The 57,671-nt window shown below is 61.4% G+C and carries 48 protein-coding genes, 1 tRNA gene and 1 pseudogene (2 of these 50 running past the window's edge); 35 read left to right on the top strand and 15 right to left on the bottom strand.

The window, feature by feature from the left end:
* From CD932_RS06075 to CD932_RS06060, 4 genes are all read left to right on the top strand, one after another.
* Positions 1 to 637 carry the 3' portion of a DUF4166 domain-containing protein gene (locus CD932_RS06075; RefSeq protein ID WP_094441847.1) on the top strand. It extends 8 nt beyond the left edge of the window, so only the last 637 of its 645 coding nucleotides appear in the window; its start codon lies off the left edge, out of view; its stop codon occupies positions 635 to 637.
* Positions 634 to 2,109, top strand: a complete 1,476-nt coding sequence (locus CD932_RS06070) for a TIGR01777 family oxidoreductase (RefSeq protein ID WP_094441846.1) — start codon at positions 634 to 636, stop codon at positions 2,107 to 2,109. The genes CD932_RS06075 and CD932_RS06070 overlap by 4 nt, the downstream gene beginning before the upstream one ends.
* 99 nt (positions 2,110 to 2,208) lie before the next feature.
* Positions 2,209 to 3,651 carry a pyridoxal-dependent decarboxylase gene (locus tag CD932_RS06065; RefSeq protein WP_094441845.1) on the top strand — a complete coding sequence of 481 codons (1,443 nt, stop codon included), beginning with the start codon at positions 2,209 to 2,211 and terminating at the stop codon, positions 3,649 to 3,651.
* A gap of 13 nt (positions 3,652 to 3,664) precedes the next feature.
* The gene (locus tag CD932_RS06060; RefSeq protein WP_254926481.1) at positions 3,665 to 4,903 is read left to right on the top strand and encodes a RimK family alpha-L-glutamate ligase; all 1,239 of its coding nucleotides are present in this window, start codon (positions 3,665 to 3,667) and stop codon (positions 4,901 to 4,903) included.
* Positions 4,904 to 5,059: 156 nt separating this feature from the next.
* On the opposite strand, the gene CD932_RS06055 is transcribed toward CD932_RS06060, so the two are convergent.
* Entirely contained in the window at positions 5,060 to 5,992 is a 933-nt protein-coding gene (locus CD932_RS06055; protein ID WP_094441844.1) for a hypothetical protein, read from the bottom strand.
* A 21-nt stretch (positions 5,993 to 6,013) separates the two neighbouring features.
* Complete coding sequence (tsaD, locus tag CD932_RS06050) at positions 6,014 to 7,054, bottom strand: tRNA (adenosine(37)-N6)-threonylcarbamoyltransferase complex transferase subunit TsaD (RefSeq protein WP_094441843.1); 1,041 nt, start codon at positions 7,052 to 7,054, stop codon at positions 6,014 to 6,016.
* 210 nt (positions 7,055 to 7,264) lie between these two features.
* Here tsaD and CD932_RS06045 point away from each other — a divergent pair, with 210 nt between their 5' ends.
* A complete protein-coding gene (locus CD932_RS06045) occupies positions 7,265 to 7,672 on the top strand; it encodes a nitrite reductase (NAD(P)H) small subunit (protein WP_141213192.1) in 408 nt (135 codons plus the stop codon).
* A 59-nt stretch (positions 7,673 to 7,731) separates the two neighbouring features.
* Here the strand turns inward: CD932_RS06045 and CD932_RS06040 are convergent, their stop codons facing one another.
* On the bottom strand, positions 7,732 to 8,793 hold the full coding sequence (locus CD932_RS06040) for a 3-deoxy-7-phosphoheptulonate synthase (protein WP_094441841.1): 1,062 nt from the start codon (positions 8,791 to 8,793) through the stop codon (positions 7,732 to 7,734).
* 235 nt (positions 8,794 to 9,028) lie between these two features.
* Between CD932_RS06040 and ybiB the strand changes: the two genes are divergently transcribed.
* The 8 genes from ybiB to CD932_RS06000 all read left to right on the top strand — a co-directional run bounded on the left by ybiB (position 9,029) and on the right by CD932_RS06000 (position 18,223).
* Positions 9,029 to 10,021: a DNA-binding protein YbiB gene (ybiB, locus tag CD932_RS06035; RefSeq protein ID WP_094441840.1), complete on the top strand. Its 993-nt coding sequence runs from the start codon at positions 9,029 to 9,031 to the stop codon at positions 10,019 to 10,021.
* A gap of 54 nt (positions 10,022 to 10,075) precedes the next feature.
* On the top strand, positions 10,076 to 11,290 hold the full coding sequence (locus tag CD932_RS06030; RefSeq protein ID WP_094441839.1) for an NAD(P)/FAD-dependent oxidoreductase: 1,215 nt from the start codon (positions 10,076 to 10,078) through the stop codon (positions 11,288 to 11,290).
* A 181-nt stretch (positions 11,291 to 11,471) separates the two neighbouring features.
* On the top strand, positions 11,472 to 11,684 hold the full coding sequence (rpsU, locus tag CD932_RS06025; RefSeq protein ID WP_008451879.1) for a 30S ribosomal protein S21: 213 nt from the start codon (positions 11,472 to 11,474) through the stop codon (positions 11,682 to 11,684).
* A gap of 180 nt (positions 11,685 to 11,864) precedes the next feature.
* Positions 11,865 to 12,317 (top strand): GatB/YqeY domain-containing protein, encoded by a 453-nt coding sequence (locus tag CD932_RS06020; protein ID WP_094441838.1) that lies wholly within the window; start codon positions 11,865 to 11,867, stop codon positions 12,315 to 12,317.
* A 127-nt stretch (positions 12,318 to 12,444) separates the two neighbouring features.
* The gene (dnaG, locus tag CD932_RS06015; RefSeq protein WP_094441837.1) at positions 12,445 to 14,241 is read left to right on the top strand and encodes a DNA primase; all 1,797 of its coding nucleotides are present in this window, start codon (positions 12,445 to 12,447) and stop codon (positions 14,239 to 14,241) included.
* Positions 14,242 to 14,671: 430 nt separating this feature from the next.
* On the top strand, positions 14,672 to 16,909 hold the full coding sequence (gene rpoD, locus CD932_RS06010) for an RNA polymerase sigma factor RpoD (protein ID WP_094441836.1): 2,238 nt from the start codon (positions 14,672 to 14,674) through the stop codon (positions 16,907 to 16,909).
* A gap of 108 nt (positions 16,910 to 17,017) precedes the next feature.
* Positions 17,018 to 17,096: transfer RNA gene (locus tag CD932_RS06005), tRNA-Ile, on the top strand.
* Positions 17,097 to 17,203: 107 nt separating this feature from the next.
* Positions 17,204 to 18,223 carry a DUF2806 domain-containing protein gene (locus tag CD932_RS06000; RefSeq protein WP_094441835.1) on the top strand — a complete coding sequence of 340 codons (1,020 nt, stop codon included), beginning with the start codon at positions 17,204 to 17,206 and terminating at the stop codon, positions 18,221 to 18,223.
* Here the strand turns inward: CD932_RS06000 and CD932_RS29730 are convergent.
* On the bottom strand, positions 18,220 to 18,468 hold the full coding sequence (locus CD932_RS29730; protein WP_369679812.1) for a helix-turn-helix domain-containing protein: 249 nt from the start codon (positions 18,466 to 18,468) through the stop codon (positions 18,220 to 18,222). The two genes, CD932_RS06000 and CD932_RS29730, sit on opposite strands and share 4 nt — an antisense overlap.
* Positions 18,371 to 18,700 (bottom strand): hypothetical protein, encoded by a 330-nt coding sequence (locus tag CD932_RS05990; RefSeq protein ID WP_176460892.1) that lies wholly within the window; start codon positions 18,698 to 18,700, stop codon positions 18,371 to 18,373. The genes CD932_RS29730 and CD932_RS05990 overlap by 98 nt, the downstream gene beginning before the upstream one ends.
* Before the next feature lie 216 nt (positions 18,701 to 18,916).
* Here CD932_RS05990 and CD932_RS05985 point away from each other — a divergent pair.
* Positions 18,917 to 19,540: pseudogene (locus CD932_RS05985) on the top strand (IS21 family transposase); the annotation flags it as partial.
* A gap of 255 nt (positions 19,541 to 19,795) precedes the next feature.
* Complete coding sequence (locus CD932_RS28075; RefSeq protein ID WP_141213191.1) at positions 19,796 to 20,515, top strand: GNAT family N-acetyltransferase; 720 nt, start codon at positions 19,796 to 19,798, stop codon at positions 20,513 to 20,515.
* 341 nt (positions 20,516 to 20,856) lie between these two features.
* Here CD932_RS28075 and CD932_RS05980 read toward each other — a convergent pair whose 3' ends face one another.
* The gene (locus CD932_RS05980) at positions 20,857 to 23,706 is read right to left on the bottom strand and encodes a UvrD-helicase domain-containing protein (protein ID WP_094441834.1); all 2,850 of its coding nucleotides are present in this window, start codon (positions 23,704 to 23,706) and stop codon (positions 20,857 to 20,859) included.
* Positions 23,707 to 24,130: 424 nt separating this feature from the next.
* Between CD932_RS05980 and CD932_RS05975 the strand changes: the two genes are divergently transcribed.
* The 6 genes from CD932_RS05975 to CD932_RS05950 all read left to right on the top strand — a co-directional run bounded on the left by CD932_RS05975 (position 24,131) and on the right by CD932_RS05950 (position 30,092).
* Positions 24,131 to 25,408, top strand: a complete 1,278-nt coding sequence (locus CD932_RS05975; protein ID WP_176460891.1) for a TldD/PmbA family protein — start codon at positions 24,131 to 24,133, stop codon at positions 25,406 to 25,408.
* Positions 25,409 to 25,443: 35 nt separating this feature from the next.
* Complete coding sequence (tldD, locus tag CD932_RS05970; RefSeq protein ID WP_094441832.1) at positions 25,444 to 26,910, top strand: metalloprotease TldD; 1,467 nt, start codon at positions 25,444 to 25,446, stop codon at positions 26,908 to 26,910.
* Between the two features lie 3 nt (positions 26,911 to 26,913).
* Positions 26,914 to 27,888 carry a thioredoxin-disulfide reductase gene (gene trxB, locus CD932_RS05965; protein WP_094441831.1) on the top strand — a complete coding sequence of 325 codons (975 nt, stop codon included), beginning with the start codon at positions 26,914 to 26,916 and terminating at the stop codon, positions 27,886 to 27,888.
* 54 nt (positions 27,889 to 27,942) lie between these two features.
* Positions 27,943 to 28,278, top strand: coding sequence for a thioredoxin (trxA, locus tag CD932_RS05960; protein ID WP_217907235.1), 336 nt, complete (start codon positions 27,943 to 27,945; stop codon positions 28,276 to 28,278).
* On the top strand, positions 28,275 to 29,141 hold the full coding sequence (locus CD932_RS05955) for a hypothetical protein (protein WP_094441830.1): 867 nt from the start codon (positions 28,275 to 28,277) through the stop codon (positions 29,139 to 29,141). The genes trxA and CD932_RS05955 overlap by 4 nt, the downstream gene beginning before the upstream one ends.
* A 72-nt stretch (positions 29,142 to 29,213) precedes the next feature.
* Positions 29,214 to 30,092 carry an AraC family transcriptional regulator gene (locus CD932_RS05950; RefSeq protein WP_094441829.1) on the top strand — a complete coding sequence of 293 codons (879 nt, stop codon included), beginning with the start codon at positions 29,214 to 29,216 and terminating at the stop codon, positions 30,090 to 30,092.
* A gap of 89 nt (positions 30,093 to 30,181) precedes the next feature.
* Here the strand turns inward: CD932_RS05950 and CD932_RS05945 are convergent, their stop codons facing one another.
* From CD932_RS05945 to CD932_RS05930, 4 genes are read right to left on the bottom strand one after another with little or no spacing between them, the layout of a single operon-like run.
* On the bottom strand, positions 30,182 to 33,025 hold the full coding sequence (locus CD932_RS05945) for a TonB-dependent receptor (RefSeq protein WP_176460890.1): 2,844 nt from the start codon (positions 33,023 to 33,025) through the stop codon (positions 30,182 to 30,184).
* Positions 33,015 to 34,823, bottom strand: coding sequence for an ABC transporter ATP-binding protein/permease (locus CD932_RS05940; protein ID WP_094441827.1), 1,809 nt, complete (start codon positions 34,821 to 34,823; stop codon positions 33,015 to 33,017). Before CD932_RS05940 ends, CD932_RS05945 begins: the two co-directional genes overlap by 11 nt.
* The gene (locus tag CD932_RS05935; protein WP_094441826.1) at positions 34,820 to 35,848 is read right to left on the bottom strand and encodes a hypothetical protein; all 1,029 of its coding nucleotides are present in this window, start codon (positions 35,846 to 35,848) and stop codon (positions 34,820 to 34,822) included. Before CD932_RS05935 ends, CD932_RS05940 begins: the two co-directional genes overlap by 4 nt.
* A complete protein-coding gene (locus CD932_RS05930) occupies positions 35,845 to 36,186 on the bottom strand; it encodes a co-chaperone YbbN (protein WP_094441825.1) in 342 nt (113 codons plus the stop codon). The genes CD932_RS05935 and CD932_RS05930 overlap by 4 nt, the downstream gene beginning before the upstream one ends.
* Before the next feature lie 693 nt (positions 36,187 to 36,879).
* On the opposite strand from CD932_RS05930, the gene CD932_RS05925 reads away from it, so the two are divergent.
* The 9 genes from CD932_RS05925 to CD932_RS05880 all read left to right on the top strand — a co-directional run bounded on the left by CD932_RS05925 (position 36,880) and on the right by CD932_RS05880 (position 47,870).
* A complete protein-coding gene (locus tag CD932_RS05925) occupies positions 36,880 to 37,872 on the top strand; it encodes a sugar ABC transporter substrate-binding protein (RefSeq protein WP_094441824.1) in 993 nt (330 codons plus the stop codon).
* A 93-nt stretch (positions 37,873 to 37,965) separates the two neighbouring features.
* On the top strand, positions 37,966 to 38,925 hold the full coding sequence (locus tag CD932_RS05920) for an ABC transporter permease (protein ID WP_094441823.1): 960 nt from the start codon (positions 37,966 to 37,968) through the stop codon (positions 38,923 to 38,925).
* Entirely contained in the window at positions 38,925 to 39,722 is a 798-nt protein-coding gene (locus tag CD932_RS05915) for an ATP-binding cassette domain-containing protein (RefSeq protein ID WP_094441822.1), read from the top strand. Before CD932_RS05920 ends, CD932_RS05915 begins: the two co-directional genes overlap by 1 nt.
* Complete coding sequence (locus CD932_RS05910; protein ID WP_094441821.1) at positions 39,715 to 40,170, top strand: RbsD/FucU family protein; 456 nt, start codon at positions 39,715 to 39,717, stop codon at positions 40,168 to 40,170. The genes CD932_RS05915 and CD932_RS05910 overlap by 8 nt, the downstream gene beginning before the upstream one ends.
* Positions 40,171 to 40,543: 373 nt before the next feature.
* Positions 40,544 to 43,171, top strand: coding sequence for a glycoside hydrolase family 32 protein (locus CD932_RS05905; RefSeq protein WP_094441820.1), 2,628 nt, complete (start codon positions 40,544 to 40,546; stop codon positions 43,169 to 43,171).
* 156 nt (positions 43,172 to 43,327) lie between these two features.
* Positions 43,328 to 44,572, top strand: coding sequence for an ROK family transcriptional regulator (locus CD932_RS05900; protein ID WP_094441819.1), 1,245 nt, complete (start codon positions 43,328 to 43,330; stop codon positions 44,570 to 44,572).
* 386 nt (positions 44,573 to 44,958) lie between these two features.
* The gene (locus CD932_RS05890) at positions 44,959 to 46,167 is read left to right on the top strand and encodes an ATP-binding protein (protein ID WP_094441818.1); all 1,209 of its coding nucleotides are present in this window, start codon (positions 44,959 to 44,961) and stop codon (positions 46,165 to 46,167) included.
* Complete coding sequence (locus CD932_RS05885; RefSeq protein ID WP_094441817.1) at positions 46,164 to 47,180, top strand: ParA family protein; 1,017 nt, start codon at positions 46,164 to 46,166, stop codon at positions 47,178 to 47,180. The genes CD932_RS05890 and CD932_RS05885 overlap by 4 nt, the downstream gene beginning before the upstream one ends.
* 354 nt (positions 47,181 to 47,534) lie before the next feature.
* A complete protein-coding gene (locus CD932_RS05880; RefSeq protein ID WP_094443483.1) occupies positions 47,535 to 47,870 on the top strand; it encodes an FKBP-type peptidyl-prolyl cis-trans isomerase in 336 nt (111 codons plus the stop codon).
* Between the two features lie 19 nt (positions 47,871 to 47,889).
* Here the strand turns inward: CD932_RS05880 and CD932_RS05875 are convergent, their stop codons facing one another.
* The 5 genes from CD932_RS05875 to CD932_RS05855 form a co-directional block, all read right to left on the bottom strand.
* Complete coding sequence (locus CD932_RS05875; RefSeq protein WP_254926480.1) at positions 47,890 to 48,297, bottom strand: response regulator; 408 nt, start codon at positions 48,295 to 48,297, stop codon at positions 47,890 to 47,892.
* Between the two features lie 9 nt (positions 48,298 to 48,306).
* Positions 48,307 to 49,749, bottom strand: a complete 1,443-nt coding sequence (locus CD932_RS05870; RefSeq protein WP_094441816.1) for an ATPase domain-containing protein — start codon at positions 49,747 to 49,749, stop codon at positions 48,307 to 48,309.
* Between the two features lie 155 nt (positions 49,750 to 49,904).
* Complete coding sequence (locus CD932_RS05865) at positions 49,905 to 50,612, bottom strand: YjjG family noncanonical pyrimidine nucleotidase (RefSeq protein WP_094441815.1); 708 nt, start codon at positions 50,610 to 50,612, stop codon at positions 49,905 to 49,907.
* A 52-nt stretch (positions 50,613 to 50,664) separates the two neighbouring features.
* Positions 50,665 to 51,156: a DUF4265 domain-containing protein gene (locus CD932_RS05860; protein ID WP_094441814.1), complete on the bottom strand. Its 492-nt coding sequence runs from the start codon at positions 51,154 to 51,156 to the stop codon at positions 50,665 to 50,667.
* A 93-nt stretch (positions 51,157 to 51,249) separates the two neighbouring features.
* Positions 51,250 to 51,969, bottom strand: a complete 720-nt coding sequence (locus CD932_RS05855; protein WP_094443481.1) for a Crp/Fnr family transcriptional regulator — start codon at positions 51,967 to 51,969, stop codon at positions 51,250 to 51,252.
* A 699-nt stretch (positions 51,970 to 52,668) separates the two neighbouring features.
* Here CD932_RS05855 and CD932_RS05850 point away from each other — a divergent pair.
* The 5 genes from CD932_RS05850 to rfbD form a co-directional block, all read left to right on the top strand.
* Positions 52,669 to 54,279 carry a DEAD/DEAH box helicase gene (locus tag CD932_RS05850; protein WP_094441813.1) on the top strand — a complete coding sequence of 537 codons (1,611 nt, stop codon included), beginning with the start codon at positions 52,669 to 52,671 and terminating at the stop codon, positions 54,277 to 54,279.
* A gap of 115 nt (positions 54,280 to 54,394) precedes the next feature.
* Entirely contained in the window at positions 54,395 to 55,303 is a 909-nt protein-coding gene (locus tag CD932_RS05845) for a glycosyltransferase family 2 protein (protein ID WP_094441812.1), read from the top strand.
* 55 nt (positions 55,304 to 55,358) lie between these two features.
* Entirely contained in the window at positions 55,359 to 56,141 is a 783-nt protein-coding gene (locus tag CD932_RS05840) for a glycosyltransferase (RefSeq protein WP_176460889.1), read from the top strand.
* Positions 56,142 to 56,354: 213 nt separating this feature from the next.
* Positions 56,355 to 57,422, top strand: a complete 1,068-nt coding sequence (gene rfbB, locus CD932_RS05835) for a dTDP-glucose 4,6-dehydratase (RefSeq protein WP_094441810.1) — start codon at positions 56,355 to 56,357, stop codon at positions 57,420 to 57,422.
* Positions 57,419 to 57,671 carry the 5' end (the start) of a dTDP-4-dehydrorhamnose reductase gene (gene rfbD, locus CD932_RS05830; RefSeq protein WP_094441809.1) on the top strand. Its footprint extends 659 nt past the window's final position, so only the first 253 of its 912 coding nucleotides appear in the window; it begins with the start codon at positions 57,419 to 57,421; its stop codon lies off the right edge, out of view. The genes rfbB and rfbD overlap by 4 nt, the downstream gene beginning before the upstream one ends.

The raw sequence follows: 57,671 nt of genomic DNA, 5'->3' as shown, positions 1-57,671 counted from the left end.
ACCGTCCGAAGGCGAACTGTTCAGGAAGGTCATGGGCGATGCGTGGCTGAACCTGCACCCCGATATCCGCCGCCGCTTCGAAAAAAATCCGGCGCCGGGCCAGCCCTTGTACTACCGGGGCGAACTCAGTGAACTCAGCAGCTCGCGCCTGGGCAAACTGCTGGGCTGGATCACGCGGCCGTTTATCAACGGCGCGCTGATTCCGCATGACGATCACGATGTTCCGGTCGATATCGAAGTCTATTCGCGCCCCGGTTGCCCGCACATTTTCAAGCAGCGCACCTATCGCCTGCACCAGCGCAAACCGATACGCTTCACGTCCTATATGGCCGAGAGCGAAAAAGGCGAGGTGCTCGAATACGTGGGCATGGGACTGGGCATGAAGCTGGTGCTCGATATCCGCGAAGGCAATCTGTACTTTACCAGCGACGGCTATTTTCTCGACCTGTTCGGCTGGCGCATGCCGCTGCCCGGCCTGCTCACGCCCGGCAAGACCTATTTGTGCCACCGCAACGACAACCGGCAGCAATTCAATATCCGCATCGAGATCCGCCACGCCCTGTTCGGCACTACCTTTACCCAGGTCGGCGTGTTTCGCGAAGCGGCCGGCCCCGACACCGACAAGGATACACCATGAATACGCATCTGCTGGCCCTGCAACTGATGGCGGCTCAAGGCTGCCTGGGCGCCTTTGACACCATCTACCACCATGAGATCACCGAGGCGCTGCCGCAAAAGAAGTCGGCGCGGCTGGAACTGGCCATCCATTCGGTGCGCGCGCTGATCTACAGCCTGCTGTTTGCCGGCCTGTCGTCCTGGCAGTGGCATGGCGCCTGGGCCTGGGTGCTGGTGATCGTGTTCAGCGTGGAGATCGTGTTGACCTTGTGGGACTTCGTCGTCGAAGACCGCACGCGCTTGCTGCCGGCCACCGAGCGGGTCACGCACACGGTGCTGGCGATCAATGCCGGCGCCTTTATCGCCTTGCTGGCCATCAATAGCGCCGATTGGGGCAGCCTGCCGACGGCGCTGGTGTGGCAGCCTTACGGCTGGCTCAGCGTGTTCCTGGCCCTGTGCGGCGTGGGCGTGGGTTTGTCGGGCCTGCGCGACGGCTACGCGGCCTGGCAGCTGGGAAAACGCGTGAAACAAGGGGGCCGCACAGTGGAGGCGATCCGTTTCGCCAGCGCGCCGCAACAGGTGCTGGTGACGGGCGCCACCGGCTTTATCGGCCAGCAGCTGGTCGCCGCCTTGCTGGCCGATGGCCACGCCGTGACGGTACTGACGCGCCAGGCCAGGCAGGCGGCGTGGACGTTCGATGGCAAGGTGCGCTGCATTACGGCCATGGCCGATCTGCGTGATGCTGAACGCATCGACATGGTGGTCAACCTGGCCGGCGCGCGCATCGTCGGCGCGCGCTGGACCGAGGCCCGCAAGGCCGCCTTGCGCCGCAGCCGCATCGGCCTGACGCAGCAGGTAATCGCCTGGATCGCGCACGCCAGCCACAAGCCGCGCGTGCTGCTGTCGGCGTCGGCCATCGGCTACTACGGCGTGCAGCCGCAGGGCGACGATACCGAGCTCGCCGAGGACAGCAACCCGCAAGCGATCTTCATGTCGCAGCTGTGCAGTGAATGGGAAACAGCCGCGCAAGGCGCCGGGCAATATGGCGTGCAGGTCGCTTGCATGCGCTTTGGCCTGGTATTTGGCCACCAGGGTTCCTTGCCGCAGATGCTGCTGCCGATACGCCTGGGCGTCGGCGGGCCGCTGGGCAGTGGCCGGCAGTGGCTGTCGTGGGTGCATGTGCACGATGTGATACGCGGCATCGCCCACCTGGCGCGCCGCAGCGAAGACGGTAGCGCAGTTGACAACATCAACGGCGCCTGGAACTTCTGCGCACCGGAGGCGCTGCGCCAGGGTGACTTTGCGCGGCTCGCCGCCAAAGTGCTGCGGCGCCCGTCATTCATGCCGACGCCGGCTTTTGTGATGCGCGCCTTGCTGGGCGAACAGGCCGACCTGCTGGTCGAAGGCCAGCGCGTGGCGCCGCGCCGGCTGCTGGCCGACGGCTTCGTGTTTCGCCATCCCGGGTTGGAAGAGGCGCTGCGCAGCCTGGAATAGGGCCGCGCAGGCGCACACAGCAACCGTAAAGTCGCGACAAGGACGCCACGCGATGGCTGCGCGGTGCGATAATCGATCAACTTCCTGTACTGGGCTACCATGTTGCCGCCTGACCCTGATTCTCTCGACCCGCAAGACTGGGACGCCTTCCGCGCGCAAAGCCATCGCATGCTCGACGACATGCTCGACTATGCGCAGCAGATACGCACGCGCCCCGTCTGGCAACCGGCGCCGGCCACGGCGCGCGCCAGCTTTGGCGAGCCGCTGCCGCGCGCGCCAGGCGAACTGGCCGACGCCCACGCCACCTTCATGCACGACGTGCTGCCCTACGCGGTGGGCAATGTCCACCCCGGTTTCATGGGCTGGGTGCATGGCGGCGGCACGCCGGTCGGCATGCTGGCCGAGATGCTGGCCGCCGGCCTGAACGCCAATGTGGGCGGGCGCAGCCAGATGCCGGTGGAAGTGGAACGCCAGATTTGCCGCTGGATGCGCGAACTGTTCACCTTTCCCGACACGGCCAGCGGCGTGTTCGTCACCGGCACCTCGATGGCCAACCTGATGGGCCTTTTGGTAGCGCGCACCCAGGCGCTGGGCGTGGCCGCGCGCCAGGGTGGCGTCAAGAACGCGCCGCTGGTAGCCTACACTTCGGCCGCCGCCCATGGCTGCATCGCCCAGGCGATGGATTTGTCCGGCTTGGGCACGGCATCGTTGCGCCGCATCGCCGTCAATGGCAGGCAGCAGATCGATGTGGCCGCGTTGGCGCAGGCGATCGCGCTGGACCGCGCGGCCGGCCTGAAGCCGTTCTTTATCGCCGGCACGGCCGGCACCGTCGATACGGGCGCCATCGACGACTTGACGGCGCTGGCGGCGCTGGCCGCGCGTGAAAAACTGTGGTTCCACGTCGACGGCGCCTATGGCGCGCTGGGCATGCTCTCGCCCGAGGTGGCGCCGCTGCTGGCCGGCATCGAGCTGGCCGATTCGCTGGCCTTCGATTTTCACAAATGGGGGCAGGTGCCGTATGACGCGGGCTTTCTGCTGGTGCGCGACGGTGCGCGCCATCTGGCGGCGTTTGCCGCGCCGGCCGCCTATCTGCGCCGCGAGGCACGCGGCCTGGCCGGCGGCTCGCCGTGGCCGTGCGACTTCGGCCCCGACCTGTCGCGCGGCTTTCGCGCCCTGAAAACCTGGTTTACCTTCAAGGTACATGGCGCCGAGCGCATGGGCGCGGCCATCGCCCACACCTGCGCGCTGGCGCGCTACCTGGCAGCGCGCGTGCAGGCGACGCCCGAGCTGGAACTGCTGGCGCCCGTCACGCTCAATATCGTGTGCTTGCGCCACTGCGGCGTGCCAGGGGGCGACAGCGACTCCTTCAACCGCGAGATCGTCGCCGACCTGCATGAATCGGGCATCGCCGCGCCATCGACCACCACCATTGACGGCCAGCTGGCGATCCGCGCCGCCATCGTCAACCACCGCACGCGCGCGCACGATATCGACGCGCTGGTCGACGCCGTGCTGCGCTTTGGCGCGGCGCGCCTTTCCTGACTCCGGAAACACCATGACTGATTTGATGCGACAGGCTTGCACCCCCCATGCGCCGCTGATTGGCCTCGCGCCCCTGATGCGCCTGGCCTTTTTGCAGCAGGACCTGGCGCCGCTGGGCGAAGCGCTGCTGGCGCGCGCCCAGGCGCATGCCGATGATGCCCATGCCTGGCTCGATTTTTCGACCGTGCTGCAACTGAAGGGCCAGCGCGAGCTGGCGCTGGCGGTGCAGGCGCAGGCGATCGAACTGCAGCAGTGGTACAGCCTGCCCGCGCAGGCGGCGCAGCCCGGCCCCGGCCCCGGCCTCACACTGCTGGTGGTGATGGGGCCCGGTGATCTGATGTCGAATACGCCGATCGAATTCCTCCTGGAGCAGTCCGACGTGGCCATCGATTTGCTGTACCTGAGCGCCGACAGCGTGTTTCCCGAGGAAGTGCCCGAGCACGATGTGCTGCTGGTGGCGGTGGCCGAATCGGACGCCAATCAACCGTTACTGGCGCGCCTGGCGGCGTTTCTGTTCGAGTGGCCGCGCCCGGTGGTCAACCTGCCGGAGCATATCGCGCATACCTCGCGCGACGGCCTGTGCGCGCGGCTGCAGGATGTGCCCGGCGTGGCCATGCCGCGCACGGCGCGCCTGGTCCGCGCCCAGCTCGAAGCGCTGGCCAGTGGCGAGCTGCAGGTCGATGCGCTGCTGCCGGGCGATGATTTTCCGCTGATCGTGCGCCCGCTCGGCTCGCACGCTGGCCACGACCTGGAAAGGATCGCCAGCGTTGCCGACCTGCGGGGGTATCTGCAAAAGGTCGATGCCGAACGCTTTTATATCGCTCGCTTTGTCGACTACCGCAACATGGATGGCCAGTTCCGCAAATACCGCATTGCCCTGATCGATGGCCGGCCCTATATCTGCCACTTTGCGGTGTCGTCGCACTGGATGATCCATTACCTGAACGCGGGCATGGACGAAAGCGCGGTCAAGCGCGAGGAAGAGGCGCGCATCATGGCGCAGTTTGACGAACAGTTCGCGCGCCGCCACGCGCAGGCTTTCCAGGCCATCGATGCGCGCATGGGCATGCCGTATCTCGGCATCGACTGCGCCGAGACGCGCGACGGCGAACTGCTGGTGTTTGAAGCGGACAACGCGATGATCGTGCACGCGATGGACGCCGAGGAAATGTACCCGTACAAGCGGCCGGCCATGCAGAAAGTATTCGCGGCGTTTCGCGCCATGCTGGCCAGGGCGGCAAGCGGCGCCTAAGTAAGTACCAAGAAATTATTGTGAGATTATGACGAACAGAACCGGATGCGCTGCAAGGCGCCCGATGCGACGCAGTGCGGGTACTGCGAGCAGCGGGCAACGCCGCAGAGCGCCGGTTATGGAAGTCAGAATTTACAAGAATTTATGTGTACTTACTTAGTCCAGCAGCCGCGCCAGCAGCGCGCGCTTGGCCGCGCTGCGCGGCGCCTCCCAGTAGCCGTCGAACTGCAGCAGCAGTGCGCCGTCCTTTTCGATACGAATCGCCTGCGGTTTGCCGAGCATGACGGCATGCACATAGCTGGCGAACGATTCGGCAAAATCCTCGTGCACGCTGGTGGCGGCGTACAGGGTGGCGAAGTTCGTTTGCTCCAGCTGGGCATAGGCGTGCGCCATCTGGCTGCCGGCCAGCCGCGCGCCATGGTAGTAGACAATCTCGCCACGTAGCGCAAACTCGTTGTCCGCCAGCGGCACGACCTTTTTCTCTGCATCGATCCGCCAGGCCAGCGGCAGGTAATGGTAGTCATCGGCGCCGCGCAGCGACTGCGCGTCGAGCCACCAGTCATGCAGCAGGCCCCGGCCGGCCGAGAGCACATGGCCGAATTCATGCAGCAGCAGGTATTGCAGCGCGCCCTGGCGGTTGTCGTCCTCGGGCTGCGCGATTTGTGCGCTCAGCTTGTAACCATCCTTCGGCGCGAACGGCGTATTTTCCTTCCATGTGGCCCAGGCATTGGCCGTGCGCGACTCGAACGCCTCGACATCGAGCGCCACCACCACGCCCAGGATCACGCCCTCAAAGCTGACGACGATATCGCTGATGGCGGACGAACCGAGCTGGCGCGCATAGCGCACGCCCAGCAGCACGCCGTCGAGCAGCGCCTGCACCGACGCCGGCATGGCGGCCATCGCCGCGCGCACGTCGTCCTGGAAAGCGGCATCGACCTCGGTCGAGCAAGGACGCTCGGCCACGTTCAGGGCGAGATTGACCGCGGTGACATGGTTGATGATTTCCGGCTGTGCCGGCCCCAGGCGCTCGAGCAGCGGCAAGTCGTACAGCTGGTCCCACTGCACGGCATTGGCGGCGACGATCATGGCGTTCTCTGGTCTCGCGCGTCAGATTTCGCGAATTTCGTCGAGCGGCCAGCGTGGCCGCACATTGAAGGCATAATCTCGCTTGGCCGCGTTCGGGTTGATCTGCAGGCGCATGGCGCCGGCAAAGGCGATCATGGCGCCGTTATCGGTGCAGAACTCCAGTTCCGGGTAATACACCTTGAAGCGTTTTTTTGCCGCCGCCGCGTCGAGCGAGGCGCGCAGCTGGGCGTTGGCGCCCACGCCGCCGGCGATCACCAGCCGTTTCAAGCCCGTGTGCTTGAGGGCCGACACGCATTTGGCGGTCAGCACGTCGACGATGGCGTCGACAAAGCCGCGTGCGATATCGGCCTTGTCCTGCTCGCAGATATTGGCGATGACTTTTTCCTCGTGGTTTTTCACCACCGTCAGCACGGCCGTTTTCAGGCCGGAAAAGCTGAAATTGAAGTCCTTCGAATGCATCATCGGGCGTGGCAGTTTATACGCCAGCGGGTCGCCGAATTCGGCCAGGCGCGAAATGGCCGGTCCGCCGGGGTAACCGAGACCGAGCAGCTTGGCCGACTTGTCGAACGCCTCGCCGGCCGCGTCGTCCAGCGTTTCACCGAGCATGGTGTACTGGCCCACGCCATCGACGCGCATCAGCTGCGTATGGCCGCCCGACACCAGCAGGGCGATAAACGGGAACTCGGGCGCGTCAGGCGCCAGCAGCGGCGACAGCAGATGGCCTTCCAGGTGATGGATGCCCAGCACCGGCTTGTCGAGCGCCAGGCCCAGGCTGCAGGCCACGGATGAGCCCACCAGCAGCGCGCCGGCCAGGCCGGGACCCTGGGTATAGGCGATGGCGTCGATCTGCGCCAGGGCGATGCCGGCCCTGGCCAAGGCTTCGCCCAGCAGCGGAATGGCCCGGCGGATATGGTCGCGCGAGGCCAGTTCCGGCACCACGCCGCCATACTGTTCGTGCATGGCGACCTGTGAATAAAGGGCATGCGACAGCAGGCCGCGGTCGGTGTCGTACAGGGCCAGGCCGGTTTCGTCACAGGAGGATTCGACGCCAAGAACAATCATGGAAGGGGCAAAGTAGGGGGAGTAATCCGCCATTGTAAAGGAAAGCGGCCGCGCCAGCCTGGCCGCCGGCGCACCATTTCGGCGGCAGTGTGCACTTGCGCAGTGCGCGCATCGCGGCCTGCGCGCGCGATGGCCCGGTGCCGGCGCCATTGCTGCACTGGCACCGCTCTTGCTTATGGATCAGTTGTGCTTTTCTCCCGGGAGCTTGTGATGCCAGAACAATGGAAAATGATATGCCGCCTGAAGGACATGCCCCTGACGGGGCCGCGCATGGTGCAGCGCGGCCTGGCCTGGCAGGACTTGCCGGGCGTGGCGCTGTTTCGCGCGGCCGACGATATGGTCTATGCGCTGCTCGACACGGTGCCGTGCCTGGGTGGCCCGCTGGCGCACGGCGTGCTGATGGAGAAAAACCTGATCGGGCCGAAGAACAGCTGGATCATCGAACTCGATTCGGGCCGCCTGGTCGCGCCGGTGCAGGCGATGGCGCGCATGTATGCGGTGCGCCTGCTGGACGGGCGCATCTACCTCGACCTGAAGGAACTCAATGTCCCGGCCAGCAAGGCCGAACAAGCCTTGGCCGGCTCGTTCGCGCTGCTGCCGCACGTGCAGATGGCGTGAGGAAGGAAAAGGCGAAAAAAACGGCGCACGCGGCGCCGTTTCAGTGAGCTGAGAATCGCTTATTTGGGGCGGTTCAGCAAATGCGCATGCGCGTCGCGCAGCATGGTCGCCGTCGTCTCCCAGTCGATGCAGCCGTCGGTCACCGAGCAGCCATAGGTCAGCTGGGACAGGTCTTGCGGGATCTTCTGGTTGCCACTGACGATATTCGATTCGATCATCACGCCCACCAGCGAGCGGTTGCCCTGCACGATCTGGTGGATAACATCGGCCATGACCAGCGGCTGCAGTTCCGGCTTTTTGTAGCTGTTCGCGTGCGAGCAGTCGACCACCAGGTTGGCCGGCAGCTTGGCCTTGGCCAGCGCCTGTTCGGCGATCGCGATCGACACCGAGTCGTAGTTCGGACGGCCGTCGCCGCCGCGCAGCACCACGTGGCCGTAGGCGTTGCCGCGCGTGCGCACGATCGACACATTGCCTTCGCTGTTAATGCCCAGGAAGGAGTGCGGATGGGCCGACGACAAAATCGCATTGACGGCGATGCTGATGTCGCCATCGGTGCCGTTCTTGAAGCCGACCGGTGTCGACAGGCCCGACGACATTTCGCGGTGGGTCTGCGATTCGGTGGTGCGCGCGCCTATCGCCGTCCAGGCGATCAGGTCGCCCAGGTATTGCGGCGAAATCGGGTCCAGCGCTTCGGTGGCGGTGGGCATGCCCAGTTCGCACACGTCGAGCAGGAACTGGCGCGCCTTTTCCATGCCTTCGTTGACCTTGAACGAGTCGTCCATGTACGGGTCGTTGATATAGCCTTTCCAGCCGGTGGTGGTGCGCGGTTTTTCGAAATACACGCGCATTACCAGCAGCATCGTGTCCTTGACTTCCTCTTGCAGCGCTTTCAGGCGGCGCGCGTAATCGAGGCCGGCCACCGGATCGTGGATCGAGCACGGACCGACGACGACGAACAGGCGCTGGTCCTTGCGGTCGATGATGTCGCGCAATGCTTCGCGGCCGCGGTTGACGGTGTCGAAGGCGCTGGCCGACAGCGGCAGCCTGGCGTGCAGTTCGGCCGGCGTGGGCATGGCCGCGAAGGAAGTGACGTTGATATTTTCGATGTCTGGCGTATTCATGATTCTGGCTGGGCTTTCACTATTGCATTCTTCAAGACCTGGTAGTGTAGCGGAAATGGAACCTGGCGGTTATTTGCGGGGCAAGATAGCTGTGGCCGGCCCGTTTTTTGTGCGTCTGTCCAGCGCCTTTACAGCGCATATATGTTGTTGATATGCAACGCCAGAGACTGTGGCATCGCCGCCAAAGTGGGGGTGCGCGCAGGATGGGCGGGCGCTTTGCGTGTAAGCTGGCGCCATGACTACCGTATCCATCCCCCATACCGACGTGGCCGGCGAGCCGTTTCCCGCCGCCCGCTTTATCAAGGAAATTGGCCGTGGCAAGAACGGCGCGCGCAGCATGACGCGTGACGACGCCTTTGCCCTGTACCGCGCCATGCTCGATGGTCGCGTGTCCGACCTGGAGCTGGGCGGCATTTTGCTCTCGATGCGCATCAAGGGCGAATCCGTGGACGAGATCGCCGGTTTCCTCGACGCCGCCGAAGCCGCGTTTGCGCCGTTGCAAGCGCCAGGCGGGCCGTATGCGCCGATCGTCATTCCCAGCTATAACGGCGCGCGCAAGATGGCCAATCTGACGGCCTTGCTGGCGCTGCTGCTGGCGCGTGCCGGCGTACCGGTGCTGGTGCATGGCGTGACGCTTGACGTGGGCCGCGTGACGACTGCCGAAGTGCTGGCCGCGCTGGGCGTGCCCGCCTGCGACAGCCATCAGCAGGCGCAAGAGGCGATGGCGCGCGGCGCGGTCGCCTTCATGCCGATCGCCACCCTGGCGCCCAAACTTTCCCATCTGTTGTCGCTGCGCCGCATATTGGGTGTGCGCAATTCCACCCATACCCTGGTGAAAATCATGCAGCCGTTTGCGGGCCCGGCGCTGCGCCTGGTGTCGTATACGCACCCGGAATACCTGGAAATGCTCGGCGAATATTTCATCACGGCAGCGCCAGGCGGACGCGGCGATGCCTTCCTGATGCGCGGCACGGAAGGCGAAACGGTGGCCAACGCCAACAAGGCGCAGCAGATCGACTGGTTCCACGAGCAGCAGCGCACGGTGCTGGTGGAAAAGCAGTTGCTGGTCGAGCAGTTGCCGGACCTGCCTTTGGAGCGCGACGCGGCCACCACCGCCGCCTGGATCGAACAAGTGCTGGCCGGCGCCATTGCCGTGCCGCCATCGATCGCGGAACAGGTGGCGCAATGCCTGATGGCGTCGAGCAAGATTGCAAGCGCCGCCGCCTGATGGCCTGCGCCGTTTACAATGGCGCTTTGTAATCAGCGGTGACCGGAATTCTTTATGGCAAAACAATTTGATGTGGCAGTGATCGGCGCGGGCGCGGCCGGCATGATGTGTGCGGCGGTGGCCGCCCGGCAGGGCAAGCGCGTGGTGGTGATCGATCACGCGACCAAGCTGGCCGAGAAAATCCGCATCTCGGGCGGCGGGCGCTGCAATTTCACGAATATCCACGCCGGCCCGCAGCATTTTTTGTCGGATAACCCGCATTTCTGCAAGAGCGCGCTGTCGCGCTACACGCCGCAGGATTTCCTCGCGCTGGTCAAAAAACACCGCATCGGCTACCACGAGAAGCACAAGGGCCAGCAGTTCTGCAATGACTCGGCCGAGCAGATCATCGAGATGCTCAAGGACGAATGCGCTGCCGGCGACGTGCACTGGCGCATGCCGTGCAAGATCGACAGCGTGGCGCGCCAGGATGACGGCGGCTTTGTGCTGCATACCGACAGCGGCGAGATCGAGGCGGCCAATGTGGTGGTCGCCACGGGCGGCCTGTCGATTCCGAAGATCGGCGCCACCGATTTCGCCTACCGCATCGCCAGCCAGTTCGGACTCAACCTGGTCGAGCCGCGCCCGGCGCTGGTGCCGCTGACGTTCGATCCGGCCAGCTGGGCGCCGTTTGCGCCATTGTCGGGCATTGCCCTGGAAGTGGACGTGGAAACGGGCAGCCTGAAAGGGCGCAAGCCGAGCGGCGCGCGTTTCCGCGAAGACTTGTTGTTCACCCATCGCGGCTTGTCCGGCCCGGCCATTTTGCAAATCTCCAGTTTCTGGCAGCCCGGCACGGCGATCGTCATCAACCTGCTGCCGGAAGTGGATGTGGCGCAAACCCTGATCGAAGGCAAGGGCAGCCTGAAAAAGCAGCTGGGCAATATCGTCTCGCAATGGCTGCCGGAGCGCCTGGCCGACTGCCTGCTGGCCGTCAACGGCCTGGCGGCGGACGCGCGCATCGCCGACATGCCCGACGCGCAACTGCGCAAGCTGGGCCAGGCCATCAATGCCTGGTCCATCGTGCCGAACGGCTCGGAAGGCTATCGCAAGGCCGAAGTGACGCGCGGCGGCATCGATACGCGCGAGCTGTCGCAGCAGACCATGATGGCCAACAAGGTGCCGGGCCTGTATTTTATCGGCGAATCGGTCGACGTGACGGGCTGGCTGGGCGGCTACAACTTCCAGTGGGCCTGGGCCTCGGGCGTGGCTGCCGGGGTGGCGCTGCAATAAAGCACTTGCGGTAGAATAAGCGGACGCTACAGCGCGTCCCATTATTGCGTGGTTTACACCACAGCCGCACGGCCTGCCAAGGCTGTATCCCAGGCGCAAGCGGGGGAGGGCTTTCTTTTTCCGATAAAAGCTGCTACTATCTACCTCTTCCTATACACCACCTCAACGGTTTGAATTTTACATGACCACTATTCGCCTTAAAGAAAACGAGCCGTTCGAAGTCGCAATGCGTCGCTTCAAACGCACCATCGAAAAAACGGGTCTGCTGACCGAATTGCGCGCACGCGAATTCTACGAAAAGCCAACAGCTGAGCGCAAGCGCAAGCTGGCAGCTGCTGTCAAGCGTCATTACAAACGCATCCGCAGCCAACAACTGCCGAAAAAATTATTCTAAGACTGTCCAGTCAGAACCAACCCGGGTAGCACGGCGCATTGTTCGCCACGGGTTTTGTTTTGATTCGCCTGGAGCACTGCTTCAGATGAGTCGCATACCCGCTCCGGTTCGCCGCGGCGGGTTTTCGCTTTTGTGGCCTGCGCACCTGCGTTGCCCACCACACCAATAACGAGGATTGCCATGAGCTTGAAAGAACAAATTACCGAAGACATGAAAAATGCCATGCGCGCCAAGGAAACGGGCAAGCTGGGCACCATTCGCCTGCTGCTCGCTGAAATCAAGCGCAAGGAAGTCGACGAGCGCATCGAGCTGACGGACGCGCAGGTGACGGCCATCGTTGAAAAGATGATCAAGCAGCGCAAGGATTCGATCACCCAATTCGAAGCCGGCGGCCGGGCCGACCTGGCCGACATCGAAAAAGCCGAACTGGTGCACCTGGCCGGCTATATGCCTGCCGGCCTGTCGGACGAGGAAGTGGCCGCTGAAGTGGCTGCCGCCGTGGCCGCCTCGGGCGCCGCCGGCCCGCAAGACATGGGCAAGGTGATGGCCATCGTCAAGCCGAAGCTCGCCGGCCGCGCCGACATGACCGTCGTTTCGGCACTGGTCAAAAAGGCCTTGACGCCGGCCGCGTAAGCCATATCTTCAGCAATAACGGCTGCCGGCAACCACGCTGGCAGCCGCAGCGCCACACGTTGACCAGGATCAACATCCGGCCGCGTGCGGTAGTATAGTCTGACCTATAACAAGACCGCCCTCGCCAGTGATACCTCAATCTTTCATTTCCGATTTGCTCAACCGCGTCGACATCGTCGATGTCGTCGGGCGCTATGTGCAGTTGAAAAAAGGTGGCGCGAACTTCATGGGCCTGTGCCCGTTTCACAGTGAAAAGTCGCCCAGCTTTACCGTCAGCCCGACCAAGCAGTTTTATCACTGCTTCGGCTGCGGCGCGCATGGCACCTCGATCGGCTTTTTGATCGAGTATTCGGGCATGGGCTTTGTCGATGCCGTCAAGGATCTGGCGCAGAACGTTGGCATGGTGGTGCCGGAAGCGGACGATAAAATCCCGCCGGCCCAGCGCGCGCAGATTCAGGCGCAAAGCCTGGCTTTGTCCGACGCCATGACGCAGGCCTGCGATTATTACCGCGGCCAGTTGCGCCACGCGCCCGACGCCATCGCCTACCTCAAGAATCGTGGCCTGACCGGCGAAGTGGCCGCTCGCTTCGGCATGGGATATGCGCCTGGCGGCTGGGATAACCTGCGTTCCGTGTTTGCCGACTACGAAGTGGTGGCGCTGGTCGAAGCGGGGCTGGTGATCGACAAGGTCGATGAAGAGGGCAATCACCGCAAGCGCTACGACCGTTTCCGTGAACGCATCATGTTCCCGATCCGCAATACCAAGGGCCAGGTGATCGCCTTTGGCGGCCGGGTGCTCGACCATGGTGAACCGAAATACTTGAATTCCCCGGAAACCCCCTTGTTTTCCAAGGGATTCGAACTATATGGCTTGTTCGAGGCGCGCCAGGCGATCCGCGACGCCGGTTATGTGCTGGTGACGGAAGGCTATATGGATGTGGTCGCGCTGGCGCAGATGGGCTTTCCGCAAGCGGTGGCCACCCTAGGCACGGCATGCACCCCGACCCACGTGCAAAAACTGCTGCGCCAGACCGATAACGTGATTTTCAGTTTCGATGGCGACAAGGCCGGCCGCCGCGCCGCCCGCCGCGCGCTCGAGGCCAGCTTGCCGCATGTGTCGGATAATAAAACCATCAAGTTCCTGTTCCTGCCGTCCGAGCACGATCCGGACAGTTATATCCGGGAATTTGGCGCCGAAGGCTTCGAGCGGCAGGTGCATGAGGCGATGCCGCTGTCGCAGTTCCTGCTGAAAGAAGTCTCGGGCGAGCACGATCTGTCGGAACCGGAAGGCCGCGCGCGTGTCCAATTCGACGCCAAGCCGCTGTTGCAACTGATGACGCCGTCGTCCCTGCGCTTGCAGATCGTGCGTGGACTGGCGCAACTGACGCAGTCCACGCCGGCCGAGATCGAGGCCTTGTTCGAGCTGGCCAGGCCGGTCGCCGTGGCGCGCCGCGCGCCGCCGAAGTCGGGCCGTCCGGTGCCGGTGGGGCTGGAACTGAAGATCATGCGCATGCTGGTGGCCCATCCGCCCTTGAGCCTGCAGATCGACGCAGCGGCGCTGGCCGCCTTCCAGCATCTGGGGCCGGATGCGGCGCACAGCCTGGGGCATCTGGTGGGCGTGGGCCAGGCGCTGGGCGAGCACGGCAGTTTTGCCGCGCTGGCCCAGCAATTGAAGGAACTGGGCAGCGAGTACGACGAGATCATCGGCGAGATCGCCGCCGGCAGCGAATCGGATTTTGACAGCGAGCAATCGTGGCTGGTCAGCACCATCCGCGAGATCAAGCTGAACGCCCTGAAGGCGGAATTGCAGCAATTGTTTGCGTCGGGTTTGCCATCGGAGAAAATTGGTGTACGCTACCGCGAAATCATGCAGGAGCAGAGTGAGCTGGAACGTCAGCGCGATGCGGAATTGGTAAATCGGTAATGTTTCCTGTAGGATATTGTGTGGACTGGAAAAACATTTTTCGCGTGCTATAATCAAATGCTAAGTATTGTGTGCTTTGGCAAGCTCGTTCTGATCGTAAATAGTGTTTGTTTTCAGTAAGTTAGGCTCTTGATCGGCGCTGGAATCGCGTCGGCAGCCAGGGCCAGCTGGCGGTGGTATCGCGCCAGGCTCTCGCTCCCGCGCGGTTGGATGCAGTAGTTTCTGCCGAAAACGGCTGGCGACAGCCGGTGGACAGGAAGTGCTGCGTTTCCCGCGGATCGTGGCCGATGAGGTGTAAGTAACGTAACAGTGTCGAACCTGAGTTGTCGGCAGGTTCGAAGATGGTGGCTTCCGTGGAGAGACGCGGGGCTGGCAGCAAACTTTATCCTAATCCACCGTAAAGCAAGTCGTTGTGTAATCGAAAGCGCCTGTGCCAATCAAGAAACCCGAATCCAAAGCGGCTGTGAAGCCCACTAAAGTTACCACGAAAGCCGAAAAGGCGCTGGACCGGCCCGAAACCCGGGTCATCAGCGCGCCCGTGGTGAGCCAGACCACCGATGCCGCCACCCTGGCGGCGATCGATACGTCAGGCTATGTCTTGCCTTCGGTAAAAGTGCCAGGCCGCCGCGGCCGCAAGCCAAAAGAATTCCAGCCAGAAAACGATGAAGTCGCCGCGCTGAACGCCGTCGAACGGGCCGAACTCAAGGCCGTCGACAAGGCCAAGGCCAAGGACCGCAAGGCGAAAGAGCGCGCGCTGCTGAAAGACGCGTTTTCGTCCGACACCGAAGCGAGCGAGGAAGAACTCGAGCGCCGGCGCCAGAAACTCAAGACCCTGATCAAGTTCGGCAAGGAGCGCGGTTTCCTCACCTACGCCGAAATCAACGATCACTTGCCCGAAAACATCGTCGATCCGGAAGCCATCGAAGGCATTATCGGCACCTTCAACGACATGGGCATCGCCGTCTACGAGCACGCGCCCGACGCCGAAACGTTGTTGTTGTCCGATAACGTTGCCGTCGTCACCAGCGACGACGAGGCCGAGGCGGCGGCCGAGGCCGCGCTGTCGACGGTCGACTCCGACTTTGGCCGCACCACCGACCCCGTGCGCATGTACATGCGCGAAATGGGTTCGGTCGAGCTCTTGACGCGTGAAGGCGAGATCGAAATCGCCAAGCGCATCGAAGACGGCCTGAAAGACATGATACAGGCCATTTCCGCCTGCCCCGTGACGATCGCCGAGATCATCGCCGCCGCCGACCGCATCGCCAACGACGAGACCAAGATCGATGAAATCGTCGACGGCCTGGTCGATGACAACGAGCCGGTGGTCGCGCCGGTCGTGGTCGCGCCCGTCGAGGAAGACGAGGAAGAGGGCGAAGAGGAAGAAGAGGAAGAGGGCGAAGAGGAAGAAGCGAGTGCCTCGGGTGCCGCCGGTTTCTCGGCCGAGCAGCTGGAAACGCTGAAACGCACGGCGCTGGAAAAATTCGCCGTGATTTCCCAGCAATTCGACAAGATGCGCCGCGCCTTTGAAAAAGAAGGCTATAACTCCAAGCCCTACGCCAAGGCGCAGGAAGCGATCTCGCACGAACTGTTGGGCATCCGCTTTACGGCCAAGGTGGTCGAAAAGCTGTGCGACACCCTGCGCGGCCAGGTTGACGAAGTGCGCCATATCGAAAAACAGATCCTCGACGTGGCCGTCAACCGCTGCGGCATGCCGCGCGCCCACTTCATCAAGGTCTTCCCCGGCAATGAAACCAATCTCGACTGGGTCGATGGCGAAGTCAACGCAGGACACGCTTACAGCGCCATCCTGGGCCGCAACATTCCGACCGTCAAGGAACTGCAGCAACGCCTGATCGACCTGCAGGCGCGCGTCGTGCTGCCGCTGCCGGACCTGCGCAACATCAACCGCCAGATGGCGGCCGGTGAAATGAAGGCGCGCAAGGCCAAGCGTGAAATGACGGAGGCCAACTTGCGTCTGGTGATTTCGATCGCCAAGAAATACACGAACCGCGGCCTGCAATTCCTCGACCTGATCCAGGAAGGCAATATCGGCCTGATGAAGGCGGTCGACAAGTTCGAATACCGCCGCGGCTACAAGTTCTCGACCTACGCCACCTGGTGGATCCGCCAGGCGATTACCCGCTCGATCGCCGACCAGGCGCGCACGATCCGCATTCCCGTGCACATGATCGAGACGATCAACAAGATGAACCGCATCTCGCGTCAGATCCTGCAGGAAACCGGCGCCGAACCCGATCCGGCCACCCTGGCGATCAAGATGGAAATGCCCGAGGACAAGATCCGCAAGATCATGAAAATCGCCAAGGAACCGATCTCGATGGAAACGCCGATCGGCGACGACGACGATTCCCACCTGGGCGACTTCATCGAGGACAACAACACCCTGGCCCCCGCCGACGCGGCCCTGCACGCCTCGATGCGCGGCGTGGTCAAGGACGTGCTGGACTCCCTGACGCCGCGCGAAGCGAAAGTGCTGCGCATGCGTTTCGGCATCGAAATGTCCACCGACCACACGCTGGAAGAAGTCGGCAAGCAATTCGACGTCACGCGCGAGCGCATCCGCCAGATCGAAGCGAAGGCGCTGCGCAAGTTGCGCCACCCATCGCGCTCCGACAAGCTGAAAAGCTTCTTGGAAGGTAATTAAAGGTCCGTCAGGGCTTGACGTAGGCGGCGGTTCCCCCTATGCTCGCGTGTCCGTTTCACAACGGCCACGCGAGGCCGGCTCCACCGCCCGCCCCGCCAGCACCACCCCGGGCCTCTAGCTCATGCTTGGTTAGAGCAGCGGACTCATAATCCGTTGGTGCCGTGTTCGACTCACGGGAGGCCCACCAATTAAATCAAGGACTTAGGTGTAAATCTAAGTCCTTTTTTCTTGTCCATATTTTCCGTGTAGGCACCGTGTAGGTTTTTCCGAATAATCGACTTATCGAGGTGATTTATGGAGTTCAACTGGCCAGGTGAGAAGTTATTAATAAAACTCTGCGACACAATCGCAGGTAAAGGGGTTGGTTTACTACTCAAACCATGGCAGATGCGTCGTGAGGGAGCTGCGGCAGCAGAAATTAAACGCCTAAATTCACTGATGCTTGCTCAGACAAAAATTGAAGTTGCCGATATTCAATCAGGGAAGAAAGTACTGCTCCCAGGGGGGAGACTGGAAAACGCAGGCGTGACAGCCATTCATGAAGGAGTTTTACCCACTACGCGTCTGGCGATTATTGAGGAACTTGAAGAAATCGTACGGGCAAATGTGCTCAAAGAGGAATTCAGGAAAGAGGTCAGCGTCACGAAAGCTGTTTTATATGCAGAGCAAGAGCTTGAGCAAGATACCCAGGACGCGACGGATGTACCTGTGTCTGACGACTGGCTTCTAAGATGGCGTGATAGCGCAGCGGCAGTTTCGTCGGATGAGCTTCAGGCATTGTGGGGTAAAGTACTGGCAGGGGAGGTCAAAAGTCCAGGAGCATTCTCGCTACGCACTTTAGCTTTTTTGAGAAATATTTCTCGTGAGGATGCAGTTTTAATTGAGAAATTAGCGCCCTACGTTGTAAAAAACTTCGTTGTTCGCCCTCCAAAGAATAAAGAACTTATCGAAGATTTAGATTTTTTAAATTTTTTAGAGCTTCAAGAACTTGGTATTCTATCTGGAGTTGAAGCGCTAGGTATGTCTACCCAACTTCGCTCTTCAGCACAAGAAAATTTCTTACAAGGCCTTACATCACACGGACGCGTCTTGCTTGTAAGGCATTCTGACGTTAATCGCATCCTCAAACTACCTATTTATATCGTTACTCGACTAGGACTGGAAGTGCTGAACTTAGGATGGAAACGAGCAGACGAGGCCTATTTGCTGAAGGTTGGTGAGATGATTAAACAAATGGGGTTCGAAGTGGAGATTGGTGGTTATATAATTGCGGGCGAAGATAAAATTGATTGTGTAGACCTGAAAAAAATTTAGCTCGACTTTACCACGTTCAGAATGTTAGCCCTCGATACCGAGTAAAACCGGGCCAGAGCGCTAACGCTCTCACCCTGCTCGTACTTGGAGGAAATTTCGGCGCGCTGCTCAGAAGTGGTCTTGGATGGCCGCCCCAACGTCTTGCCTTCACTCTTGGCGCTCGCCGCCGCCCTCGCTGTCGTCGTGCTCAACGTCGCCGAGGATTTCCCGAGCCGTGCCCTCGATGGCGCCGGCCCATACCGCATGCGTCGCCTCGATGCCGCCGACGATGGTGGCCAGCTCCAGCGAGTACGCCACGCCGCCATCATCCGGGGCAATGTTCGATTTCGCCCTGGCCATTACGCGCTGGTTGCTGCCTTCTTCCTTTGCCGTCACCAACACCATGCGCGCCAGGGCGCCGAATGCCTGGGAGCCGATAACCCGGTCCTGTGGCGCTTTCCCAGCGCCGCCCTTGGCAAAGTGGGTATTCCGGTTCATCGTGACCAGTGATTTCGGCATCGTGACCAGTCATTCCATTTGAACGTGACCGCCCATTCCGCGCGAACGTGACCGATTTTGGGGGTTCCCCGGAATCAGCGGTCACGATCCCGGAATGGCTGGTCACGATGCCGGAACGGCGTTGTACGGCGCAAGAATGGTGTTACGCATATTGCAACCTACGGGTACGCTGCCAGTTTTTTGACTGGATACAGCGTGCCCGCACCGAGGATCACTATGCGTAAGATCAAAGATGTATTACGGCTCAAGCTCGATGCCAAACTGTCGCACCAGCAGATCGCCGATGCGCTGGGGCTCTCAAAAGGCGTCGTCACGAAATACGCGGGCTTGGCCGCCGCCGCTGGCCTGGAGTGGGACGCCGTCTTGGGCATGGACGAGGCGGCACTGGAACGGCGCCTGCTGGCCGGTTCCCAAAAAGTGCGCGATTACGTGCAACCTGACTACGGGCGCCTGCACCAGGAGTTGCGCCGCAAAGGCATGACGCTGATGCTGCTGTGGGAAGAGCACCGCGCCGACCACGCCAGCTTGCAGACCTATGCCTACTCGCAGTTCCGCGAGAACTACCGGCGCTTCGCCAGGCAACTGAAGCGCTCGATGCGGCAGCTCCACCGCGCCGGCGAGAAGCTGTTCATCGACTACGCCGGCCCCACCATCGCCCTGGCCGACGGCGGGCGGGCCCACATCTTCGTCGCTTCGCTGGGTGCGTCGAGCTATACCTATGCCTGTGCCACGCCACACGAAACGATGGCCGACTGGCTAGACTCGACGGCGCGGGCGTTGCGCTTCTACGGCGGCGTGCCGCAGCTCATCGTGCCCGACTGTTTGCGTCATTGTGCTATCGAGAAGAATTTTTCTGGAAATATTGCCATTAAGCAACTTGCTGAGGGTCTTGCCCTACTTATAGATATGGTGAGTGACAGTGAGGCGAATACACGTTTAGACGTGTACTCTTACTCAAATTTGATGTATCATTTAAAGGACTACTAAATTATCGTTGTTAAAAAAGAAATTTCAAATTAGGCAATATGGCTATCAAAACAAGCACTTTCGGGCGTGTAGAGCTGAGCGGCAAAGATGCTGCTCGGTTCATTCAGCACATGCGCGAAGACAAACCGAACGCTACTGCTCAAGCCACGCTTGCGCATGGTCGGGCTGTGCTGCGCCAATTGCTGGCCTCCAAAGTTACCAATTCATCGAAATAGTTTCACCAAGATGCTGTTTGGTGTTGACTACGTTATCCGCGAGCTAAAGCCTAGTGATCGTATAAATAGCTTTAAGACAGGAGCTGCAGCATTTGCTCCATTGAAAAGCTTTTTACGCAATCAGGCAAAAGATTTTCATACTGGAAATATTGCCAAGACTTATGTTGCTATTAAGCTTTTAGTTGACAAAGATGTACCAGTCATAGAGCCAGTAGAAGATGACGTTTCGGGAATTCTTGGTTACCTGACGCTCACCTGTAGCGAGATTGATATTCGCAATGGTTATGCCCTTGAAGACTGTCAGTATGCTAACCGATATGAGTCCTTACCTGCCGTTAAAATTGCTCGTTTAGCTGTTGATGAACGATATCGAGGCGTACGTGTCGGGGAAAATCTTGTGTCGATTGCTCTCGCTATAGCCGCTGATGTAATTGCACCTGCTGTTGGATGTCGGTTCGTTGTTACGGATGCCAAATCTGAAGCCGTTAAATTTTATACGCGAACGGGCTTTACTTTATTGGATACGGATGTAAATCGTCAAAGTGAAACACCAGTTATGTTTATTGACTTACTTCCACTAATGACAGAATAGTAAAGTGTCCATTTTATGTCCACTTTACTGGCATTTAATGACGATTATTGAGGGATTTTTTCTTGTAAGTCGTTGAATTGTCGAGTATTGACGGTTGTTGACGGCAAGCAAGACGCACTCATAATCCGTTGGTGCCGTGTTCGACTCACGGGAGGCCCACCAGAATTTGGCAGCATCGAATGAAGCCCCGGCGGGCAGCTGCCGGGGCTTTTTTATGTGCGCTTGTGTCCGAATGGCGGACCTGACCCTGATACCCGTGGCCCTGATACCCGATCTGCGGGCCTGGCGCCGGTGGCGCCATAGCCGGTCTTGTCAACTGTTGCAGCCCGCCACAAGGATGGTCAGAGTGCGCGCCGCACGCGATCATGCGCGTCATCGGCGATGCTCTTGTCGCCGCCCGGGGGCAGCCCGGCCAGGACGAGCAGCGCATCGATCTGCCGGTGATGCCACGGATCGGCCAGTTCCTTCACCAATGGCAGGTTGAGCGCGGCAAACGCCGGCACCCAGGTATCGCCATCGTGGCTGCTGCGGCGCAGGGCCAACTCGGGATTGAACTGGTATTGGCCGGTCGCCAGGCGCTTGAACAGGCGCCGGTTGTAGGCGTAGTCGCGATCGACCTCGTTGCGTGCCAGCACGCCGGAAATGAAGGCGCGCTTCTTGCGCTCCGGCGCCAGTATGCTCGGCGGCATTTTTTCGTAGGCGTCGAGCAGCATGCCTGCATCGAAGCTGCCGCGCTCGTGAATGCCGAAACACGATTTGAACAGCATCCACATGGTCTGGAACAGCAGGTACTCGGACTGGCGCTTGTCGATGCGTATCAGGCGCTCGCCCGCCATCACATCGATGCAGGGCGGCGCCACCAGGTGGTAGACGGCGCCCAGCGATGCCGTGGCGTAGGCGCTGTCGCGGCAGGCCGTGGCCAGCACCCAGTGCAGCGCGTTGCGGCCCAGGTGGTCGGTGGCGCCGCTGTCGGCGCCGCGTTCGAGCAAGGCCTCAATCAGCGGCAGGTTGCCGGCCGCTGCCGCCGCCATCAGTGGCGTCTGGTTCATCGGCGTGCGATGCTCGACGCCGTGCTTGTCGCACAGGCGCAAGATGTCTTTGATGTTGCGTGCAAAATACCCCTGGTAGTGGCGCCGCCCCAGCGTTGGTGCGAGCCGGTGGAAATTGCGCGCCTGCTCGAAACCGGCATCGTGCGCCAGCAGGCCGGCCAGCACCGGTTCGTCGAAACAGGTCGCGTAGTCGAACAGCTGGCTCTTGCTTTTGCTGCCAGGCGCGCGCTCGCGGAAGACTTTCGCCAGCGTCTCGCGCAAGGTGGCGTCGTTGAATACCGTCCATGGCACCGGGGTGGTCTTGAGGATCAGGCGCTCGATCGCGTCCGCTTGTTCCTGCTTGCCTTGCAAGGCAAGCTTGCGCGCTTCTTTTTGCCAGTCCTCGAGGCTCGACGCTTGCGCATCGACCTTGGCCGCTGCATCGGCCTGGCTGATATCGAGCAAGCGCAGCAGCGGATGGCCGGCATCGGATTCGATCAGGTAGACATTGCGCACCGCCCTGGTCAGCGCCACGTACAGGGCGTTGACATAGAATTTGTAGATCTCGAGCGACTTGTCGGCCTTGTCCCGGGCGCGGCTGTATTGCAGTTCGTCGCCGGCCAGGTCGGTCGCGCTGACCCCGTCGGCGATGTCGGCGAACCGGCTGCGGTTGTCGGAAACAAAGCGGAACAGCACGATGCTGTCGTATTCGAGGCCCTTGGCTTCATGCACCGAGAAAATCAGCGGCGTATCGAACTGCTTTTTCGCTTCGGCCTTGTCTTCGTCGCGCAGCACCAGTACCGCAAAGCGCGTCGAGCGGCGGATTTGCGTATTGAGATCGCGGCGGGCATTGTCGCTGTCGGCCAGCAGGCTGACCGTGCCGGCCTCCTGGTTGACGGCGTCGACCAGGAAATTGCTCTCGCGGTCGATCGAGCCGAAGCGCCGGTGCTTGATCTTGAGCAGCGTGTTGGCAATCCGCGTGACTTCCTTGCCGTTCCTGAAATTGGCGCGCAACACCTGCAACTGCTGTCTTTCGGCCAGCGCCGGATCGTTCCAGAACAGGGTCTTGATTTTGCTCCAGGAGAAAAAATTGGGGTGGACGATCTGGTTCGAATCGCCGCACAGCAAAAACTGACCCGGCGCCTTGAGCGCCTGCAATACCAGCGCCAATTGCACCACGGTCAGATCCTGGACCTCGTCGACCACCACGAAATCGTAGCGCGCCGCGACCTCGCGCCGCCAGGCGTGCGCCACCAGGTTCAGGTCATACAATTGCGCCTCGTGCAGCCAGTCGCAGTAGCGCTCGAAGAGGTCGTAGAGGGTATCGCGTTCGCTCGCAGCGAAGATCGACAGCCGGGTGCCAAGCGCGCGGTATTGCTCGCGCGCCAGCACGCCGCCGGCATCGGCGGTCAGCACGCCGCGGATTTCCTCGAAGGCCTGGTGGGCATCGATGCCCTTGAATTGCTGGCGCATGCGCGCAAACCAGGCGGAAAAATCGCGCCAGTTCGCTTCGCGCCCGGCCGGCACGCGGATCGACTCGATGAACTCGCGATACGACAGGAAGGTCGCTTCCTGCCCTTCGCGCTCGAAGCCGTCGGCAAAATACAAGTCGCGCGCCGCCTGCGCCAGGTAGGCCGAATGCGTTACGTACAGGATCTCGCCGCGCGCATGCTTCATTTTTTCCAGCGTCAGGGCGGTCTTGCCGCTGCCGGCGCTGCCGACGATGATCAGCGGTGCCGGCTGCAGATAGATCGCCTGTTGCGCATCGTCGAAGGAAATGACTTTGTCGAGCCAATGCACATGGCGCCGCTGCGGGTGCAGATAGCGTACCGGATCGGCCTGCTCGATCGCCTCGGCCGCCTCGACCGGCGCAATCCTGGCGTCGTCGATCCCGGCGCCGCGCAGGAAGCGCGACTTGTCGTAGGCATGTTGCTCGATCACCTCCAGCATCAGCGCGTACACCTCGCCCTGGTAGCGGATGGTCGAGAACAGCAAGCGGTCGGCATAGTCGAGCTTGGCGCGATAGAACTTGCCGTGTGCTAAATTTGTCAGTTTTTTGACATCGGCCGAGCGAAAATCGTCGCGTTCGATCGCCTGCCGCACCTTGTCGTACTGTGCCTTGTTGCGGGGCGGCGAAAATTCGGCGTATTCAAGGATTTTCATAAAGCGGGTCGGCGCGGGGCGCGCTGCCGAAAGTGGCGGTTACTCAAGCCGGTATTTTAGCCGAGGCAGAAAAAAGGTGGTTAGCCGCAGTGCGGGGTTGCGCCAGACCCGGCACCGCTGCGGCGGACTTTGCGTAGATTGCACTGTCAGACAACAAGCCGCGTCCTGCGGAGCCAACGCACTGGCGGCGCTCACCTTATATTTGCAGCATTGGTCAACCGGCCAGAGATGGCGGGCCGTACTGCGTGCGCCGCCCTGAACCGACAGGTCTCCAAAACTGCTTATCAAAGGAAATCATATGAGCCTCAGCGGACTTACCCGCTCCACCGGAACAGCGTCCATCGCGGGTGGCGATGGCTACCTTCTCCAAAGCAAGACTGATCTTGCCCAAGCGGTGGCGTACGCGATTGAGCGCAGCGCTGCCGTGGGTGCCCGTGAGGCCATGGCCATGGTCAGCGAGCAAGGCGGCGTCACCGTCACTGTCGCCGGTGGCCAGGTCGAGACCGCCGTGCGCGAAGGCAGTCAAAGCCTGCGCATCACGGTCTATGCCGATGGCCGCACCGGCGTTGCATCGACCCAATCACTGAGCCGCAGCGCCATCGACCGGGTGGTGGAGCAGGCTGCCGCCATGGCGCGCCAGCTGGAACCCGATCCGGATGCCGGCCTGGCCGAGCGCGACGCCCTGGCATGGTCAACGCCGGGCGTGCCACTGTTCGCGCCGTGCGGCCAGAGCGCCGGGGATCTGACCGAAGCCGCGCTGGCCATCGAGACCGCCGCGCTGGCGAGCGCCAACCGTGACGAGGTGCGGGTGTCGCAGGCGGGCGCCGCCAGCCAGGACATGCGTTTTGCGCTGGCCACCAGCCAGGGGTTTTGCCGCACCGGCAGCAGCTCGGTCCAGCAGCGCTGGTGCCAGACCATCGCCCAGCGCGGCGAGGACATGTACCAGGGTAACTGGTCGTCGGTGGACCGCCGCCTGGACGGTCTGCGCTCCCATGCCGAGGTGGGCCGCATCGCCGCCGAAAAGGCGCTGGGCATGCTGGGCGCCGAAGGGCTGACCACCTGTCGCGTGCCGGTGCTGGTCGATGCGCCGGTGGCCTCCAGCCTGGTGCGCGACCTGTGCGCCCAGCTGAGCGGCACGGCACAGTTTCAGCGCCTGACCTTCCTGCCCGACGCCCTGGGGCAACCGCTGGCGGCCGCGCACCTGACGCTGGAAGAAGATCCCTTCGAGCCCTTTGGCCTGGCCAGCGCCACGTTCGACAGCGAAGGCGTGGCGGGCAGGCGCCGCGCCATCGTGCGCAGCGGCGTGGTCGAGGGGCTGTTTCTGGACACGCGCATGGCGCGCAAGCTGGGCCATGCCTCCACCGGCAACGCCGGCGGCATGCGCAACCTCACCCTGACCAGCAGCGCCACCCTGCCGGGCGACGACTTGCCGGCCATGCTGCGCAAGCTGGGCACCGGCCTGTGGCTGACCCGCTTCATGGGCGGCGGCAGCAATCTGGCCACCGGCGTGTATTCGCGGGCGGCGGCCGGCTTCTGGGTTGAAAACGGTCTGGTCGTGCGGCCTGTCCACGCTTTCACGGTGGCCGGCAATCTGCAAGACATGCTCAAGGCCATCGTCGCGGTGGGCGCCGACGTGCACCGCGAGGGCGCGATCCGGGTCGGCTCGATCCTGCTGCCCGACTTGCAGATCGCCGGACGCTGATGTCAACCACTCCTTTGAAGAGAAAGCCGATTCCCATGCTTATGACCGCTTCCCATCGCCTGGCCCTGGCCCAGGACAGATTACTGGTCGCTAACGACCTCGATATCAACCAGCTGCAGACGGGGCTGTCCGGCCTGTGGGCGCGCGGCGCCGATTACGGCGACCTCTATTTCGAATTGACCACCCGCGATGCCTGGTCGCTGGAACGCGGCAAGGTTGCCCGCGCCGCCTTCTCGATTTCGCAAGGCGTGGGCGCACGCGCTGTCAACGGCGACAACACCGCCTTTGCCTATTCCAGCGATATCAGTCAAAAAGCCATCAGCGCCATCACTGCGGCGGCCCGCAGCATGCAAGCCCAGGGCCAGGATGCCGGTGCGACCGGACGTGGCGTGGCCATTGCCGGGGTGGCCCGTGATGCCCGGGCCTACCCGGCCATCGAGGCGGCGGGCGGCATGGACAGCGTCGAAAAGGTGGCGCTGCTGCAGCGGCTCGACCAGATGGCGCGCGCCATTGATCCGCGCATCATCGAGGTCTCGGCCCAGCTGTCGGTGGAAGATACAACCGTGCTGGTGGCGGCCACCGACGGCACGCTCGCCGGCGATGTCCGCCCGCTGGTGCGGCTGGACATCTCGGTCATCGCCGAGAGCCCCAGCAAGCGCAGCACGGGCGCTGCCGGCGGCGGCGGCCGGTTTGCATTAAGTGAGTTCAGCGCCGACCGGCTGGAAAAAATGGTGCGCAAGGCCACCTCCATAGCGCTCACCAACCTGGGCGCCAAGCCTTCGCCGGCCGGCGAGATGACCGTGATACTGGGCTCAGGCTTCCCCGGGGTGCTGCTGCACGAGGCGGTCGGGCACGGGCTGGAGGGCGATTTCCATCGCAAGCGTGAATCGGTGTTCAACGGCATGATCGGCCAGCAGATCGCCGCCGCCGGCGTCAACGTCTTCGACGATGCGACGCTGCCCGAAGCACGTGGCTCGCTCAATGTGGACGATGAAGGCGTGGCCGGCCAGCGCAACTTGCTGATCGAGGACGGCCGCCTGGTCGGCCTTATGCATGACAAGACCAGCGCCCGGCTGATGGGCTGCAGCGCGACCGGCAATGGCCGGCGCCAGTCCTACGCCGACCTGCCGATGCCGCGCATGACCAACACCTTCCTGGACAACGGCTCTTATGACCCGCAAGAAATCATCGCGTCGGTGCGCAACGGCATCTATGCGGTCGAGTTCAGCGGCGGCACCGTGGACATCACCTCGGGCCAGTTCAATTTTTCTGCCGAGCAGGCCTTTCTGATCGAGAACGGCAAGGTAACCGCCGCCATCGAAGGGGCCACGCTGATCGGCGTGGGCAACCAGACACTCAAATCCATCTCGATGATCGGCAACGATCTGGCGCTCGATGGCGGTGTCGCGCTGTGCGGCAAACACGGCCAGATGGTGGCGGTCGGCGTGGGCCAGCCGACGATTCGCATCGACAACGTCGTCGTCGGTGGCGCAAAGGGATAAATCATGCAAGCAAAGACAGCAACACCGGCACCACGCCACAGCAAGCTCCTGATCATCGGCTCCGGGCCGGCAGGCTACACGGCGGCGATCTACGCCTCGCGCAGCGCGCTTGAACCGGTGCTCATCGAGGGTCTGCAGCCCGGCGGGCAGCTGACCATCACCACCGATGTCGAGAACTGGCCCGGCGACACCAGCGTGCAAGGCCCCGAGCTGATGGCCCGCATGGGCGAGCACGCGCGGCATCTGGGCACCGAGATCATCAACGACTATATCGTCGAGGTCGACCTGTCGCTGCGCCCCTTCGTGGCCGTCGGCGACGGCGGCGCGCGCTACAGCGCCGACAGCCTGGTGATCGCCACCGGCGCCAACGCGCGCTGGCTGGGGCTCGACAGTGAACGCCGCTACCGTGGCAAGGGCGTCTCGGCCTGCGCCACCTGCGACGGCTATTTTTTTCGCAACCGCGTGGTAGCGGTGGTGGGCGGCGGCAACACGGCGGTCGAAGATGCGCTGCACATGGCCAACTTCGCCAGCCAGGTCTATCTGATCCATCGCCGCGACAGCTTGCGTGCCGACCAGACCAACCAGGCCCGCCTGCTGGCCAACCAGAAGATTTTGCCGATCTGGAACGCGGAAGTGGCCGAAGTGCTCGGTGACGGCAAGAAGGTCACGGGCCTGCGCCTGCACCACCGCCAGAACGGCGAGACCTCGGAGCTGGCGCTGGACGGCCTGTTCGTGGCGATCGGCCACGATCCGGCCACCAGCCTGTTCAAGGACCAGCTGGCCATGGACGAGGACGGCTACCTGCTGGTGACGCCAGGCTCGACCGCCACCAGCGTGGCCGGCGTGTTTGCCGCTGGTGATGTGCAGGACAGGCACTTCCGCCAGGCCGTGGTGTCGGCCGGCATGGGCTGCATGGCGGCCCTGGAAGCCGAGCGCTTTCTGATCGATACCCAGGCTGGCGCAAGCCAGCCCGAGTGACCCCTTCCAGCCGCCCCGCCTGGCGGGCGGCGTCTACCTATAAAGGATGCAACCATGTCTTTGCTCAAAGTCACTACCACCAACAGCTTCGAGGACGATGTGCTGCGCTCGTCGATTCCTGTGCTGATTGATTTCCACGCCGTTTGGTGCGGCCCGTGCAAGGCCTCGGCGCCCGCGCTGGAAGATGCTGCGCGCGAGTTCGAGGGCGAGGTCGCCTTCGTCAAGGTCGATATCGACCAGGAGTCCGAACTGGCCGAGGCTTACGGCGTGCAGAGCGTGCCGACCTTCATTCTGATCAAGGACGGCGCGCCGGTAGAGCGCTTCATCGGCCTGATCTCGCGCGGCAAGCTGGCATCGGTGCTCGAACCCTACACCGGAGGCGGCCAGTGAGCACTTTCCACGCCTTTGGCAACGCAGCCACCAAGCAGGCCCTGCAGGCCGACGTCCGCAGCAAGGGGCCGGTGTATTGCGTGTGGCTGACCCACGCCTCGATCGAGGGTGATCTGACCATGATCTCGCAAGATTACGGCCTGCACCCGGCCCTGGTCCGGCTGTTGCCGGCGCTGGGCGCCTTTGGCGAGGACGACGCGGCCCTGACGTTTTACGACGCCCTGCTCGAGCGCATTCCGGTCGGTGCCGGGACCGGCCACCTCGCCCGCCGTACAGTGCTGCTGGCCTGGACGGATCCGGTCCATGGCCGCGCCCGGCACGTCGAAGCCGGCGCGGTGCGCGACGCCTGTGTCGCCATCATCACGCTGGTGCAGCGATCGCTCGACACCACCGTCGACAAGCCAAGCTGGCGCGCCGCCCGCACCAGGCTGACACAGGCCCAGCGGGAAGCCCCCGCCAGCGAGCCGGTGGTCGACTTGATGCTGTCGCTGGCCTGGGACCTGGAACTGTCGCCCGGTGCAGTCCAGGACGTCATGCGGGCCTGGACTGCGCAGTTGTCCGCCGAGGCCGAGGCCAGCGACGAGGACCCGTTCACCGAGGCCGAGGCCAGCTTTTTCAAGTCCGCCATGGACCGCATCAGTGAAGAATCATTCACCGCGCTGAACATGGTGGACGGCGATGGCGATCCCAGCTACGAAGAGTTCCTGGAAGAAGTGAATAAACGCTGGGCCGCCGACCCGGTCACGCTGGCCCTCAAGGAGCGGTCGGTGGCCAGGCAGGCCCGGATCAAAGCCAGGTTGGCCCTCTGGCGGAGCGAGATGCAACAAAAAATGCTTGATGACGCCGCCACGCTGGTCGTGTAATCTGGAGGTGCCCAGCTCAAGGAGGCGGCCCGGCGATGATCCGGGCCGGTCACGCAACCGGTCACGCAACGTATGTCAGTGAAGTCTTCGCTTATTGCCGTCTTCGACAACAGCTTTCGCGGTTCCCGCGAAGGCCATGGCTGGTGTGTCACCAGTGTGACACGCGACATCGCCACCGTACACCACATCTGCGCCGGTGCCTTCGCCTGCTCCATCGAAGGCGCGACGGGCGCGGACGGCAGGGGCTTTTGCACCCACACCATTTTCCTGCGTTCTGGCCAATTGAGCGTGGACCAGCACGGGCATCGCCGCATGCTGCAGGCAGGCGACATCTTTGTCGCCTGCGCCTGGCAGCCCATGGCGCTGGCCGGCTCTGGCGAGGTGGACATGCTGATCATCACCTTGCCGGGCTGGTGGTCGATGCAGCGCTTCCTGGACAATTTACAGGTCTTGCCGGACCTCTACATCAGCAAAGATTATTTTGCCGCCCCGATCATCGCCGATCTGGCTCGGCGTATCCCGGATCTCAAGGACGATGAAACCCTGCCCCAGGCCCTGACCATGATCAGCGACCTGCTGCGCACCGCGCTGGCCGCCGGCACCAGGCCAGACAACATCATGCCGCGCGCGCGCGGGCGCATGGGCGAAATCCTGTGGTTCATCGCCCGCAACATCGAGCAAACCGGCATGTCGGCGCAAGATGCCGCAGCGAAGCTGAAATGCTCGGTGCGTACGATCTACAATACTTGCGCAGCCCACGGCACCAGTTTCAGCGCGGTGCTCATTGAAACCAGGCTGGTGGCCGCGCAGTACCAGCTCGTGCGGACCCAGGAACGTATCTCCCAGATTGCCTATGACGTGGGCTTTTCCAGCCTGTCCCACTTCTCACGCCTGTTCCGGGCGCGGTTCGGCATCACGGCCAAAACGATGCGCGCCAACAATCGTTCCTGAACCGGGGCCTTCCCGCCGCGCTGAGCGGATCACGCCCAACATGTGAGAACGGCTCCCGGTAACGGCTCCCGGTAACGGCGCCCGCTTGATCAGAAGTGCTTGCGCAGCGACAGCGTGAAGCGGCGCCCGCGCGGATCGACATAAGACGTCGGGCCCACAATATAGGCAACGCCGCTGGCGATGGACGAACCCTGGTTGTTGAACACGTTGTTCACGCCAAAGCTCGCTTCGGTTTCGCCCAGAACGCCGCCTCTCGTGCCGAAGTCATGGCGCACATAGACGTCGTGGTACAACTGACTGGGTACCTTGCTGGCGCCCTGCCACATCTCCCACATCTGGCAGTCGGCTTCCGACTGGGTGGACTGGCAAACCCGGTAGCTGTCGTAATACTGAGCGTTCCAGCCAGCGCTCCAGGCGTCGTTCCTGCTCCAGTCGATCCCGAGGTTGCCACGCCACTTCAGCGGGCCATCGGAAAAACCGGCACGATCCACCGCCGCCTCCGTCGCCAGGACACGGCGGCTCAGCTCCTTCGTGTAAGTGGCGGCAGCATGGAAGCGCAAACGCCCCAGCGTCTCGCTGTTGATAGCGTATTCAGCCTGAAGGTCGAGCGCCTGAAGGCGGGTGCTGGCCAGATTGAGCGACGACGCGTCGATCTGCGTGATGGCGCCCGGCTGCCCGCCCGAACCCGGCCCACGCACCACGCGCCCAGGGAGCGAGGCTTCGTGGTCGATAAAATATTGCAGTGGCAGCGCACCGATCTCATTGGTCTTGCGGATATCGGTGTGATCCAGGGAAATACGCAAGCCCGGCGCAAACTGCGGAGTCAGCACCAGACCCAGGGAAGAGCTGCGCGAGGCTTCCGGCTTGAGCGACGGGTTGCCGCCCGCCAGCACCGTCAGCGGCGCGGGAACGGGCGAGTTGCCGCGTGCCGGATCGCGCAGATTCAACAGGGAGATCAGGAACGACGAGTACTGGCCTGGCGCCGCACTGCGAATCTGGCCAAGGTCGGGCGGCAGGAAGCCCGTGCCATGGCTGGCGCGCAAGGCGATATCGCGCGTCGGCGCATACCGAAAGCCCAGCGTGGAGTTGGTCGAGCCAAAGCTGTTGACCGAGGGTGACTGGGGCAGGAACGGCCCGTTGGCGCTGTCGACCGGAATCGACGAGCCCGAAAAGTCAGTCCGGTAACCATCATGGCGAATCGAGGCCATCAGTTCCAGCGCATTCACGAGAAATACGTTGTTGCTGGGCGAAAGCACCGGCGCGCGCAGTTCCAGATATTGCGCATCGACCTTCCGATGGGCTTCAGGTGTCCAGGAGAAGGTGCTGGCGCCACCGATATCGCTGAAATTGATGGAGTTGTCGCTGGTTTCACGCCGTTGCTCCAACGAGGCCGTGGCAGTCAGGTTGCCGCCCGGCAGCTTCATGAGCGGGCCGCTCAGACGCAGGGACAGGGTCTTGAGCGTGTTGCCGAGTTCACCTCTCTGTTTGTAGAACGAAAACAGCGAGTTCGGATCGCCGAGCGGCGAGGCCACGATGTCGCGCAGCGCCGCACCCTGAAGGGTGTCGTCGGCGGCCTGCGACGCGGCACCGAGGGCGGTGCTGTTGATGCTGGAGGTGGTGTTGTGCAGCCAGCCGTATTCCAGCACCGCGCTCCAGTGCCCGGGCAAGCGCACAATCGACCCGACATGGACGCGGGTGTTCTTGACCACCTGCTGCTGCACCAGGCCATTGGGCACGGTGAGGTAGGACAGCACATCCTGCTCGAAGGGATTGACCGTCGCGCTGGCCGGCACATACTGCAGGCTCTGCGTTGGCATCGTCAGGGAAGTCCTGGAATAGTCATACGCGTAGTCCAGATAGGCTTCGACATCTTTCGTGAACTCGCGGCGCGGGTTGAAGGTGAACGTCGTGGTTTCAGGCGCCGACCAGAGGGGCTGCGCAGTCTGGTTGAACTGGAGTTGGCCGGCATTGGCGGCCAGTGCCGCGCCGCCATCACTGGCCGCCCCGGTGTATTTGGCGGGAACGCTGGTGAGCGCCGATCCCAGCGCTGCACCACTCTTGAGCTGCAAGGGTTGGGTCGAGCAGGTAGAGCCATCAACGGTGGAACAGATGTTGGCGCCGCCCAGCAAGATGCTGGGATCGGTCGGAGCGTTGCGCATTTGTAGTTGTCGCCCCTGACTGTTGAAATCGCGCCGGTTTGACTGCAGCACCCCGGCATCGGCATGCGAGGCCGAAAACAGCACCCGCGTGCGCCCGTCTTCCAGCGAGAAACCACCGCTGAGGCCCACGCGGTATTGCCCCGCCGCCCCATCAGAAGCATTGCCATAGCTGGCATCGACCTCGATCCCGGAGTAGTCGCGCTTGAGAATAATGTTGATCACACCACCGGTCGCGCCACCACCATAGATGCCGCTCGCCGTCGCCGGCAGGATCTCGATGCGTTCGATCTGCGACACCGAAATGCCGTTGAGGTTGGGCTGTTGAAAAGAATCGCCCGTCGAAATGCTGGGCAGACGGCGCCCGTCAACCAGAATCAGCGTCTGGTTGGCGCCCAGGCCACGCAGGTCGAGGCGGCCCTGTGGCGAGGTCTGTGGACCCAGTTGCGAGGTCGTGTTCTGCTGCGCATTCATCGGCAGATAGGTCTGCAGGAAACTTTCGATGGTTTGCGCGCCACTTTGGGCAATCTGCTCGGCATCAAACACCACATAGGGCTGGATGTCGTCACGGCTGCGGCGGATGTCCATATCGAGCGTGGACTTGCCGCGCACCAGAATCTGCGGCAGGCCAACCTCGCTGGCGGCGCCGTGAGCATTGCTCTGGGCCGTATTGGCCTGATCCTGAGCATAAGTGGTGCTGCACAACGACACCCCCATGGCCAGGTTGCCCAAGCCCATCAGGGCGCGAAAACGTACACCTGTAACGTCAAACTTCATCTGCTGTACCCCTTGATGACAATGGTTGGCTGAGTGGCGAGAGGCTGGTCCTGCCGTTTTCAATTCTGAGAAGCTGTTGGTGAAATTGCGCCACGCTGTCGCGGTGCGCGACGGAGATGAGCGCCGCCTTGGGCAAGCGCTCAACGACGGTCTGGTAGACCTTCGTTTCTGACTGTGCATCGAGGGCACTCGTGCCTTCATCGATGAACAGGAAATCGGGTTGGCTCAGAATCGCCCGAGCGGCTGCAATACGCTGTTGCTCCCCGGGCGAGAGGATGCGGCTCCACGGCTGGTAGGTGTGCAAGTCGGGCAGGAGGCGCTCCAGGCCCAACGCGATCAGCAGGCCGGTGTACTGCTCATCGCGGTAGCGATCGGGCGCATGCGGATAGGCCATCAAGCTGGCGATCGTGCCGTTGGGCATGTAATTGCGCTGGGGCAGAAAGGCGATGACCGCGTTGGCGGGCAGCTCCACCACTCCACTGCCGTAGGGCCACAGCCCGGCAATGCTGCGCAACAGCGTGCTTTTTCCAGCGCCGGAGGTGCCCTGCACCAACACGCGCGACCCTGCCTCAATATGCAGTTTGTCGAGCGTCACCATCGGCGCACCATTCGGGAAGGTAATGTTCAGATCATGGGCGGCAATCTGCGGCGCAGGACTTTCGCTGATCACGATGTCGCTGCTCACGGTCTGCGACAGCGCTTCGTCGAGCAAGCGCAAACGCGCGATGGACGAGCGCCAGGTGGCAAGTTCGGCATATTGCGTCACCAGGGTGCCGATACCGTTATAGACCTGGCTGAACGAGGCCGACACGATCTGGATGTCGCCTATCTGCATACGCCCTTCGAGCACGAACGGAATACACAGCAGGTAGGGCATCAACATCAACAGCATGTCGGGCAGCCCGGTGGCAATCGTGATGCGCATATTGGCCAAGGTGTAGGTGCGCCAGTTCAGCACGATCAGCGCGAAGGTGTCGGCCAGCCGGCGACGCTCGAGGGGTGCCGCACGAACGAAGGCGATCGATTCGCCGTTCTCCCGCACCGCGTGCATTTCCGATCGGAATTGCGCTTCAAGCCGTTGCCGCACAACCTCGGCGCGCGTCAGCAGTGCGCCAACCCAATGCACCAGCAGCGTCATCGCCAGCGCAAAGCCAAAGGCGAGATAGACCAGCAGGCCGGGGATCGGCTCCGTTATGCCGATGGCGGGCACCCCCACCGGCGGCGAAAGGCGCCACAGCTGTGACGTGTAAAGCAGAACACCGAACAGCGAGCCCAGGACCGACACTCCAATCTGGGTCAGCTTGTCGACAAACTGGAAGATATCTTCCTGAATACGCTGTTCCGGATAGTCGAGTTGCGCACGCCGTTCGAGGTGAAAGAAACGGTTGTCGTTCATCCAGCGATCGAGCAGCGTGGTTGTCAACACGCGGCGCATGCGCATGCGCAAGGACAGGCGCGACCAGGTACCAATGGCGCCCAGCACCGTGGTCACGACGCCGAACAGCAGGATCTGGGTGATGATGCCCGGAATGACCGAGGCATTGTGAGCGGCCAGCGCGTTGACGATGTCCGCAAACGCCAGCTGCATCTTCAGGAAGAAGGACATCGCCAGCCCGCTGTGCGCGAACTGGTAGGCGATGAGCAGCGAGCCCGCCAGCGGCTCGGCCTTGACGTATTGCACGACCAGCGACGCGCCATATCGGATGTCAGCCCGCAAGGACTTGCCGCCGCTTTCCTGCGGCATTTCGCGCTTGACCGCCTCTTCTGCAGAGGGGTCCGTGATGCCGACGTCAGTCATGCCGGGTTCCCCCCACTGTCAGGGCTTTCACACCCCGCTCGCGTTGAGCTGGCCGGTGACTCGATGAACCTGCGCAGACTGTCCATCTGCTGGCGCAGCACACGGTCTGATGCCGACCGGGCTTGTTGCGTGGCTGCCTTCAGGCGGGCCTGCATGTCCGCTTGCATGAACGCCAGCACCGTATCCCTCGATTGCGGATCGCGCCCCAGCAGCGTTTCCATGGGCAAGTGCGACAGCTGAGGATCGCGCTGGGCACGGGTCACTGCACGCAGGCCCACCGACGACTGCGTCAGGAGCTCCCAGTCTTCGCCGCTGAGGTAGGGGGCGGTCAAAAACTGGCGCAACTCCTTCACGAAGATCTGGAAGATCGGCACGAATTCAGGCGCCAGCCCGCGCGCCGGCCAGGCCAGCGATTCGACCAGCTCGGACAAGCTGTAGCCCCAAGGGTCGCTGGAGTTGTCAGAAGCGCGCAGCGCATCGGAGCGCACGCTGCGCCATTGCCTGGGCGCCACCTGCACGCCGTCGATCTCCTGTGCCCACAAGCCGGCAATCCGCTCGGCACAGGTGCGCACGGATGGCGCCATATGGGCCGCCATGGCGAAGTCGGGCGCCAGAACGCGGGTCAGGAAGCTGTGCATGAAGCGCGGCACCACGCCCCCCAGATCCGCGCCCACAGGAATGGCCTCCAGCCACTCGATGGCAAACCCCAGAATGGCCTCGCTACCCAGCATGGCCAGGCCAAAGGGCGCGGCCTGGTCCTCGCTGAACTCGACGCCCGAATAGACCAGGCCCTCGCACAGGGTCGCCAGTTCGACCGGCAGGCCGGTGCGCTCGATGAACTGCTCCGGAATCTGGGTTTCAGCCAGGGTCCCCGATATCGAGACCATCCCGCCATCGGTCCGCCATTTCAGATAGGACAGCGGGAAGACCTGTCCTTGCGACCACTTGGCGCGAACCCGCTCAACCATCTCCGCCTTGCGGGCCGGATCGCCGTCGAAGGCGCAGTAATGTATGGCGCCGCTCATGCTTCGCCGTCCTGATCGAGGAAGGCGTCGATCTCGCTGGCCAGGCGCGTGCGGCTGCGGTCGTGCAAAGTGAGCACCGTCTCGCCATGCCTGGTCAGCACCAGATAAGGGATGCCTTGAACGCTGAATTTCTCGGCCAGTGCAGGGCACTCGTCGATGTTGACCTTCACAATCTTCAAGCTGCCTTCGTACACCGGCGCCAGGGCCTGCAGTGTTGGTAGCAGAGCCATGCAAGGCCCGCACCAGGGTGCCCAGAAGTCGATCAGAACGGGAACCTCGCTGCGCGCCACTTCGGCCTCAAAGTTCGCATCGCTGACGGGAGTAATTTGCGCGGTCATATCTGTAGTCCTTGCGGTGATGGGGGTGATGGGGGCTGAAGTGATCGATCTGTGGCGGCGGGCCGCGCCGATCAATCAAGCCATTGCCTGTTATGACAAGCATATGACCTGGGTGGGCCGACGATGGCTCGACAGGACCCTGCTTTTTGCCTGACAGTGCAAACTACAAGGCAACCATTGAGCCGCCAGCGGCCAGCCGCCCCACCTGTCGGGTGTGCTCAGCGCTGGGCAAAGTCCGGGCATGGCGGCAGCGAGTCGATCTGGCTGTTGGGGCACGTCGGGCGACGTTCCAATACGTCCGCCAGCCAGCGCGCCGGATCAAAGTCCATTGAGCCTGGCGGTAGCGAACAGGGTTTTATATATATGTCGCGTTGTTGATCGGAGGAGGAATTGTCGCGCGAATGGTACGGTGCCCTTCACTTTTCCATACCGCGTGCGTCGCCTCAATGCCGCCGGAAATGGTTACCAGATCGAGTGAGCCGCGCGACGCGTCGCCGCAGCAAGACCTGCGACTAACGGTATTTCGATTGACGGCCGGATCGCCAGATTTTTTGGTAGGAACAATATATAAAGTCGCTTGATTTATTAATTATCGGGGAGTATATTGAATTCGGGTACCGCCGTTGGCGGTCGCCCCCAGGCCGAGGCACTCGCCCTCCCGGTAAAAAACAAATAGATTCTGGAGACAACACAATGAACGTCAAACAATGCATCGCACTGGCTATTCTAACGGCAACTGGCGGCGTCGCCATGGCCGATGAGCCGATCGTCGGTCTGATCACCAAAACCGATACCAACCCCTTCTTCGTGAAGATGAAAGAGGGCGCGCAGCAACGCGCAAAACTGAAGGGCGCCAAGCTGTTGACGGCGGCCGGGCGCGCTGACGGCGACAACGCCGGCCAGGTAACGGCGATTGAAAACATGGTCGCCGCCGGGGCCAAGGCGATCATGATCACCCCGAACGATTCGAAAGCCATTGTGCCGGCCATCAAGAAGGCGCGCGCCGCCGGCGTGCTGGTGATCGCCCTCGACAGCCCGACCGAGCCGCAGGACGCGACGGACGCGCTGTTCGCCACCGACAACTACAAGGCCGGCTTGCTGATCGGCCAATACGCCAAGGCCGCTTTCGCCGGCAAGCCCGCCAAGATCGCCATGCTGGACTTGTTCCCGGGCCATCCGGTGGGCATTTCCCGCCACAACGGTTTCCTGGCCGGCTTCGGCGCGTCGGGCATCAGCGCCAAGACGGTCGAACTGGCGAAAACCGCCGATGTGGTATGCATGGCCGACAGCTTCGGCGACCAGGGCAAGGGCCAGACGGCGATGGAAAACTGCCTGCAGAAAAATCCCGACATCAATCTGGTGTACACCATCAACGAACCGGCCGCCGCCGGCGCCTACAAGGCACTCAAGGCCCTGGGCAAGGAAAAGAACGTGATGATCGTCTCGGTCGACGGCGGCTGCGCCGGCGTGCGCGACGTCAAGGCCGGCGTCATCGCGGCGACCTCGCAGCAGTATCCGCTGAACATGGCAGGCCTGGGCATCGAAGCCGGCGTCGAGTACGCCAAGAACGGCAAGAAGGTCAGCGGCTACGTCGACACCGGCGTCACCCTGATCAGCGACAAGCAGCAAGCAGGCGTCGCGAGCCGCGACACGGCGTTCGGCCTGAACTCCTGCTGGGGTAAATAAGCCCACGCCGGCAGCCGCCCCGGCAAGGCTACGGGCCTTGCCGGGGCGGTCGCCGGCGCGCACCCTTTTTTCCCTTTTGAATATGGATAACATATGAGTTCCACCGTCCCGAAATTTCTGCCGTCAATCTCGAAACTGGGTCCGGTCATTGCCCTGCTCGCCGCCTGCGTATTCTTCGCGTCGCAGAGCGACCGCTTCCTCAGCAGCCAGAATTTTTCCCTGATTTTGCAGCAGGTCATGGTCGTCGGCATCATCGCCATCGGCCAGACCCTGATCATCCTGACCGCCGGTATCGACCTGTCCTGCGGCATGGCCATGGCCCTGGGCTCGGTCATCATGACCAAATTCGCTGTCGACCTCGGCATGAACCCCTATCTCGCGGTCTTGTGCGGCATTGCCGTCACCGTACTGATCGGCTTCATCAACGGCGCGCTGGTCACCACGATCAAGTTGCCGGCGTTTATCGTCACGCTGGGCACGATGAACATTGCCTTCGCCGTCACGCAGTTGTACTCGCAGGCCCAAACCGTCACCGGTCTGCCGGAAGCGATGGGTTTTTTCGGCAACACCTTCCAGCTCGGCCAGGCCACCTTCACTTACGGCACCGTGCTGATGCTGGGCATGTATGTGCTGACCTGGCTGTACCTGCGCGAGACCGCGCCCGGCCGCCATCTCTACGCCGTCGGCAACAATCCGGAGGCGGCCCGCCTGACCGGCATCGCCACGAATAAAGTTTTGCTGGGCGTCTACATGATCGCCGGGCTGTGCTACGGCATCGCCGCGCTGATGTCGGTGGCGCGCATGGGTGTGGGTGACCCGCAGGGCGGCCAGACCGATAACCTCGACAGCATCACCGCGGTCGTGCTCGGCGGCACCAGCCTGTTCGGCGGGCGCGGTTCGATCATGGGCACCCTGGTCGGCGTGCTGATCGTCGGCGTGTTCCGCAACGGCCTGACCTTGATGGGCGTGTCCTCGGTGTACCAGATCCTGGTGACGGGCATCCTGGTGATACTGGCAGTGGCAACCGATCAACTTACACATAAGAAAGGTTGATGATCATGACAAGCCATGTGCAACCCGTATTCCAGGCCCGCGGCCTGGTCAAGCGCTACGGCAGCGTGACCGCCCTCGACGGCACTGATTTTGATTTGTTGCCGGGCGAAATACTCGCCGTGATCGGCGACAACGGCGCCGGCAAGTCCTCGCTGATCAAGGCCCTGTCGGGCGCCCTCGTGCCCGACGAGGGCGAGATGCTGCTCGACGGCAAGCCGGTCCATCTCAGGTCGCCGATCGACGCCCGCCGCTACGGCATCGAGACGGTGTACCAGGACCTGGCGGTGGCGCCGGCCATGACGATCGCCGAGAACCTGTTCCTCGGCCGCGAACTGCTGCGCAAGGGCATGATTTCGAGGTTCCTGCGCTGTATCGACAAGAAGAGGATGCTGGCCGAGGCGGAAGCCCATATGCGCGATTTGAAAATCGGCATCCGTTCAATGAAGCAAGCCGTCGGCACCCTGTCGGGCGGCCAGCGCCAGGGCGTGGCCGTGGCGCGCAGCACGGCGTTTGCCAAGCACGTCGTGATTCTCGACGAACCAACCGCCGCACTCGGCGTAAAGGAAGGCAATATGGTACTGGAACTGATACGCAATGTGCGCGACCGCGGCCTGCCGGTGATTTTGATCAGCCACAATATGCCGCACGTGTTCGAGATCGCCGACCGCATCCACGTCCAACGCCTGGGCAAGCGCGTCGCCGTCCTCAACCCGAAGCACATCAGCATGTCCGACACCGTGGCAGTGATGACGGGCGCGAAGAGCGCCGAAGAATTTCCGGAGGAAGCTCATGCTTAAAGGAATCGATCCGCTGCTCAGCCCGGAATTGCTGAAGATCTTGTGTGAAATGGGGCATGGCGAGGAAATCGTGCTGGTCGACGCCAACTTCACCAGCCAGACTTTGGGCCAGGGCAAGCCGCTGGTGCGCCTGCCTGGCATCGACCTGCAGCGCGCCAGCGCGGCGCTGCTGTCGGTGTTTCCGCTCGACGCCATGGTGGACCAGCCGGTCGCCTTCATGAAGGTATGCAACACCGCCGATGGCTATCTGTCGGCGCTGCAGCGCACCATGCTCGAGCAGATCGCCGCCACCGGCGCCGCCGCGCCGGAGCAATGCGAGGCGGTCGAGCGCTTCGCCTTCTATGAACGCGTCAAGGGCGCCTACGCCATCGTGCAGACCGGGGAAATGCAACCGTACGCCAATTTCCTGTTCAAGAAGGGTGTGATCAGCGAGCCGCTGGCGACCTGAGCCCAGAAGAACGCGCAAGAAATACATTCCCCGATCTGGACGCGTCTGGCGGTAGCGACGCAGGGGGAGTGCACCGCGCCTGCAGAAGCGATCCCTGGCAATGTGCGCATTGCCAGCGATGGTCAACGCCTTGGCGCGCCAACTGAAGAGCTTGATCCTCGCTCAAATTGAACGCTGGCCACAAGCCGGTGAACGATATGGATGAATTCGATGCCACGCGAAAAACCTTAGCTACCCTTGATGTTGCTGGAATTTCCGAGTCATCAAAAAATGGCCCAAAGGCAACAATCTTATCCCAGTGTACACCGCATCAAGCATTTGCACCAGTCAAGCCGCGCACGCTTGAATAAAATATAAATATAAAGGAGACACCATGTCAAACCACCTTACCCTTCTCGCCTCTTGCCTCGCCACCCTGCTGGTGGGCTGCAGCAGCGGCAACGACAGCGACAGCGGACCCATCCAGTCCAAATACCTTGAAACCTACCGCCCCCAGCTCTCGTATACAAGCGCCAAAAACTGGATGAACGATCCCAACGGTCTGGTCTACCACGACGGCGAATACCACCTGTTTTACCAGTACAACCCGAACGGCAATACCTGGGGCGACATGTCCTGGGGGCACGCCGTCAGCACCGACCTGCTGCACTGGAACGAGCTGCCCGTCGCCCTGACCGCCGAAAAAGACGCTGGCGGCAAGCTCACCCAAATGTTCTTCTCCGGCAGCGCCGTGGTTGACACCAACAATACCAGCGGCTTTGGCAGCGCCGGCAATCCTGCCATGGTGGCGATCTACACCAGTGTGTACCCGCAAGGAAAAACACTGGCCAACGGACAAGTGCTCGCCTCCAACAGCCAGGCCCAGTCCATCGCCTACAGCCTGGACCGGGGCCGTACCTGGACGCAGTACAAAGGTAACCCGGTGATTCCTGTGCCACCGGCGCCATTTGAAAACGAGGGGCAAAATTTCCGCGATCCAAAGGTCTTCTGGTATGCGCCGGAACAAAAATGGGTGATGATTGCCGTGGCCTCGGAGCGGCACCAGGCGCTGCTGTTTTCGTCCAAAAACCTGCGCGACTGGACCTATATGAGCGCCTTTGGCCCGGCCAACGCGGTAGGTGGCATATGGGAATGTCCCGACCTGTTCGAGCTGCCCGTCGATGGTGACGCCAGCAAACGCAAATGGGTGATGAACATCAACATCAACCCCGGCTCGGTGGCCGGTGGTTCCGGGGCGCATTATTTTGTAGGGACATTCGACGGCAAGCAATTCGTGGCCGACGCCAACAGCGTGATCGACAAGAAGCCCCCCGCAGGCACTGTCTACCAGGACTTTGAAGCGGCCAGCTTCGACGCCACCGGCTGGACCTCCACGGGCGACTTCGTCGGCAAGACGCCGATGGCCCCCTCGCATGGCGTGGCCGACAACCAGGGCAGCCAGCTGCTCGACACCTACCGGCTGGGCAAAGATGACGCCGCGGTGGGTACGCTCACCTCGCCCACCTTTACCGTGTCCAGCAAGTACATCAATTTGATGGTGGGTGGCGGGCGCCATCCACGCCTGGCCGATGCGGGCGACGGCACGGTCCCTGCGGGAACCTTGCTGTTTCCAGGCGCGGGTTTTGAAGGCCCGGCCAATGCGACCTACGCCGACCTGGGCTGGACGCCCGCCGGCGACCTGGTGGGGCAAAAGGTTGCCGCCGGAAGCGACGCCGACCGGCAAGCGGCAGCCGGCAAGCTCGGCTCGGGTGTGCTCAATTCCTTCTTCGGGGCCGGTGACGCGTCCAAGGGCAGCCTGACGTCGCCCACCTTTACCATCTCCAGGGCCTACATCAACTTCCTCATCGGGGGCGGCAACCATCCCTATGGCAGCGACAATCCTACGGCGGTGGTGCTCAAGGTCAACGGCAAGGTCGTGCGCAGCGCCACCGGAGCGGACTCCGAACTGAACTGGACAAACTGGGACGTGCGAGAGTTCGCCGGACAGCAGGCGCAAATTGTCATCATCGACGACAACGACGGTGCTTGGGGCCACATCGTGGCCGACGTGTTTGAGGCATCGGACCAACCGGCCAAGCCCATCAGCGATGAAACGACGGTCAACCTGCTGGTGAACGGCCAGGTGGTGAAGAGTGAGACCGGCGCCAATTCCGAAACCCTGAACTGGCGCAACTGGAACGTGGAGGCCTACCAGGGCAAGAGCGCGCAGATCCAGGTGGTGGACAAGAACACCGGCGGCTGGGGCCATATCCTGGTCGATCACATCGTCTTTTCCAACACTGCCAAAGAAGAAGCCAACTGGCTGGACTACGGCGCCGACTTCTATGCCGCCGTGACCTGGAACGGCATACCCGATGGCAAGCGCATCGGCCTGGGCTGGATGAGCAACTGGAACTACGCTGGCAACACGCCCACCACGCCATGGCGCAGCGCCCAGACTTTCGCCCGGGAATTCACGCTGCGCACCATAGCAGGCAAGGTGCGGCTGGTGCAGCAGCCGGTGGACAACTTCAGCAATCTGCGCGACAAAGCGCTCTACAGTGCCCAGGACCGTCCGGTGGCCGCCGGCGTGCAAGCGCTCAATATCACCCCCGCCCCGGGTCAGGCATTGGACATCGTGGCCCAGTTCCAACCCGGCAGCGCCACCGGTTTTGGCCTGAAGGTGCGCACCGGCACGAATGGCGAAGAAACCGTCATCGGCTATGACGCGGTGGCCGGCGAGGTCTACATCGACCGCAGCAAATCGGGCGACGCCAGTTTTAACACCAGCTTTGCCGCCCGCCATACGGCCCCGCTGCCGCTGCGCACCGGCACGGTGGAGCTGCGCATCGTGGTCGATACTTCGTCGGTGATGGTATTTGCGGGCAATGAGGTGGTGTTGACCGACCAGATCTTCCCGCAACCGTCCAGCAACGGTGTCGCGCTGTTCGCCGTGGGCGGTGTGGCAACGCTGAAAGATCTGAAAATATGGCCTTTGAAGTCGATCTGGGCCAACCGCTGACATCGCCAACACGGGCCTTTGAAATGGGGGGCACCTGATTCCGGGCTGCACAGGTGCCCCCTTCATTTGGAGCTTCATGCCGAGGACGGGCGGGGCATCGGATATGTAATAAAATGCCTCTATTTTATGCCTGTAGAAATCGGACCCAAGCCCACCATGTCAGACAGCTTTACCGAATCGTCCGCGCCGCAAGCGGCCATCGACGATGTTCAATGGCTGCAGCCGCGCGGCTCGAACCAGATGGGCATGAGTCAATTCAACGAGCGGGTGGTGCTGCAGGCGGTGCGCTTGCACGGCAGCATGCCCAAGGCCGACCTGGCCCGGCTGACCAACCTGAGCACGCAAACGATTTCCCTGATCATCAACCGCCTGCTCGAGGACGGCCTGGTCAGCAAACGCGCGCCGGTGCGCGGCAAGGTCGGCCAGCCGTCGGTGCCGATCATGCTCAATCCGGACGGCGCCTTCTCGATCGGCATCAAGATCGGCCGGCGCAGTCTGGACGTGTTGCTGGTCGATTTCGTCGGCAAGACGCGCGAGCGCTTGTCCATGCCTTATCCCTTTCCCGTCCCCGACAGCGTGTTCGGCCAGATCGAGTCGGCGCTTAAAAGCATGGCCGTGCTGCTGGGACCGAAGTTGCTGCCACGCCTGTGCGGCGTCGGCATCGCCGCGCCGCTGGCCCTGGGCGGTTGGCAGAATCTGCTCGAAATGGCGCCGGAGCAAGCCAACGAGTGGGACCGCATCGATATCCGCCAGCGCGTGCAGGCGATGACGGCGTTGCCGGTCGAGTTCGCCAAGGACACGGCCGCCGCCTGTGTCGCCGAGCTGGTGCTCGGGCGCGGGCGCAGCATCAAGAGCTTCCTGTACGTATTCATCGACATCTTTATCGGTGGCGGCCTGGTCATCAACAGCCATTTGCACGGCGGCCTGCACGGCAACGCCGGCGCGGTCGGCTCCTTTCCGCTCGGCCTGGCCACGGCCGGCGCCAGGCACCCGCCGGGCCAGTTGCTGGGCGACGCCTCCCTGTTCAACCTCGAGCAATTGTTTATCCTGGCCGGGCTGGACCCGGCCGCCGCCCACGACGGGCGCGCGCTGCAGGACCCCTTCGTCACGCACACCGTGGCCTGGCTCGACGACGCGGCGCGGGCCATTGCGCTGAGCATCAACAGCGCCACCTGCCTGCTCGACCTGGAGGGGGTGATTATCGACGGCTCCTTCGACCGCAGCCTGCTCGAGCAGTTGCTGGCCGAGGTCGAGCGCGCGCTGGAATACTACAGCTGGGAGGGCATCACCCGACCGCAGGTGCTCGGCGGCACCGTCGGCTCCGACGCGCGCGCCGTCGGCGGCGCCTTCCTGCCCCTGTACGCGCATTTCGCGCCGGACCGCGACTTGTTCCTCAAGTAAAGCCAAAGCGCCGGCGACGATCAATTAAATCCAGGGCATCCATCCGGGGTCAGACGGTCATGGCATCAAGTTAGCGCGTATCATATGGTGTACAAGAACACTCCTGCAAGATCAATGGATAATCGGGAACGAATGAAGGAGTTGTGTGCACTCGCCGGGTCATACTCAGCGGCAGCCGCGCTCATCCAAGAAGAAACGAGGCGCCCGCTTAGCGTTGACGCCATCAAATCGTGGACTTGCGATCCGACTGCGAAGCGTGCTCGCACTTGTCCAGATTGGGCGATAGAGGTTCTTGAGAGACGATTTAGATAGGCAGGCCGTTGGGCCGCGCACAGCGCGTTGGATATGTAAATTCCGACTGGACGACCATTCTGGAGTAATGAGAAATGCAAAGATTAACTGATGAAGAGCTGCTTGGTTTGCTCAATGACACGGAATCGGATCGTGCTGAGCGGAAAGAGTCTTTTAAAGGTGACGTGCCTAAAAAGGCTCGTCAAGCGGTGTGTGCATTCGCCAATGATTTTCCAGGACATAACAAGCCAGGAATTCTATTTATCGGTGCCAACGACAAAGGCGAGCCTTGCGGATTGGATATCACTGATCAACTTTTGTTGTCACTCGCTGATATGAAAACCGATGGCAATATTTTGCCATTACCCGTTCTTTCAGTGGAAAAACGGATTCTGAAAGGTTTGGCGATGGCGGTTGTCACTGTTATGCCATCAGATATGCCACCAGTGAAGTTTGAAGGTCGTATATGGATTCGCACTGGCCCGCGCCGATCACTGGCTAATGCACAAGAGGAACGTATTCTCAACGAAAAACGGCGCTATAAGAATTTGCCTTTTGATATTTATCCTGTTCCCTCGGCCAAAGTGAGTGATCTTTCCCGTGTGATTTTTGAAAACGAATATTTGCCTCAAGCATTTGCGCAAGATGTCCTCGAAGAAAATGGCCGCAGCTACGAGGAAAGATTGGCGTCCTGCCGCATGATTGTCGGGCCTGATGAATTTACGCCAACGGTAGTAGGTTTGCTTGCAGTAGGAAAGCAACCGCAAGACTTCTTGCCGGGTGCTTACATTCAATTTTTGCGTATTGACGGCATTGAATTGGCAGATCCGGTTATTGATGAAGAGGAAATTCGTGGTGGACTGGTTGAAATGCTTCGCAGGGCTGAGGAAAAGCTGAAGGCGCATAACCGAGTTGCTGTTGATATTACCTCTGCATCCACACACCAATTTGATGTTCCATATCCGCAGTCCGCTCTCCAGCAGATCTTGTATAACGCAGTTCTGCATCGTACATATGAAAGTACCAACTCTCCCATACGAGTATATTGGTTCAATGATCGAATCGAGATCAATAGCCCAGGAGGGCCTTATGGTAACGTTACAATAGAAAATTTTGGAAGGCCCGGGATTACAGACTACCGTAATCCGAATATCGCAGATGTGTTGAAGACTTATGGATTTATCCAGGCCTTCGGCCGGGGGATTGCTACTGCGCGCAGGGCCATGCAGGAGAACGGCAATTTGGCACCGACATTTGAAACAAATCAGAGCGCTGTTGTTTGTGTGTTGAGGGGAAAGCTGTGAGCGCGCCGATACTAACTTTTTTCAATAATAAGGGGGGCGTAGGCAAGACATCCCTTATTTATCATTTGGCATGGATGTATGCGAGCATGCGCAAAAGAGTGGTAATCGTGGACGTTGATCCTCAGGCTAACTTGACAGCGGCGTTTCTTGATGAGGATCAGATCGAGGCACTTTGGGAGAAAAAAAATGTTGGATCTACAATTTACCAGTGTGTAAAACCACTAACGGGAGTAGGTGATATCGCTGAGCCTATTCTTCAGAATATTGCCACTGACCTATACTTGCTCCCTGGTGATGTCAATTTATCAGGTTACGAGGATGCGCTGTCTGCGGAATGGCCTAGCAGTATGGGGGATAATAACTTGTATCGCCCCATGCGAATACTTAGCTCTTTTTGGCAAGTCATGCAAAAATCCGCTGAGAAGGTGCAAGCGGATATTGTTCTGGTTGATATTGGACCTAACTTGGGTGCCATCAATCGATCAGTATTGATTGCTACAGATTATGTCGTGATTCCGTTGGGTGCTGACTTGTTTTCATTGCAAGGGTTGAAGAATCTTGGGCCAACCTTGAGGAGCTGGAAAAGTCTCTGGAAGAAGAGGTTGGACAATTGGGATGGTAATGTTGAGAACAGTGCTTTTCCGGACTTCAAACTGCCGCAGGGGAAAATGCAGCCGATCGGCTATCTATGTCAGCAGCACAGTGTAAGGTTGGACAGGCCAGTGAAAGCCTATGATAAATGGGTGCAACGTATTCCAGCTGTTTACAGAGAGTCGGTACTTAATACGAAACTTCTGGAGAAGATAAAGCAGGAAGATGATCCTTATTGTTTGGCGACAATTAAACACTACCGCAGTTTAATTCCGATGGCACAGGAGCATCGAAAACCAATTTTCAATCTGACTTCGGCTGACGGTGCAATAGGTAGCCATTCGGCTGCAGTTCAAGACGCAAAGAAAGACTTTAGGGAATTGGTTAAAAAAATATCAGAAAAAATTGGAATTGAGCTATAATTTTCAATACTTTTACGGCGAGTAATTCAAATTTTAATATAAGGCTTGGCTGCGCTAGCATTTTTCATTTTTGTAATGCAAACATTGTCGACTTTTGCCAGTGACGCCGCTTGTCCTGATGTTGAATCTGGTGCATATCCCGTCAATCGATGATGCAAGGAGCGACCGTGACCATCGATGGTGATCTTTATGGCAAGGCCTTTTTTTTCCCGAAGCGATCAGGACTTTCGTGCGGGTGCCGTTGGCCAAATTACCGGCCGCGTCGGGGACGTCAATGCCGGAAATGCCGGAAATGCCTGACGTGCCTCGGCGCCGGTCAGACGTCGCATGAGCAGCAATTTCAATGAAATCAATATGACAACTGAGCTGAAAATTGAAGACATCGTGGCCGGCACCGGCAAGGCCGCCGAACGTGGCGCCCTGGTCACCGCCCACTATCGCGGCTGGCTGGAAGACGGCACGCAATTCGATTCGTCGCATCAACGCGGTGTACCGTTCCAGTGCGTGCTGAGCAATAACAAGGTGATACAGGGCTGGATACTGGGCTTGACGGGCATGCAGGTCGGTGGCACGCGCAAGCTGTGGGTGCCGGCGCATCTGGCCTATGGCGAGCGGCAGGTGGGGCTGATACCGCCGAATGCGAACCTGACATTCGAGATCGAATTGCTGGAAGTGCTGACGCGCGATTAGTGCTCGACGCAGCAGGCCATCATTCCTGCGTGCGGCCTTTGAGCAGCAGTCGCCGCACTTCCTTGATCAGCATGTCGATCGGCACGGGTTTCCTGAAAAAGCTGTCGTAGGCAATCGTGGCATGGTCGCGCACGATGCCGGCGCTGCACAGGATGAAGGGGATCGCTTGCAGTTTGTCGTCGGCGCGCCAGGCGCGGCACAGGTCCGCGCCGTCCATGGCGGGCATCATGAAATCGGAGACGACGATGGCCGGTTGCTCGAGCGCGGCGGCGGCCAGGGCCAGGCGGCCGTTGGCGGCGGTCGCCACGCGAAAGCCGCTGTACTCGAACAGCATGGAGTAGGTCGACAGGATGTCGAACTCGTCGTCGACAAGCAGGACGAGCTTGCCATCCGTGGGGGCTTCCATCATCGCAGTGTGATCGCTCATGGCCGCTCGCTATAGCTCCATGTCGGGCACGACCGGGCCGGTGACGGGCGCCTTGACCGACATGCCATGATCATTGATGAACAGCACGTGGTTGGCCGCGTCGTAGCTGTTTTCGCGCAGCTTCAGTACGCCGATCTGGCGCCGGTTGATGCCGTTGACATCGACGAAGCGCAGCAGGATGATGTTTTCGAACAGCATCGACGCCGACATGTCGCCATGCAACTGGTCCTGGCCGAAATAGGGCAGTTCCTGCGTGAAGAAGGTAGTCACATTACTGCAGCGCAGCTCGTTGACAAAGGCCGCCAGGAAGGAGCGCGAGCGGCCATCGTGGACGATGATGTCGCGCAGGCCGTCGATGCCATCGACCAACAGCCGCGTCACGGCGCGTTCGCCGATATTGCGTAGCACCTGCTGCGCCAGGCGGTCGACCAGCACCTCCAATGGCGGATGCCAGATGATTTGCAGGGCGCCGCTGTCATGGTAGGGCTGCAGGTCGATGCCGACGCTGGCGGCCTTTTCGATCAGCCGCGAGGGCGATTCGTAGAAGCCGGCGATCAGGCAGTGCTCGCCGCGCCGCAGGCCTTCAAGGATGAAATGCAGTCCCATCAGTGTCTTGCCCACGCCGGGATTGCCCAGCAGCGCCGTGGTCGAACCTTTGGCGATGCCGCCCAGTGTCAGTTCATCGATGCCCTGGATGCCGAAGCCCAGGCGTTGACGCGACATGCCGGGCGTCGCGCCCGAGGTCGAGCTGATCGCTTCGAGGCGCGGATACATCACCAGGCCGTCTTCATCCACTTCGAATACATGGCGGCCCAGCAAGTGCTTGCTGCCACGCAGCTTGAAGACCTTGATTTCACGCAGGAGTTGCAGCCCATGCTCGAACTGGCTCAGTTCGATCAAGCCATCGACCAGGGTGTTTTCCGAGTCGGCCACATTGCCTTCGGTCGGCGACAGCAAAAAGGTGGTGCACTGCATGGTCGAGACAAGCGAATTGAGCGAGAGCATGAATTCCGACAGCGCCACGTCGGACGGCCTGGCGTCGCGCACGGTGCGAAAGCCGTCGATGATCATGATGTCGGGCCGCTCTTCGGCCAGGGTCGTGGCGATCGACTTGAGCAGTTCGCGCAGGCCCCCTTTGAGCAGGTCGGCATAGGCGCCGATGAACAGGATGCGCTCGCCCACCAGGCTTTCGTCGAAGAAGGAAAAGCTGCTCAGGTGGTTGAGCATCTTGTCATGGGTTTCCGCGATCAGGGTCAGGATCAGCACTTTCTTGCCCTGGTGCGCGTGATGAAAGCCGATCTGGCAGGCCAGTGTGGTCTTGCCGCTGCCAGCGAGGCCCTGGATCAGATAAAGACTGTGGGCCGGAAAGCCGCCGCCCAGGATACGGTCCATGCCGGCCACGCCGGTGTTCAACAGGGGAATGCGCGCTAGCGGGTTGGTTCTGGTGTTCATGTCAATCTCATCATGGGCAACGGGCCGGCGTAGCGGTCTGGCTGGCGTGCGGCGCCGGGCCGTGGCGCGTTTGAAAAACCGGCAATCTTGTCGTCCTGATTATAGCAAGGCAAACGCTGCCTCACTGTACGGCCACCAACATAGCGCGCACGCTGTCACGACGCCACCGGCAAACCCTGGAGCGCGGCCACGATTTCGCGCAGGCTGGCCACCTCGAAGGTCGGCACCGCCGCCGCCGAGGTATTGCTGTTCTGCTGCGGGTTGTACCAGCAGCTGTCGACGCCGTAACGGTTGGCGCCAAGGATGTCGGCGTCGAGGCGGTCGCCGATCATGATCGCCTGCTCCTTGCTGAACGGCCCGGCCATCTTCGCCGCGTAGTCGAAAAAGCGCAGGTCCGGCTTGGCATGGCCGGCCGCTTCGGAGGTGGCGACGAAGGAAATATGCGGCTGCAGGCCCGAGCTGGCAATGCGGCGGTTCTGGATCGCATCGACGCCGTTGGTGAGGATGCCCACTTCGCCGATCGCGGCCAAGGTTGCGCACAGTTCGACCGCGCCGTCGATCAGCACCACCGTGTCCGACAACGATTCGAGATACAGGCGGCTGGCCAGTTCGGGATCGAGTACCAGGCCGGCGGCCAGGAACGTCTGGCGGAAACGCTCAACCTTGAGGAAATGCTGGGTGACGGTGCCTTGTTCGAAGGCGCGCCAGAGCGCCACGTTGATCGGCTGGTAGTAGCCAAACAGCGCTTCGGTGGCGCCCGCCACGCCCAGCGCGTGCATGGTGCGGACAAAGGAGAGGTTTTCGGAGGCCTTGAAATCGAGCAAGGTATCGTCGAGGTCGAACAGGAACAGTGTGTGTTTCATGGCTAGGCACAGACAGATCAATCTTCCATCCTAGCATGTACCGCTTTTCTGTTCAGGCCGTCAGCCACCAGTCCAGCAAGGTTTCGTCGTCGTCATCGCCGAGGTTGGCGTAGATATTGGCGAAGTACCATTCCACGCCGGTGGCCTCGCGAAAGGCGTCGAAGGGGCCGTTGACGTGGTAGATGCCATGCCGGCCCGGCACGCTGAAGGTCAGGTTGCCCTGGTATTGTCCATCGAGGGTGCCGCCCAGTTGTTGCCGCACCTCGCGTTCGAGTTTGGCCACGGCGTCGTCCGGTACCTGGTCGGCATAGAGCTGGATGCAGAAATTGCCGCCGCGTTTGAGCACTTCGGCGGGAACGGTCGGGTCCTGGATGCTGATGATGTCGCCGCGCGCCAGGTTCAGGGTCAGGCCGGGCGAGGCCAGCAATTCGTAGACGTCGTCGTCGATCTGGCGCGCGGGCAGCGATTCGTAGACCGGGCCGTTTTCGTTCTCGCCGGCCAGTACGCGGATATGCGGCAGGTCTTCGCAGTTGAAGTCGTCCATGGTGCCTTTCGTAATTGAGGGCACAATTGTACAGGCGAAAAAAAGCACGCCGCAGCGTGCTTGGAAGGAGCGCCGGGAGGCCGCTGTGAATGATCAGTTGTAGGCGCTGATGCTGCTGCGGAACTGTTCGAAACCGGCGCGGGCGGCTTTGTAGCAATTGCCGGCGGCCACTTCCAGGCCGGCGCGGTCCAGCACTTCGACGGTGCCGCGACGATATTGAATCAGGCCTTCGTCCTGCAGCTTGCGGGCCGTGACGGTAATGCTTTCGCGGCGCACGCCGAGCATGTTGGCCATGGTGTCTTGCGTTACTTTCAGTTCGTTCGACAGCGAACGGTCCAGGCGGTCCAGCAACCAGCGGCACAGTTTTTGTTCGATGCTGCAGTGGCGGCCGCCGACGACGTTCTGGGCCATCTGGGCAAACATGGCGCTGGTGTAGCGCATCAGCAATTGGGCCAGGGCGCCGCCTTCGTTGAAGACTTCACGCAGGAAGGCCGTTTTCAGGCGGTAGCCGTAGCCGGCACTTTGCACGACAGCGGTGCAGGTGGCGCGTTCGGCTTCGTACAGCGTCACGCCGGCCACGCCTTCACGGCCGATCACGGCGATCTCGGTGGTGGCGCCGTCTTCCATCACATACAGCAGGGAGACGATGGCGTTGGTCGGGAAGTAGGTATAGTCGATCTTGTCGCCGAAGTCGAACAGGTGCTTGCCGGCGGGCAGGGCGACCAGTTCCAGTTGGCAGAACAGGCGTTCGAGGTCGGTGCGCGACAGGGCCCGCAGCAGTTCGTTCTGCTGGGCGCCAGTGATGCTGATCATGGGCGAAGCGGGGGCTTTGGCGGGCGCTGGTTTCCAGTCGCCGCTGGCGGTGGTGCTGGTCACGGCTGGGGACAGGTTGCTATAAGCTTTGTACATGATATGGCCTCGTCTTCTGATCTTGTTGATTGGCGTTATTGCTGTTGTTTTGTATTCTGTGCTGCGTTGTGTTCTGCAATGACTCCACTATAAGACGATGGTGCCGCCGCCGGCATCGGATGAGCCGACGCGCTTATGTAGGCTAGGAACATTGCCCCGTGTCATCCCATTCCTACGTCGTCAACTTGCCGGCATGGCAAGGTCGTCCGCAGGCGCTGATGGAGCGTGGCACAGGCGGCACAGGCGGGGCTGGCAGTGATCGCTAGGGATGCGCGGCGCTGGTGGCGCTCGATGGGGCGGCGGGGCTGGTTCTTGATGGTTTTTGCCGGAAAATCACGGTTTCCGTGTACAGTTGCAGTGAATTAGGGTATCGTTTACAGCACTGATATTGTATCTTCTGCGCGCGATGTTCCGCCGGCGCAATCTCCGCCGCCATCGTCCGTACACCTTCCTGACGCTACCGCACTCGCCGCACAGCCTGCCTCGGAGCACAGAGGTGCCGTAAGAACAATCATCGGGCTTGCAAAACGTAGCTGCTGCGCCCTGAAATGTTGTTTATTGAGAAAGCATGGCTTCCGCAGTGCGGAGGCACACCAGAAAACTATGTCTGAAACCGAAACGACTCCTACGCCCGATCCGGCGCTCGCCCCAGCCGCGGCGCCTGTCGCCGCCACCGACGCTCCTGCTGTTACCGCCGTTACCGCCACGCCTGTCGCTGTTGTTGCCACTGCCACTCCCGCCGTCACCTCCGCTGTCATTCCCGCTCCCGCCGTTGCCGCTCCTGCCTTCAGCTTTGCCGATTTCGGCCTGGCGCCCGATATCCTGCGCGCGCTGACCGAGCAGGGCTATACGCATCCAACGCCGATCCAGGAACAGGCCATTCCGGTGGTGCTGCAAGGGCGCGATGTGATGGGCGCCGCGCAGACCGGCACCGGCAAGACGGCCGGCTTCTCGCTGCCGATCATCCAGTTGCTGCTGGCCCACGCCAGCGGCAGCATGTCGCCGGCGCGCCACCCGGTGCGCGCGCTGATCCTCACCCCCACGCGCGAGCTGGCGGTGCAGGTGGCCGAAAACGTCAAGGCCTACGCCAAGCACACCCCGCTGCGCTCGACCGTGGTGTTCGGCGGCATGGACATGAAGCCGCAAACGGTGATCCTGCGCGGCGGCGTGGAAATCGTCATCGCCACGCCGGGCCGCCTGCTCGACCATATCGAGCAGAAGAACATCAGCCTGGGCCAGGTGCAGATGCTGGTGATGGACGAAGCCGACCGCATGCTGGACATGGGTTTCCTGCCGGACTTGCAGCGCATTATCAACTTGCTGCCGAAACAGCGCCAGAACCTGATGTTCTCGGCCACGTTCTCGCCGGAAATCAAGAAGCTGGCTGCCACCTTTCTCAACGATCCGCTGACGATTGAAGTGGCGCGCAGCAACCAGACCGCCGACAAGGTCACGCAAGTGGTCTATAAAGTGCCGGAAGACCAGAAGCACGCCCTGGTGGTGCACTTGTTGCGCCAGCGCGACCTGAAACAGGTGATCGTGTTCTCGAACACGAAAATCGGCGCCTCGCGCCTGGCGCGCGTGCTGGAACAGGAAGGCATGAGTGCCACCGCGATTCACGGCGACAAGAGCCAGCAGGAGCGCATGGCCGCGCTCGAATCGTTCAAGAAGGGCGAGATCGATGTACTGGTGGCAACCGACGTGGCCGCGCGCGGCCTCGACATTTCCGACCTGCCCTGCGTCATCAATTTCGACTTGCCATATAACGCCGAAGACTATGTGCACCGCATCGGCCGCACCGGCCGCGCCGGCGCCTCGGGCGACGCGATTTCGATCTATTCCGACAAGGACGAGCGCTTGCTGGCCGATATCGAAAGGCTGATCAAGCAAACCGTCAAGCGTGGCGAACTGGGCGGCTTTTCGCCGGTGCCGGCACGCTCGGCCGACAGCGACCGCGAGCGCCGTCCGCCGCGCCGCGCCGAAGGCGACATGCGTCCACCGCGCGCGTCCGACGCCGACGTGCGCTCGTCCACCCGTCCGCCTGAACGCTCGAGCCGGCCGCCTTTCAGTCCCGGCGCGCGCCGCGAGAAGGTCGATCCCTGGTTCCTCAAGCCATATGAGCCGGCCAAGGCGGCGCCAGCGGCGGTGGTCAATACGCCTGCCAGCAAGCCCAAGCCAAAGTTGGCAGCCCTGCTCGGCGGCTTGAGCAAGTAATCACCGCGCCGGCGCGCATGTCGGCATCCACCACGCTCCTCATCCCATCATAGACAGGCGCAGATCGGACGCCGGTGGATCGCCTGCCGCCGGTGTTTGCGCCTGGAGTCGCTTCATGCATGATATTTCCACTGGCAGTGTGTATGCCATTGTTGTTACCTACAACCCGACGCCGGACCATCTGTGGCGGCTGACTTCCTGTCTGGCCGGCCAGGTCGAAAAAATCATCGTGGTCGACAACGGCAGTGCCAATATCGCGCTGTTGCGCGCCGGCTGCGAGGCTTGTGCCGAGATTGAACTGATCGCGCTGCCGCAGAACATGGGTATTGCCTACGCACAAAATGTGGGGAATGACCGGGCGCGCCTGGCCGGTGCCCAGTACCTGATCTATTTCGACCAGGACAGCAGCATCACGCAGTGCTTCGTCGCGTCGTTGAAAGCCGCTTTTCTCGCGCTGTCGCAAACCCGCAGGGTTGCCCTGGTCGCGCCGGTGTTCAAGGATGAACAGAAGGGGTTTTTTTATCCTCTGGTCTGGTTCAGCCGGCATGGTACGCGTCGAAAAATCTTTCCTACCGGTCAGGAAACCAGCGCCATTCCCGTTTCCATCGCCATTTCGTCGGGCTCCTTCACCAGCATGGCCGTGATGGACCAGGTGGGCGCGATGCGCAGCGATTTCTTTATCGATTATGTCGATATCGAATGGTGCTTGCGGGCCGTGAATGCCGGTTACGTGCTGTTTGCCATTCCCTCGGTGTGCATGGTCCATTCGATCGGCGAGCGTTCGATTGCCTTCCTGAAGTGGCGCTTGCCGATTCATTCGGAGGCGCGGCGTTATTACCGCATCCGCAATGGCTTTTTGCTGCTGCGCCTGTCCCATGTGCCCAAACTGCTGGCGTTGCGCGAAGTCATGATCAACATGGTGTATCAGTGCATTCTGCTGGCGACACAGAAAAACAGGCTGCTGCAGCTGAGATACTTTCTGCGTGGCGTGCGCGATGGGCTCGGCGCGCTGTGGCGAGGCTGAGCTGTTGAAGACCGTTGTGGCGTGCACGCCGCTTTTTATCACTGGATCCTGGTTTATGAGTCGTCAAAAATTTTCGCTGTCTATCGTCAGTCACGGACACCGCGCCTATATCGAGCCGTTGTTGCATCAACTGGCGGCCCTGCGGGAGCGCCCGTTCGACGTCATCCTGACGCTCAATATCAGGGAAGAACTGGCGATCGATCTCGAGGCCCTGCCGTTCAAAGTGTATCTGATTGTAAATCCGTCACCGCGCGGTTTTGCGGCCAACCATAATGCTGCCTTTATGTTGTCTAATAGTGATCATTTCGTCGTATTGAATCCCGATATACGCTTGATGGACGATCCTTTTCCGGCACTGCTCGCCATGCTGGAGCAGTCGGCATCGGCCATCTGTGCGCCGCTGATCGTCAGTGGCAGTGGCCAGGTCGAAGACAGTGCGCGCAATTTCCCATCGCCTTATCATCTGCTGCGCAGGATCGTCGGACGCCTGTTGCATCTGCAGCGGCCGCGTGAAGTGGTGCCGCAGGTGGGTCCCATGCTGGTGCCTGACTGGGCCGCAGGGATGTTCCTGGCCGTGCCGCGCGCTGTTTATGTGGCCTTGCATGGTTTCAGCGAACGTTATTTTTTATATTTTGAAGATGTGGATTTTTGTGCGCGGGCGCGCCTGGCCGGATTTCAAACCCTGGTCAATACGGAGATCCGCGTGATTCATGAAGCCCAGCGCGATAGCCACCGCCAGTTGCGCTTCATGCTGTGGCACCTGGGCAGCGCACTGAAATTTTTTGTGTCAAGTGTGTATCTGAAAATCCTGATGCGGCGCTTTTTCGGGAAACGATGAGTATTCCAGCGTTTGCTGCCCTGATATCGCTTCCGCTGGCGCTTTGCCTGAACAATGGCAAGCCGCGAGTATGTCGGGGTCGTTAAAACACGGCTGATACGATACAATCTGCCAAACCAGTGATGCTAAAGTGAAAACCTTTTTTGGTGTTGCGGTTGGTCGCTGCGGTTTCTGGTCGGTTTGATGAAATATGGGCAATATTGAGGATTTAAAATGATACTGGTAACGGGGGGCGCGGGATTTATTGGCGCAAATTTTGTTTTGGACTGGCTTGCTCAATCTGATGAACCAGTCGTCAATCTTGATGTCCTGACCTACGCGGGCAATCTCGATACCTTATCCACGCTCGAGGGCGACCGGCGCCACCTGTTTGTCCATGGTGACATCGGCGATAGCGCCCTGATGGCCAAATTGCTGGCCGAGCACCAGCCACGCGCTATCGTCAATTTCGCAGCGGAAAGCCATGTCGACCGCTCCATCCATGGCCCAGGCGACTTCATTCAAACCAATATCGTCGGCACCTTCCATCTGTTGGAAGCCGTGCGCGCCTACTGGGGGGCGCTCGAAGACGATGCGCGCCAGCAGTTGCGCATGCTGCATGTGTCGACCGACGAAGTCTATGGTTCGCTGGCCAAAGACGAGCCAGCTTTCACCGAGACCCACCGCTACGAGCCCAACAGTCCTTATTCAGCCAGCAAGGCCGCCAGCGACCATCTGGTGCGCGCTTATCACCACACGTATGGCTTGCCGGTACTTACTACCAATTGTTCGAATAATTACGGCCCTTATCATTTCCCGGAGAAGCTGATCCCGTTGATGATCGTCAATGCCCTGGCTGGCAAATCGCTGCCAGTATATGGGGATGGTCAACAGATTCGCGATTGGCTGTATGTGAAGGATCATTGCAGCGCAATTCGCCGCGTGCTGGACGCAGGCACCGTGGGTGAGGTGTATAACGTTGGCGGCTGGAATGAAAAGCCGAATATCGAGATCGTGCACACGATCTGCGCCCTGCTCGACGAATTGCGTCCGCGCGCCGACGGCCGTCCTTACAGCGCACAGATCACCTATGTGACCGACCGGCCGGGCCATGACCGCCGCTACGCCATCGACGCGAGCAAACTGCAGCGCGAGCTGGGCTGGAAGCCGGCCGAAACATTTGATACCGGCATCCGCAAGACGGTGCAGTGGTATCTGGATCACCAGGATTGGGTGGTCAACGTGCAGTCGGGAACTTATCAGAACTGGGTGGCAAAAAACTATAGCGAGCGGACACCATGAAAATTTTACTGTTAGGAAAGAACGGCCAGGTCGGCTGGGAGCTGCAGCGCAGCCTGGCGCCCTTGGGCGAGGTCATTGCGCTGGGCAGCGACAGCGTGCAATGGTGTGGCAATTTCCAGGATCTGGCGGGGATTGAGGCCACGGTGCGGGCCATCGCCCCCGATGTGATCGTCAATGCGGCCGCCTATACGGCGGTCGACAAGGCCGAGAGCGATGCGGATGCCTGCGCTACGGTCAATGCCCGGGCGC

This window comes from Janthinobacterium sp. PC23-8, assembly GCF_002250505.1.
Classification (GTDB): Bacteria; Pseudomonadota; Gammaproteobacteria; order Burkholderiales; family Burkholderiaceae_D; genus Janthinobacterium.
This window is presented reverse-complemented; position numbering and strand designations above follow the sequence as displayed.

Excerpts from the sequence above, each read along its gene's own strand:
- CD932_RS06070 (WP_094441846.1), top strand. The coding sequence starts at position 634 with ATGAATACGCATCTGCTGGCCCTGCAACTGATGGCGGCTCAAGGCTGC.
- CD932_RS06065 (WP_094441845.1), top strand. The coding sequence starts at position 2,209 with ATGTTGCCGCCTGACCCTGATTCTCTCGACCCGCAAGACTGGGACGCC.
- CD932_RS06060 (WP_254926481.1), top strand. The coding sequence starts at position 3,665 with ATGACTGATTTGATGCGACAGGCTTGCACCCCCCATGCGCCGCTGATT.
- CD932_RS06055 (WP_094441844.1), bottom strand. The coding sequence starts at position 5,992 with ATGATCGTCGCCGCCAATGCCGTGCAGTGGGACCAGCTGTACGACTTG.
- tsaD (WP_094441843.1), bottom strand. The coding sequence starts at position 7,054 with ATGATTGTTCTTGGCGTCGAATCCTCCTGTGACGAAACCGGCCTGGCC.
- CD932_RS06045 (WP_141213192.1), top strand. The coding sequence starts at position 7,265 with ATGCCAGAACAATGGAAAATGATATGCCGCCTGAAGGACATGCCCCTG.
- CD932_RS06040 (WP_094441841.1), bottom strand. The coding sequence starts at position 8,793 with ATGAATACGCCAGACATCGAAAATATCAACGTCACTTCCTTCGCGGCC.
- ybiB (WP_094441840.1), top strand. The coding sequence starts at position 9,029 with ATGACTACCGTATCCATCCCCCATACCGACGTGGCCGGCGAGCCGTTT.
- CD932_RS06030 (WP_094441839.1), top strand. The coding sequence starts at position 10,076 with ATGGCAAAACAATTTGATGTGGCAGTGATCGGCGCGGGCGCGGCCGGC.
- rpsU (WP_008451879.1), top strand. The coding sequence starts at position 11,472 with ATGACCACTATTCGCCTTAAAGAAAACGAGCCGTTCGAAGTCGCAATG.
- CD932_RS06020 (WP_094441838.1), top strand. The coding sequence starts at position 11,865 with ATGAGCTTGAAAGAACAAATTACCGAAGACATGAAAAATGCCATGCGC.
- CD932_RS06000 (WP_094441835.1), top strand. The coding sequence starts at position 17,204 with ATGGAGTTCAACTGGCCAGGTGAGAAGTTATTAATAAAACTCTGCGAC.
- CD932_RS29730 (WP_369679812.1), bottom strand. The coding sequence starts at position 18,468 with ATGCGGTATGGGCCGGCGCCATCGAGGGCACGGCTCGGGAAATCCTCG.
- CD932_RS05990 (WP_176460892.1), bottom strand. The coding sequence starts at position 18,700 with ATGAACCGGAATACCCACTTTGCCAAGGGCGGCGCTGGGAAAGCGCCA.
- CD932_RS28075 (WP_141213191.1), top strand. The coding sequence starts at position 19,796 with ATGCTGCTCGGTTCATTCAGCACATGCGCGAAGACAAACCGAACGCTA.
- CD932_RS05980 (WP_094441834.1), bottom strand. The coding sequence starts at position 23,706 with ATGAAAATCCTTGAATACGCCGAATTTTCGCCGCCCCGCAACAAGGCA.
- tldD (WP_094441832.1), top strand. The coding sequence starts at position 25,444 with ATGCTTATGACCGCTTCCCATCGCCTGGCCCTGGCCCAGGACAGATTA.
- trxB (WP_094441831.1), top strand. The coding sequence starts at position 26,914 with ATGCAAGCAAAGACAGCAACACCGGCACCACGCCACAGCAAGCTCCTG.
- trxA (WP_217907235.1), top strand. The coding sequence starts at position 27,943 with ATGTCTTTGCTCAAAGTCACTACCACCAACAGCTTCGAGGACGATGTG.
- CD932_RS05950 (WP_094441829.1), top strand. The coding sequence starts at position 29,214 with ATGTCAGTGAAGTCTTCGCTTATTGCCGTCTTCGACAACAGCTTTCGC.
- CD932_RS05945 (WP_176460890.1), bottom strand. The coding sequence starts at position 33,025 with ATGAAGTTTGACGTTACAGGTGTACGTTTTCGCGCCCTGATGGGCTTG.
- CD932_RS05940 (WP_094441827.1), bottom strand. The coding sequence starts at position 34,823 with ATGACTGACGTCGGCATCACGGACCCCTCTGCAGAAGAGGCGGTCAAG.
- CD932_RS05935 (WP_094441826.1), bottom strand. The coding sequence starts at position 35,848 with ATGAGCGGCGCCATACATTACTGCGCCTTCGACGGCGATCCGGCCCGC.
- CD932_RS05930 (WP_094441825.1), bottom strand. The coding sequence starts at position 36,186 with ATGACCGCGCAAATTACTCCCGTCAGCGATGCGAACTTTGAGGCCGAA.
- CD932_RS05925 (WP_094441824.1), top strand. The coding sequence starts at position 36,880 with ATGAACGTCAAACAATGCATCGCACTGGCTATTCTAACGGCAACTGGC.
- CD932_RS05920 (WP_094441823.1), top strand. The coding sequence starts at position 37,966 with ATGAGTTCCACCGTCCCGAAATTTCTGCCGTCAATCTCGAAACTGGGT.
- CD932_RS05915 (WP_094441822.1), top strand. The coding sequence starts at position 38,925 with ATGATCATGACAAGCCATGTGCAACCCGTATTCCAGGCCCGCGGCCTG.
- CD932_RS05910 (WP_094441821.1), top strand. The coding sequence starts at position 39,715 with ATGCTTAAAGGAATCGATCCGCTGCTCAGCCCGGAATTGCTGAAGATC.
- CD932_RS05905 (WP_094441820.1), top strand. The coding sequence starts at position 40,544 with ATGTCAAACCACCTTACCCTTCTCGCCTCTTGCCTCGCCACCCTGCTG.
- CD932_RS05900 (WP_094441819.1), top strand. The coding sequence starts at position 43,328 with ATGTCAGACAGCTTTACCGAATCGTCCGCGCCGCAAGCGGCCATCGAC.
- CD932_RS05890 (WP_094441818.1), top strand. The coding sequence starts at position 44,959 with ATGCAAAGATTAACTGATGAAGAGCTGCTTGGTTTGCTCAATGACACG.
- CD932_RS05880 (WP_094443483.1), top strand. The coding sequence starts at position 47,535 with ATGACAACTGAGCTGAAAATTGAAGACATCGTGGCCGGCACCGGCAAG.
- CD932_RS05875 (WP_254926480.1), bottom strand. The coding sequence starts at position 48,297 with ATGAGCGATCACACTGCGATGATGGAAGCCCCCACGGATGGCAAGCTC.
- CD932_RS05870 (WP_094441816.1), bottom strand. The coding sequence starts at position 49,749 with ATGAACACCAGAACCAACCCGCTAGCGCGCATTCCCCTGTTGAACACC.
- CD932_RS05865 (WP_094441815.1), bottom strand. The coding sequence starts at position 50,612 with ATGAAACACACACTGTTCCTGTTCGACCTCGACGATACCTTGCTCGAT.
- CD932_RS05860 (WP_094441814.1), bottom strand. The coding sequence starts at position 51,156 with ATGGACGACTTCAACTGCGAAGACCTGCCGCATATCCGCGTACTGGCC.
- CD932_RS05855 (WP_094443481.1), bottom strand. The coding sequence starts at position 51,969 with ATGATCAGCATCACTGGCGCCCAGCAGAACGAACTGCTGCGGGCCCTG.
- CD932_RS05850 (WP_094441813.1), top strand. The coding sequence starts at position 52,669 with ATGTCTGAAACCGAAACGACTCCTACGCCCGATCCGGCGCTCGCCCCA.
- CD932_RS05845 (WP_094441812.1), top strand. The coding sequence starts at position 54,395 with ATGCATGATATTTCCACTGGCAGTGTGTATGCCATTGTTGTTACCTAC.
- CD932_RS05840 (WP_176460889.1), top strand. The coding sequence starts at position 55,359 with ATGAGTCGTCAAAAATTTTCGCTGTCTATCGTCAGTCACGGACACCGC.
- rfbB (WP_094441810.1), top strand. The coding sequence starts at position 56,355 with ATGATACTGGTAACGGGGGGCGCGGGATTTATTGGCGCAAATTTTGTT.